General features: G+C 55.9%; 47 protein-coding genes and 1 other RNA gene (1 of these 48 running past the window's edge). 27 read left to right on the top strand and 21 right to left on the bottom strand.

Translation table 11 applies throughout. The features are described from left to right. The 3 genes from B7L09_RS13365 to B7L09_RS13355 form a co-directional block, all read right to left on the bottom strand. Positions 1 to 1,672: the 5' portion of a PD-(D/E)XK nuclease family protein gene (locus B7L09_RS13365; RefSeq protein ID WP_010463624.1), read on the bottom strand. The gene continues 944 nt to the left of window position 1, outside the view; only the first 1,672 of its 2,616 coding nucleotides appear in the window; its start codon is at positions 1,670 to 1,672; its stop codon lies beyond the left edge, outside the window. 108 nt (positions 1,673 to 1,780) lie between these two features. After that, entirely contained in the window at positions 1,781 to 2,872 is a 1,092-nt protein-coding gene (locus B7L09_RS13360) for a helix-turn-helix transcriptional regulator (protein WP_010463622.1), read from the bottom strand. A gap of 30 nt (positions 2,873 to 2,902) precedes the next feature. Further along, positions 2,903 to 3,553: a HEPN domain-containing protein gene (locus tag B7L09_RS13355; protein WP_010463621.1), complete on the bottom strand. Its 651-nt coding sequence runs from the start codon at positions 3,551 to 3,553 to the stop codon at positions 2,903 to 2,905. A 311-nt stretch (positions 3,554 to 3,864) separates the two neighbouring features. Here B7L09_RS13355 and B7L09_RS13350 point away from each other — a divergent pair, with 311 nt between their 5' ends. The 6 genes from B7L09_RS13350 (at position 3,865) to B7L09_RS13330 (ending at position 10,532) form a co-directional block, all read left to right on the top strand. Further along, on the top strand, positions 3,865 to 5,142 hold the full coding sequence (locus B7L09_RS13350; protein ID WP_010463617.1) for a DUF445 domain-containing protein: 1,278 nt from the start codon (positions 3,865 to 3,867) through the stop codon (positions 5,140 to 5,142). 243 nt (positions 5,143 to 5,385) lie between these two features. After that, a complete protein-coding gene (locus tag B7L09_RS32385; RefSeq protein WP_255141968.1) occupies positions 5,386 to 5,514 on the top strand; it encodes a hypothetical protein in 129 nt (42 codons plus the stop codon). Between the two features lie 205 nt (positions 5,515 to 5,719). Beyond that, positions 5,720 to 6,586 (top strand): GTPase, encoded by an 867-nt coding sequence (locus B7L09_RS13345; protein ID WP_010463616.1) that lies wholly within the window; start codon positions 5,720 to 5,722, stop codon positions 6,584 to 6,586. A 12-nt stretch (positions 6,587 to 6,598) separates the two neighbouring features. After that, positions 6,599 to 7,051, top strand: a complete 453-nt coding sequence (locus B7L09_RS13340; protein WP_010463614.1) for a hypothetical protein — start codon at positions 6,599 to 6,601, stop codon at positions 7,049 to 7,051. A gap of 6 nt (positions 7,052 to 7,057) precedes the next feature. Then, entirely contained in the window at positions 7,058 to 8,917 is a 1,860-nt protein-coding gene (locus tag B7L09_RS13335; RefSeq protein ID WP_010463612.1) for a P-loop NTPase family protein, read from the top strand. 91 nt (positions 8,918 to 9,008) lie between these two features. Continuing rightward, positions 9,009 to 10,532: a GTPase gene (locus B7L09_RS13330; protein WP_176457700.1), complete on the top strand. Its 1,524-nt coding sequence runs from the start codon at positions 9,009 to 9,011 to the stop codon at positions 10,530 to 10,532. A gap of 155 nt (positions 10,533 to 10,687) precedes the next feature. Here B7L09_RS13330 and B7L09_RS13325 read toward each other — a convergent pair whose 3' ends face one another. Beyond that, on the bottom strand, positions 10,688 to 11,560 hold the full coding sequence (locus B7L09_RS13325) for a BrxR family helix-turn-helix transcriptional regulator (RefSeq protein ID WP_010463608.1): 873 nt from the start codon (positions 11,558 to 11,560) through the stop codon (positions 10,688 to 10,690). A 119-nt stretch (positions 11,561 to 11,679) separates the two neighbouring features. Between B7L09_RS13325 and B7L09_RS13320 the strand changes: the two genes are divergently transcribed. The 13 genes from B7L09_RS13320 (at position 11,680) to brxL (ending at position 30,115) form a co-directional block, all read left to right on the top strand. After that, positions 11,680 to 11,934 carry a hypothetical protein gene (locus tag B7L09_RS13320; RefSeq protein ID WP_010463606.1) on the top strand — a complete coding sequence of 85 codons (255 nt, stop codon included), beginning with the start codon at positions 11,680 to 11,682 and terminating at the stop codon, positions 11,932 to 11,934. Positions 11,935 to 11,945: 11 nt separating this feature from the next. After that, a complete protein-coding gene (locus B7L09_RS13315) occupies positions 11,946 to 12,998 on the top strand; it encodes an ADP-ribosylglycohydrolase family protein (protein ID WP_010463604.1) in 1,053 nt (350 codons plus the stop codon). A gap of 207 nt (positions 12,999 to 13,205) precedes the next feature. Beyond that, positions 13,206 to 13,409: a helix-turn-helix domain-containing protein gene (locus B7L09_RS13310; protein ID WP_010463602.1), complete on the top strand. Its 204-nt coding sequence runs from the start codon at positions 13,206 to 13,208 to the stop codon at positions 13,407 to 13,409. Further along, positions 13,402 to 14,013, top strand: coding sequence for a DUF1819 family protein (locus tag B7L09_RS13305; protein ID WP_010463600.1), 612 nt, complete (start codon positions 13,402 to 13,404; stop codon positions 14,011 to 14,013). The genes B7L09_RS13310 and B7L09_RS13305 overlap by 8 nt, the downstream gene beginning before the upstream one ends. Beyond that, positions 14,010 to 14,666, top strand: coding sequence for a DUF1788 domain-containing protein (locus B7L09_RS13300; RefSeq protein WP_010463597.1), 657 nt, complete (start codon positions 14,010 to 14,012; stop codon positions 14,664 to 14,666). The genes B7L09_RS13305 and B7L09_RS13300 overlap by 4 nt, the downstream gene beginning before the upstream one ends. A gap of 11 nt (positions 14,667 to 14,677) precedes the next feature. Continuing rightward, positions 14,678 to 18,235 (top strand): BREX system P-loop protein BrxC, encoded by a 3,558-nt coding sequence (gene brxC, locus B7L09_RS13295; protein ID WP_010463595.1) that lies wholly within the window; start codon positions 14,678 to 14,680, stop codon positions 18,233 to 18,235. 71 nt (positions 18,236 to 18,306) lie between these two features. Beyond that, complete coding sequence (gene pglX, locus B7L09_RS13290; protein WP_010463593.1) at positions 18,307 to 20,103, top strand: BREX-1 system adenine-specific DNA-methyltransferase PglX; 1,797 nt, start codon at positions 18,307 to 18,309, stop codon at positions 20,101 to 20,103. Continuing rightward, on the top strand, positions 20,100 to 21,164 hold the full coding sequence (locus B7L09_RS13285) for an AAA family ATPase (RefSeq protein WP_010463591.1): 1,065 nt from the start codon (positions 20,100 to 20,102) through the stop codon (positions 21,162 to 21,164). Before pglX (B7L09_RS13290) ends, B7L09_RS13285 begins: the two co-directional genes overlap by 4 nt. Continuing rightward, positions 21,161 to 21,700 (top strand): hypothetical protein, encoded by a 540-nt coding sequence (locus B7L09_RS13280; RefSeq protein ID WP_010463589.1) that lies wholly within the window; start codon positions 21,161 to 21,163, stop codon positions 21,698 to 21,700. The genes B7L09_RS13285 and B7L09_RS13280 overlap by 4 nt, the downstream gene beginning before the upstream one ends. A gap of 177 nt (positions 21,701 to 21,877) precedes the next feature. Next, a complete protein-coding gene (pglX, locus tag B7L09_RS31440) occupies positions 21,878 to 23,620 on the top strand; it encodes a BREX-1 system adenine-specific DNA-methyltransferase PglX (RefSeq protein ID WP_081853967.1) in 1,743 nt (580 codons plus the stop codon). 1 nt (position 23,621) lies between these two features. After that, positions 23,622 to 25,496: a DUF262 domain-containing protein gene (locus B7L09_RS13270; protein WP_010463582.1), complete on the top strand. Its 1,875-nt coding sequence runs from the start codon at positions 23,622 to 23,624 to the stop codon at positions 25,494 to 25,496. Next, on the top strand, positions 25,493 to 28,000 hold the full coding sequence (gene pglZ / locus B7L09_RS13265) for a BREX-1 system phosphatase PglZ type A (RefSeq protein WP_010463579.1): 2,508 nt from the start codon (positions 25,493 to 25,495) through the stop codon (positions 27,998 to 28,000). Before B7L09_RS13270 ends, pglZ begins: the two co-directional genes overlap by 4 nt. 12 nt (positions 28,001 to 28,012) lie before the next feature. Beyond that, positions 28,013 to 30,115 carry a BREX system Lon protease-like protein BrxL gene (gene brxL, locus B7L09_RS13260; RefSeq protein ID WP_010463578.1) on the top strand — a complete coding sequence of 701 codons (2,103 nt, stop codon included), beginning with the start codon at positions 28,013 to 28,015 and terminating at the stop codon, positions 30,113 to 30,115. 233 nt (positions 30,116 to 30,348) lie between these two features. Here the strand turns inward: brxL and radC are convergent, their stop codons facing one another. From radC to B7L09_RS13235, 5 genes are all read right to left on the bottom strand, one after another. Beyond that, a complete protein-coding gene (radC, locus tag B7L09_RS13255; protein WP_010463576.1) occupies positions 30,349 to 30,846 on the bottom strand; it encodes a RadC family protein in 498 nt (165 codons plus the stop codon). Between the two features lie 53 nt (positions 30,847 to 30,899). Further along, the gene (locus B7L09_RS13250; RefSeq protein ID WP_010463574.1) at positions 30,900 to 31,820 is read right to left on the bottom strand and encodes a recombination directionality factor; all 921 of its coding nucleotides are present in this window, start codon (positions 31,818 to 31,820) and stop codon (positions 30,900 to 30,902) included. A gap of 106 nt (positions 31,821 to 31,926) precedes the next feature. After that, the gene (locus B7L09_RS13245; protein ID WP_094469205.1) at positions 31,927 to 32,931 is read right to left on the bottom strand and encodes a YqaJ viral recombinase family nuclease; all 1,005 of its coding nucleotides are present in this window, start codon (positions 32,929 to 32,931) and stop codon (positions 31,927 to 31,929) included. 81 nt (positions 32,932 to 33,012) lie between these two features. Continuing rightward, complete coding sequence (locus B7L09_RS13240; protein WP_094469204.1) at positions 33,013 to 33,981, bottom strand: DUF932 domain-containing protein; 969 nt, start codon at positions 33,979 to 33,981, stop codon at positions 33,013 to 33,015. A 55-nt stretch (positions 33,982 to 34,036) separates the two neighbouring features. Then, positions 34,037 to 34,366 (bottom strand): hypothetical protein, encoded by a 330-nt coding sequence (locus tag B7L09_RS13235; RefSeq protein WP_094469203.1) that lies wholly within the window; start codon positions 34,364 to 34,366, stop codon positions 34,037 to 34,039. A 206-nt stretch (positions 34,367 to 34,572) separates the two neighbouring features. On the opposite strand from B7L09_RS13235, the gene B7L09_RS13230 reads away from it, so the two are divergent. Together B7L09_RS13230 and B7L09_RS13225 are read left to right on the top strand one after the other, a co-directional pair. After that, positions 34,573 to 36,720, top strand: a complete 2,148-nt coding sequence (locus B7L09_RS13230) for an McrB family protein (RefSeq protein WP_238547529.1) — start codon at positions 34,573 to 34,575, stop codon at positions 36,718 to 36,720. After that, the gene (locus B7L09_RS13225) at positions 36,720 to 39,251 is read left to right on the top strand and encodes a nuclease domain-containing protein (RefSeq protein ID WP_010463563.1); all 2,532 of its coding nucleotides are present in this window, start codon (positions 36,720 to 36,722) and stop codon (positions 39,249 to 39,251) included. The genes B7L09_RS13230 and B7L09_RS13225 overlap by 1 nt, the downstream gene beginning before the upstream one ends. A gap of 204 nt (positions 39,252 to 39,455) precedes the next feature. On the opposite strand, the gene B7L09_RS13220 is transcribed toward B7L09_RS13225, so the two are convergent. The 9 genes from B7L09_RS13220 to B7L09_RS13180 form a co-directional block, all read right to left on the bottom strand. Next, the gene (locus tag B7L09_RS13220; protein WP_094469202.1) at positions 39,456 to 40,712 is read right to left on the bottom strand and encodes an integrase domain-containing protein; all 1,257 of its coding nucleotides are present in this window, start codon (positions 40,710 to 40,712) and stop codon (positions 39,456 to 39,458) included. Between the two features lie 185 nt (positions 40,713 to 40,897). Further along, positions 40,898 to 41,294: a transfer-messenger RNA gene (gene ssrA, locus B7L09_RS13215) on the bottom strand. Positions 41,295 to 41,408: 114 nt separating this feature from the next. Continuing rightward, entirely contained in the window at positions 41,409 to 41,660 is a 252-nt protein-coding gene (locus B7L09_RS13210) for a PA2433 domain-containing protein (protein WP_094469201.1), read from the bottom strand. Between the two features lie 365 nt (positions 41,661 to 42,025). Then, the gene (locus tag B7L09_RS13205) at positions 42,026 to 42,301 is read right to left on the bottom strand and encodes a PA2433 domain-containing protein (protein WP_010463558.1); all 276 of its coding nucleotides are present in this window, start codon (positions 42,299 to 42,301) and stop codon (positions 42,026 to 42,028) included. Between the two features lie 197 nt (positions 42,302 to 42,498). Then, positions 42,499 to 45,318, bottom strand: coding sequence for an FAD-binding and (Fe-S)-binding domain-containing protein (locus B7L09_RS13200; protein ID WP_094469200.1), 2,820 nt, complete (start codon positions 45,316 to 45,318; stop codon positions 42,499 to 42,501). Next, positions 45,315 to 45,986: a LutC/YkgG family protein gene (locus tag B7L09_RS13195; RefSeq protein ID WP_094469199.1), complete on the bottom strand. Its 672-nt coding sequence runs from the start codon at positions 45,984 to 45,986 to the stop codon at positions 45,315 to 45,317. Before B7L09_RS13195 ends, B7L09_RS13200 begins: the two co-directional genes overlap by 4 nt. Then, positions 45,986 to 47,440, bottom strand: coding sequence for a LutB/LldF family L-lactate oxidation iron-sulfur protein (locus B7L09_RS13190; protein WP_094469198.1), 1,455 nt, complete (start codon positions 47,438 to 47,440; stop codon positions 45,986 to 45,988). Before B7L09_RS13190 ends, B7L09_RS13195 begins: the two co-directional genes overlap by 1 nt. After that, positions 47,437 to 48,261 (bottom strand): (Fe-S)-binding protein, encoded by an 825-nt coding sequence (locus B7L09_RS13185; protein WP_094469197.1) that lies wholly within the window; start codon positions 48,259 to 48,261, stop codon positions 47,437 to 47,439. The genes B7L09_RS13190 and B7L09_RS13185 overlap by 4 nt, the downstream gene beginning before the upstream one ends. Positions 48,262 to 48,412: 151 nt before the next feature. Then, complete coding sequence (locus tag B7L09_RS13180) at positions 48,413 to 50,107, bottom strand: lactate permease LctP family transporter (protein ID WP_094469196.1); 1,695 nt, start codon at positions 50,105 to 50,107, stop codon at positions 48,413 to 48,415. 262 nt (positions 50,108 to 50,369) lie between these two features. On the opposite strand from B7L09_RS13180, the gene B7L09_RS13175 reads away from it, so the two are divergent. After that, positions 50,370 to 51,137 (top strand): GntR family transcriptional regulator, encoded by a 768-nt coding sequence (locus B7L09_RS13175; RefSeq protein ID WP_094469195.1) that lies wholly within the window; start codon positions 50,370 to 50,372, stop codon positions 51,135 to 51,137. 48 nt (positions 51,138 to 51,185) lie between these two features. Here B7L09_RS13175 and smpB read toward each other — a convergent pair whose 3' ends face one another. After that, complete coding sequence (smpB, locus tag B7L09_RS13170; protein WP_094469194.1) at positions 51,186 to 51,668, bottom strand: SsrA-binding protein SmpB; 483 nt, start codon at positions 51,666 to 51,668, stop codon at positions 51,186 to 51,188. A gap of 118 nt (positions 51,669 to 51,786) precedes the next feature. Between smpB and B7L09_RS13165 the strand changes: the two genes are divergently transcribed. Genes B7L09_RS13165 through B7L09_RS13155 form a run of 3 tightly spaced genes read left to right on the top strand, consistent with a single transcriptional unit; the run spans position 51,787 to position 53,939 of the window. After that, the gene (locus B7L09_RS13165; RefSeq protein ID WP_094469193.1) at positions 51,787 to 53,190 is read left to right on the top strand and encodes a sodium-dependent transporter; all 1,404 of its coding nucleotides are present in this window, start codon (positions 51,787 to 51,789) and stop codon (positions 53,188 to 53,190) included. 7 nt (positions 53,191 to 53,197) lie between these two features. Further along, positions 53,198 to 53,632, top strand: coding sequence for a type II toxin-antitoxin system RatA family toxin (locus tag B7L09_RS13160; protein WP_094469192.1), 435 nt, complete (start codon positions 53,198 to 53,200; stop codon positions 53,630 to 53,632). Then, the gene (locus tag B7L09_RS13155) at positions 53,625 to 53,939 is read left to right on the top strand and encodes an RnfH family protein (protein ID WP_094469191.1); all 315 of its coding nucleotides are present in this window, start codon (positions 53,625 to 53,627) and stop codon (positions 53,937 to 53,939) included. Before B7L09_RS13160 ends, B7L09_RS13155 begins: the two co-directional genes overlap by 8 nt. A gap of 61 nt (positions 53,940 to 54,000) precedes the next feature. Here the strand turns inward: B7L09_RS13155 and B7L09_RS13150 are convergent, their stop codons facing one another. Then, the gene (locus B7L09_RS13150; protein ID WP_094469190.1) at positions 54,001 to 54,528 is read right to left on the bottom strand and encodes an outer membrane protein assembly factor BamE; all 528 of its coding nucleotides are present in this window, start codon (positions 54,526 to 54,528) and stop codon (positions 54,001 to 54,003) included. A gap of 98 nt (positions 54,529 to 54,626) precedes the next feature. Here B7L09_RS13150 and fur point away from each other — a divergent pair, with 98 nt between their 5' ends. Beyond that, positions 54,627 to 55,031 (top strand): ferric iron uptake transcriptional regulator, encoded by a 405-nt coding sequence (gene fur / locus B7L09_RS13145; RefSeq protein ID WP_094469189.1) that lies wholly within the window; start codon positions 54,627 to 54,629, stop codon positions 55,029 to 55,031. A gap of 75 nt (positions 55,032 to 55,106) precedes the next feature. Here fur and recN read toward each other — a convergent pair whose 3' ends face one another. Next, positions 55,107 to 56,780 carry a DNA repair protein RecN gene (gene recN, locus B7L09_RS13140; protein ID WP_094469188.1) on the bottom strand — a complete coding sequence of 558 codons (1,674 nt, stop codon included), beginning with the start codon at positions 56,778 to 56,780 and terminating at the stop codon, positions 55,107 to 55,109. A gap of 239 nt (positions 56,781 to 57,019) precedes the next feature. Here recN and grpE point away from each other — a divergent pair, with 239 nt between their 5' ends. Continuing rightward, positions 57,020 to 57,589 carry a nucleotide exchange factor GrpE gene (gene grpE / locus B7L09_RS13135; protein ID WP_094469187.1) on the top strand — a complete coding sequence of 190 codons (570 nt, stop codon included), beginning with the start codon at positions 57,020 to 57,022 and terminating at the stop codon, positions 57,587 to 57,589. Positions 57,590 to 57,671: the final 82 nt, after the last annotated feature.

The following is a 57,671-nucleotide window of genomic DNA, read 5'->3' as shown; positions in this document are numbered from 1 at the left end:
AAAGCGGGCCGGGGGTATGCAGAAGCTCCTCAAGAATATGCACCTTCGGTTGCTGCGAAACGGCTTCGATCATTTGCCAGAGCGGGTGGCTTTCCTCCTGTGGTGGCGCTAGTACCAGTATCAGCCGGCAGTTGGCTGCCAGGATTGGTCGCAGCCAGTCACAGGCTGCTTGAGTCAGCAGTGTGGCTCCGTCCGGTAGCGCCACCCCGGCATCGGCCAATTGCATGCACTCGGCCTTGGACCACGGCGACAGGGGCGGTAACACTGGCATGCTCAGGTGCCACCAGATCACCGTGTCGGCTTCCTCAATGGCCGCGCCTGGACGCGAGACGCTCAAGTGGGCGCCGACTTGTGCGGCCAGCAATGGATTATCCACGCCGCTGGCGGTGGCTTGTTCGATCACCTGCTGCAACTGCCGCGGTTTTAACCGCTCCACACCTTGATGATGCAAGGTCTTGAGGGAGTCTTGTGCTGCTTCACACTGGGCATAACCGGCCTGAGCCGCGAGCCTATGCGCGGGCTCCTGGTGCCCCAGGCGTGCTTTAAAAAAGTTCAGCAACCGTTCGACACGTACCAGCACCTCACTGGGCGGCACACCATCGTCAGCGGTAAAGGTGGTCATATTGAGCCACTCGTCAATCGAGGCAAGTACGTTGGGCGCCTCTGCAGCGTAATGCGCTGCGATATCTGCCAGTGCGTCTTCCCACTTGCTCCCGACGAGGCCGGGTGCGCTTGCTATTTTGGTTGCCAAATGCCGACGCGCAAACAGACGAATCGGGCATATCGAGTGGGTCAGAAACTGCAGGAGTGCCGGGTAGTCGGTAGGTGCCCAAAGCAGCTCCATGGCCAATGGTAATACCTGCAGCGCAGGGCGCAGATTGCTGCTGCCATTGAGGCCATGGCGAGCTTGGCTGGCACCGATCAGATGACCATCAAGACAACCACCTTCGCCACCCGTCACCAGCAAGGTGGGGGTGTCCTGGCCCAGTGAGCGGCTCAGCCAGCTGGCGGCCAATGCTCGAGTTTGCGCTTGAACAACTTGCACTGTGCCGTCTTCTTGCCATTGAATGGGCGTGACATCTACACCGGCAATGCTCTGGCGCAGTTGCATTTGCAACTGCCCTAGAAAACCTTGCGCCGTACCCTCCGGTATCTCCAGGCGCTCGTTAGGCAGGAGATTCAGCACCATTTGCCAGGCCCGTGGATAAAGCTCGAAAGCGTCAGCCAACAGCACGGTCTTGATCGGGGGGCGACGAGAGCCCAGCGCCTTGGCAACATTTTGCAAGCGCTGTCCCATGGAAGGGGCGACCTGCACGCGAGCTTGAGTCTCGATCTCGGCAAAGTCTTTCAGACGTTGGCTGACGTCGGCACCGACACGCCCATCCCAACCGTGCAAATACAAATCATCCCGCCAGGCCAGCAATGCAGCAGCCACCCCCAATTCATCGGCGGAAAAACTGGCATGATAGAAGCGCAGTGGGTTATTGCAGTGCGCCAGGCAATCGCGGTACGTGGCTGTACGTTGTGCCGCACAAGGCTGACGTGCCACTAGGCCCAGTTGAGTCTCCAGAATATCCAGCAGTCCCTGTGGCCCGACGGTCAACGCCCCTAATCGATTACTGGCTCGGGTTGCCCGCTGACCATCGAGTTGCATGCCGAACGTGATAAGCATTTCTGACACGTTGACGCTCCTTGTGAACGCTGGTGGTTCAACGCACCTTGATTGGCACGTTGTTGCAATAAGGAAAAATAGACTGCTGATCAGCGACGTGGCGCTACCCTACGAACCGGGTGCTACGGTTTGTGTCGCGCCTGCCAGGTTTTGTAGCGAAACCACGGTACCTATTGCATCCGCCACTGAATCCAGTGGCCGGTAGGCTGCCGCCGCACGATGCAGTGTTTTGCCAATCTGAGCCCGCAGCTCGGGCGGCTGCTCCACCACCATTGAGTCGCCCAGGGACAAAATCCACCAGTGCAACTGCCAGGTGTTGCTCAGTGTCGAGCGTACTCGAAAGCCATCCTCCAACGGCTCCAGCGTCATATCCGCACTCAATGGTGTCTCACGAATCAGCCGCGTCTGACGCTCACTAACCCAAGCTTGAAACTGAATCTTTTCGGGGGTGCCGAACTGCAAGGCGTCACTGGCCAGGTACGCACACAAGTCAAATGCCTGTAATCCCTCTACGGGTTTATCGAGCTGATCGACATTGCGAAAACGATGCACCGCAAACTGGCGCACATCGGTATACGGATGTGCTGTGGCGATCAAATAGGTCACCAACCCACGCTGCACCATGGCTAATGGATTGAGTGTCAGTTCACTGAGTTTGTCGGTGTGTGCCGAGTAATACTGACATTGCACTTGACGCTCATTAATCAGCGCCCTCTGCAATGTTTCCAGCAATAGTGGGTCGATATCCGGCGCCTGCAGGTTTAGGTCCGGTCGCACACTGGCGACCTTCTCCAGCCAACGGGCAGCCGGGTTATCGTCCTCCAATCCCTTGAGCTTCTGCCGCGCATGCACGAAGCGCGGCTCCAGCACACTGAGCATGCTAGAAGGCAACAACGGGCGGATCGCGTCTGCAACCAGTGTCAGGCTCAAGGCTTCGGTCAGCGTTATGCCTTGCAATTCCACATTTACGCCAGGAGTCCAGTACCAGGCTTGTGGCGTGATGTTTTCGCTGCACTGCAACGGGAAAACCAGCGACAGATCAATCAAGTCACGTTCAACGGTGCGCCGGCTAATCTTGAAGCCGGAAGACTCCAGTCGTGCCAGCAACTCGGTGACTGTAATACCTGATTCACGTTTGGGTAGGTGTTTGAGCAGTTCCCACTGGCGGCTGACAGTGGAGTGCGATTTGGCTGACGGCACGCGATTTTCCTTGTGCAGGCGAGAGGCGAGTTATGACTTGATCACCGGATAACAGGCATCGCCCCAAAGTGTTTTCGGGTTGTCGAGCATAAGCAGAATCACCAGGGGCACGAGCTTTGCCAGCAGGTTGGAGCAATCACGCAATTGTGTGCGATTGACGCTGCCGTCCCAGGTGGCTCCGCCATGAATCATTTGGTTGCGAAGGGTATAGATGCGGTTAAACATCACTCCTAGCACCTTTGCTGTATCGCGGCCGACCAGTGCTGCATGTGCGCTACGTTTGCCGTTGCGCAAGCGCTCCTCCCACATGGCTTCAGTGATCTTGCCGTTCTGGAAGTCCCAGAAGCTTTGAAAAACGTAAGGGTTGTCTAGCAGTGCACGTATGCTCCCGGAGAACTCTGACCAAACCATTTTTTCGATTAGATGCTCGGTGTCCAGCGTACAAAGTTTTTGCAGGAAAGCCTTGAATGCCTCCTGTTCGGACAATCGATGCTGCTCATCAATATCGGTGGCATAGGCAGCGTTGAAAGCGATCCAGAGGAAGATGAAGCGCCCGTCAACGTCCTCTGCCTGTTCCGCACGATTGAGCCAGCTCAGGGCTCGGTGAACCCGTAGCGCAAGGTTGGGGTGGTGCGCGTCGCGTTCGTTACGGTGGCGTGTCTTGAGTGACTGGTAATCCATTCCAGGTGCTTCCTTTGGCTGAGGGGATCCGCGGGACCTTGAGGATCATGGTTTTATCGGCGGATGAGGGGCGGGATTGAGCATTAAATGAGCCCCTGCGACACATTATGACGCGATATGGCGTTAAGCTATCACGTAATAAAGTTCTGTATCTATTCACTGATACGTTATAGGGCATGTGTTTTGGATAACGCATTGTGTGTCCATCCAGCGCAGGCTCATATCTAGGCCCCAGACAAAAAATTGAGGCCAATGGTCGCGGAAGCGGGTGACGAAGACCTCCATTGCTTACTTACATTTAAGGTTTTTTGATGTTGAAACTCGATTCGCCGTTGGCGCGGATGAAGGCAATAGCGTCTGGGTTGTTCTTGTTGGCGGCAGCGCTCTATGTCGCAGCCTTGATGTTGATCCACTCCCATCCCGTGTTGGGGGGGTATATGAAAGCCTTCTCCGAGGCTGCGATGGTTGGCGCTATCTCCGACTGGTTTGCCGTTACTGCCCTGTTCCGACGCCCCTTGGGATTGCCTATTCCTCACACGGCCATCATCCCGCGCAACAAGGCGCGTATTGGTGCCAACCTGGGGGACTTTATTTGTACTCACTTTCTTTCACGTGAGCAGGTACTTCAGAAGGTCAGCGAATTTGATACTGCCAGGCGGTTGGCGCAATGGCTGTCGAAGGAAGACAACGCCGCAGTCTTGTCGGGTTTAGCCGTCAAGCTGGCTGGGCATGGTATTGGCGCCCTGCGTGACGAGCGTGTGCGCCAGTTTGTACGCAGCACTGCTCTGGCGCGCCTGGAAGAGGTTGATTTGGCAAAAATGAGTGGTCAGTTGCTGGAGGTGCTCACCGATGATGGGAGGGCACAGGAGGTACTCGACGCCGTATTAAATCAAGTCGATATTTCACTGCAAGGCGAAGCGACAAAAAAACGCATCGCCGACGTTCTGGCCACGGAGTTCGAGTTCTTGCGGTTCAACGTTTTCGGCAAGGAACTGCCTCTGCACAACGTTGCCGGCAACTGGTCATCGGCAAAGTTGGTCGAGCGAATCTCTGACGTGATCAGCGAGGTCAACCACGACACTGAACACCCGTTGCGCAAACATTTCGACCAGCAGTTGGGAGCCTTGGTGCATAAGCTCAAGGAGGAGCCAGCTTTTCGTTTGCGTGCGGCACAACTGCGCGCTCAACTCGTTCAGCACCCGGCACTGCACAGCTACCTGACTGACATGGTCGACGATGTAGTGAACTGGTTCGAGGAAGACATTACTCGAAGCGATTCCACAACGCGCCAGCGCTTGGAGGAGGGTACTCGCAAGCTTGGTGAAGCATTGAGCGAAGACGCTTTGATGCAGGGCTGGATAAACGACCAGATTCTGGCAATGGCGGGCCCATTGGTTGAGCGCTATCGCTCAGAGATCGGCCGCTACATCGCTGAACGCATCGAAGCCTGGAACGAGAAGGAACTGGTGGAGCAACTGGAGTCACACGTGGGCAAAGACCTTCAGTTTATTCGTATCAACGGAACATTGGTGGGAGGGCTGGTGGGGGTGATCATTCATCTTGGGACTGAGTTTGCATTACAGATGTGAGAAGCACTTTGAATCGTGGTCCTCAGGAGAGTGTAAATCCCCAGTGAGCTTGCCGCTTAAAGATTTCCAGGCGAAGGCCGACAAAACAAAAGGCTGAGGCGACCAACGACTGAACCTTCAATGGAGTTATCAGCCTGTCCGTCACAGCGGGTTCGGCGATTTAAAATGGATTTTCTCGGGGCGACGCAATTTGTCGCGAGGCATGGTCATGCTCAAACCAGCCAATAAACAGGAGTATGGATCATGCTGAAAAACTTTCTCGCCGCAGTTGGCCTCGTCGTTATCGCCAAGAAAGGGTACGAGGTGTATCGGTCTTACAAGTCAATGGAGGCGGAAAACGAGTTTTTGCGAAAGGGGCAGGGGCCGGTTTAGTGTCCATCCCATCGCCTTATTACTGCTTGTAGATCTGCGTTTGATTGACAGGTTACCAAGGCATGGCAAAGTGATATCGCTTGAAGGATGATCCGGGTTGCAGGTGTTCAGGCGCTAGGGTGCGCGCTGAACGTTATGACTTGGGGGCAACTTGTGTTTGATCCCGGATGCGCCAGCGCTTCCGACACTGCAATAAGGACATTTCATGCCAGCTGAAAATTGGCTGATTCAGCTCAATCGCGAGTCAGCTGAATTCGCGCGTTTGTATCAGGAGCGTCAAGAGGGAAAGACCGTCGACCGGACTTTGCGTATAGCGGTCTGTGGTCTGATGAACGCTGGCAAGAGCGCACTGCTCAATGCATTGACCGGCCATCTTGAAAACGAATTCTTCGAAACCAAAGCAGTGCGCTCGACTAAGACGGTGCAAACCTTAACCCATGGAGGGATTACTTACGTAGACACTCCGGGTATTGACGCCAATAACGAGGATGACCAGCACGCCTGGCGTGGCTTGGCGACTGCCGACATTATCCTGTTCGCCCACAACCTGGGCACGGGCACTCTGGAAACCGTAGAAATCAACTTCCTTAAGGAGTTGAAACATCGGCGTCCTGATATCGAAGACAGCTTACTGGTGGTTCTGACCCATGCCGAAAGTGCGTCGCAGCAAAGGCAGGATCGCCTCGACGCAATCAGCGCCATCCTCGCGGCGTTGTTCAAGGCACCTCGTACGCTGATCCCGACGTCGTTCACTACCTACCGCAAAGGCGTCTTGGAGCAAAAGTCCGCCCTCATCGAGCATAGCGGCATCAACGTGCTGCACCACCATTTGAAGACACTTGTCGAGCACGCCGAAAGCGAGTTGCATGCCGTGCGCCGTGCGCGAGATAAGCAGCGTCTGAGTAAGTTGGAGGCCATTGTCGATAAGGCCATCGCCAAACGGGAACGCGCACTGGCTGCCGTCGAAGCCAAACAATCACAGGCGTTTCTGGTGCTTAGCCAGAGTGTGAACCAGTTGGTCAGCACGACCCGAGAACGCATCCGCCGCTGCGAAACCCTTGAATCCGATTGAGAGGACATTGCTATGTGGTGGTTATTGGTACCCGTAATCGGCGCTTTGGTTGCTGCCGTCGCCAGCTCCGACGATGAAGAAAAAGAAGCGGCCGAACGCAGGGTACGCATTCAGGCCCGTGAGGCCGAGTCAAAGGCCATTGCTCGTCGCAAACAGGCAAACCTCGAGAAGCGTAAGGCTCAACTGGTTGCCGACGTTGATGGCCAACTGAAAGATTTATTTGCGACGCACCCTGCTGTGCTCGATCGAACTTACCAGGGCGCGCTGCACGTCAGCTTTGACAGCCTTCGTGTCTTTGCAATCAAAAAGGTGCCGAGCAAACCAAAAGCTATGTTGAAGCACCTGGATACGATTGCCCCCGGTGCAGCCTTCAGCCCGATCTGGGTCAAGCAAGCTGTCCAGGCGCACGCGCTTCAGAAAGAAATCACGGGCCTTCAGCGCCTGAAAGAAGAATTGCTGGGATAAGTCACGATGACAGACCGCCACGCCAACAGAAATGATTTGTTAAATGTCTTCGCCGGGATTGCCGGTGAGTTCGATCAGGTCAAACGCCAGATCGATCGCCGGGAAAATGTCCTCAAGGCTCAGCTGAAGAAGCTTGACGACGCGCGCAAGACTTCGCCTTGGCGTGAAAGCCCGCTTGAGCAGCGTCACCCGTTGCAGGATATGGCTGAGCGCTGTCAGCAGGGGCTCGACAGTCAGCTTGATGCCTGGATCAGGAATGTCGAAAACTATGAGCGCAATACTTCGTTTCGCAAGGACTTCGATGACTCGCTACTGATCTTTGTCTACGGCAAGGTCAAAGCTGGAAAATCCTCCCTGGGGAATTATCTCGCCTACGGGAACTCTGCTCCGGACGCGGCCTTGATCGACAGCGCTTCCCCTCGCCCCGAGTTTTTCTGGCGCGAAAGTACCGGGACTGCAGAAACCATGTCCGCAGAGTTGATGAGCAAGCAGCGATGCTTTGGCGTCGACGTGGTGGAAGCGACCAGCTCTATCCAGGGTTTCAGGTTGCCGGGCATGACCTGGGTCGATTCCCCGGGGGTTCACTCGGTCAACAGCGTCAACGGCCGGTTGGCCGACGACTATGTCGCGTGTGCCGACCTGATCGTATTCCTGAGCAACTCCAGCAGTCCTGGCCGGCACTCCGATATGAATGAGGTCGTCGGGCTGCTCCAGAAAAAGAAAAACCTCATGGTGCTTATCACTGGCAGCGATGTGATTGAGGAGGATGTTGATGACTTGGGTAACTTGGTTAACCAACGGGTAATGAAGGCGCGATCCGATCGTGATGACCAGATTGGTTACGTCGGGTCGGAGCTGGCCAAGATTGACCCATCAGCACAATCGCTCCTGAATCAAATCAATATTCACTCGATTTCGGTGCGTTATGCCGAGGAAGGTGGCCCCCAGGAGCAGGCGCAACGCTGGCAGGACAGTGGGCTGGCCGACTTCGCCGCAGATATTGGCAACATAGCCCGTTCCAGTGGGCTCGCCCTCAAGCGCCAGACACCCTTGAAGAATCTGCAGGCGTTCTGCATCAAGCTGGCCGAATCGACGGATCAGCTGGAAAAAGAGCTGGTTGATATCAGAACAGGGCTGAGCGCCGCGCGTAAGGACCTGAAGCTGAGCGTCGATCATATTCTGAGCCAGCTCAGAAAAGAATTACCGGGTCAGATCGAAAAGTATGCCGATCAATATGCGATGAACGACCAGGCTTTTTCTGAAGCCTGCCGTAAATTGCTCGATCATGCTTTCCAGCATTACGCCAGCGAACTGTGTGATTCGATTGGCCAAAAATTCGAAAACATTGAAATTCACGACCAGGCGGTTGGACCTGTCGCCCGAGAGGCCCCTCAGTTTTCAGAGCGCGTTGAAAAGATCAAATTCGACTCCCGCCGCAATGAGTCATTCGGCAGGGCCGGCGGGGCAGGATTCGGTGCCTGGGGGGGCGCTGAAGGTGGGGCAGCTCTAGGCACTTTGATTATGCCAGGTGTGGGGACGGTCATCGGTGGCCTGATCGGTGGCGCACTTGGAGCCTGGGCGGGAAACAAGGCTGGGGGCGCAGCGGGCGAATACTTCAATACCACTGAAGAAATCGAAGTGGCTGTGGGCGACAACCGCGACGAAGTTTCACTGGGGACCCGCGAACAGTTGCTTGAGCTTGCCGAGAACCGGCTGAATGTCCTGTATGAGCAACTGGACCAATTGTGCTTTATCGACATTGCCGACTGGTTGAAAAACTTCCACAGCGCATTAAAAGAGATGCGCCAGCACACGCTTACTCAAATTCAGGAAATCGAAAAGGAGCTGTCCCATGGCATTGCCTGACTTCGCACGGGTTATCCACACCTATGAACGGGTCAGCACCCCGCTGGGCCGTTGGCTGTCCGAACAACAACGTAATGAGCTGGGAGCCCGGTTGCAGACCAAGGCTGAGCAGTTACACCCTCGAATCATGGTCTACGGCAACTACAACGCTGGCAAAAGTACCCTGCTCAATGCCTTGATGGGGCGGGCAGATGCCAAGATGGCGGATCGACCGGAAACGGCCGCGGTAACTGAGTACCGCTGGGGCAATTACACGCTGCTCGACACACCTGGCATCGACGCACCGATTGAGCATGAAGAGGTGGCTGAGAACCAACTGCACAATAGCGAAGTTGTGTTGTTCGTGGTCGCTGCAGGCGGTGCCACCGACGAAGCGAAAACCTGGGAGCGGTTGGTCGATATCGTCGCCTCAGAGCGCCGGGTAATGCTCATCGTCAACAACAAGGCAGGCATTACGGTCGGCGATCGCGATTATGTCGGCATCACCGATCGCCTGCGCATTCATCTGCAACGTGCGGCGAGTGAGCGCGGTATTGAAAACATTCTGGACAAGGTCCCGGTGCAATGGGTCAATGCCAGAAGCGCCCTCAAAGGACGACTCGAGGACAAGGCGCCGCTGATAGGCGCCAGTGGCATTCTTGACTTGGAGGAGGCGCTGGGCGACTTCCTGGAGCAAAGCGACACCGGGACAATCTTCGCGGCTTGTCGCAAAGACCTGGTGGTTGCGATCGAACAAGCCAATTTGCGGTTGGTGCAGGCCGGCAATGACCGTCAGGCTGAAGCGCTGACGAAAGCCAAACTGCAGATTGAAAACGAGCGCAGCCGTCTGACTGCATGCCTGAACGATCACCTGGATCGCGATTGTCGTAGCGCAAAGCAGGCAATTGTCAGTCTGATTACTTCAGTAGCAGAAGGACAAGTCAGGGGGGACACCAACCAGGCGATGGAAGAGGGGGCGGCAGACGTTGTCCAGTCTCTGGGCGACAAACTGATGCGCACGCTGGAGTACGAGCTGCCCAAGACTCAGCAGAGCCTGGGTGAAATCGGTGAGAAATTGGCCGAGTCCACTCTCCGACACGCTGACGCCATGCTGAATGCGGATCTGGATGCGCCGCAGGATGCTGGTGAAAGCATCCTGTCGCCAGCCATCAAGGATGCCCTGAAGAAAGTCCCCATGGGTAATGTCAAGGACATGACTGAACAGGGAGTGAAAGCGGCACTGGAGCTAGGAAAAGAGTTTCTGCCCAAACTGTTCAAAGGTATTGGCCCCAAGACCATGGGACGCTGGGCCAGTACAGCGGGTCGCTGGGCGGGGCCTTTGGTACAGGTCGGCGTGGCGTTGTACGACATCTACCAGGCTATTCGTACAGAGAATGCGGAGAAGGCAGCGCAAGCTCGTCGTACCAAAGCCATCGACGACTCTGCCAGTTCGTTTGTCCACGATTTGCGTCAGGCCTACCAGTTCCAAATAACTCTGGTGGTTGAGCAGGTGTTCAAACCTATGGATGAGTGGATCGACGCGCAAAGCCAGGCTCTGGTGCAACAAGACAAGGCCGCAGAGAACGATAGAATTCTGTTCGAACAGGCACTGATTGAACTGCGCCCGCAAGACTGATCTGGTCATTAACGCATCTCATCTCAACATTCGCTCCGGACATAGGACGGGGCGAATGCTTCCAGAGAGCCCAGAGTCATGCCTATTATTCTTCCATCTCGGAGGTTCAATTAATTCGTGATGCAGTGCGTCACGAATTAAAATGCCGGGTTGAGTCACTCATAAAGCCAAGGCTTCAACTCATCCAGATTCCTCACCACGATCTGCTGCGCCGCCGCTTTGGGGTCGAGCTTTTTCGGATCGATTTGAAAACGCTGCAACACATACTTGACCAAGGCGCGGCGTGTCGGAATGACCAGCACACCATCCTCCATGCCGAAATCGGCTTCGATGATTGCCTTCTGTTCTGGCTTGAGCCTTGAGTCGGGTTCGATGATCACGGCTACCTTGGTGTTCCAGTCTTCATCCTCGTCGATGAGGTTCTCGGTCTTGCGTTCGAACTCCGGTTGGCCGCGCAGACGACTCAGCACAAAATCCCGGTATTCACGATTCTTCTCGCAATACGCCCGCACATGCCAACGCATACCGGTGTAAATCAGTGTGTGTGGTGCAATCAAGCGAGTTTCTGGAGCCGGGTTAGCGAGTGAAACGTATGCGACTTCAATAACCTCGCTGTCGCGGCATGCCTTAAGCAATGGACGCAATACTTCAGGTCGAATCGTCCGGTCCGGCACCTCTAGCACCATGGTGTGGGCATACGCCAAGGCCAACCCTTCCACATGCGGCGCACGGGAATGGGTCTGGTTCAGCAGGTGCAGATAAGCGCTGGCGCTGTCGTCGATGAACAGTGGCTTGAACTGTTTGCTGGGGACGTAGCCCTTTAGCTGCTTGTCATATGTAAGGTTTTTAGGCGCATGTTCGGTGATGTAAGTGTTTATGTCCTTGGACGCCTGCTGACGACTGATCCCGAAGCTCTGGATCAGGTGCACCGTGGTCAGCCGGCCTTCCCACCAGGCGACGGTCTCGATCAAGCGATAACGAAGTGCCAGATCCCAACGAACCTGCTTGATGTCTTGTTTGCGTTTCATGACCGCTCCATGTGCGTGAATACTTTACCTGTATAAGTCTACATTCTAGACCTGTCGTTAAACACTACATATCTTGTATCTGTCTTCGAGATTTATCGAACTCACGGAAGGAAGTGGACATGAGTATGTCGGAAGCGGTTTCGACAGGTGCTTTGCTGATGATGGGGGCAATCCTGCTGGTGCTTCTGCTGCAGTACCTGAGGTTGCGTGAACTCTGGAAAATGGCTCTTGGCTATCAAAAGAGCGCGCGTTGGGCACGGATCTGGGAAATGGAGAACCGGGAACTGCGCTCGGCGCTGCGCGCTGAGAAAGCGCACATCGAGCAGTTGCAAAGAAAGCTCGTGATTTTGCAAGAATTGATACCAGCTGTGTGAAGGAGAAGGATATGAACAGACTTGAAAGGATCAAAGGCTGCCTTCTGGGTGGTGCGGTCGGGGACGCGTTGGGCGCCGCGGTAGAGTTCCTCGATTGGCCCGCAATCGAAGCTAAATTCGGTCCACAGGGAATCGTTGATTTTTCTCCAGCTTTCGGTATCACCGGTGCCATCACCGACGACACGCAGATGATGCTCTTCACGGCCGAAGGCTTGCTGCGGGCTTATGTGTGCGGCAGTTCGCGAGGGAGTTGCCACGTTCCCAGCATTATCCATCATGCGTTGCTGCGCTGGTTGATGACCCAGGATTACCCTACTGCGATTCCGATCAGCACGGACGGGTGGCTGATCGAGCAGCCAGAACTTTGGTCTCGGCGTGCCCCTGGCACTACCTGCCTCAATGCACTCAAAGTCAGTCCACGTCTAGGCGCTGTCGCCGAAAACAACAGTAAAGGCTGTGGCGCCGTGATGCGCGTAGCGCCCTGTGCATTCTTTGCCAACGCCTTCGACTACGCTGCCCAGTCCGGGCGCCTGACTCACGGGCACCCCAGCGGTTATCTTGCGGCAGGGCTATTCGCTGACATCCTGCAGCGGATGGTTGACCGGCAAGACAGCCTCGAACACGCAATCACCGAAAGCCTGGCTAAATACGGGCAAGAGCCCGGTATGGAAGAAGTCCGCAACCTTATCGAACGTGTACTGTTCTTCTACTATGAAGGCTACCAGCCCACCCCGCAACGCATCGACGAGCTCGGTGGCGGTTGGGTCGCTGAAGAGTCGCTGGCGATTGGTCTTTGGTGCGCCCTGATGGCGAGCTCGTTTGAGGAGGGCGTGATCACGGCAGTGAATCACGGTGGCGATAGCGACAGCACCGGGCTGATAGCCGGGCACCTGTTGGGTGCTCAGTATGGCGCAGCGGCGATTCCAGTTCGATGGTTTGGACAGTTGGAATTGCGTGAGGTGATCGAGCAAATGGCCGAGGATATCGAACGCGTTCCGCGTGATTACTGTGGGTATGGCGGAGAGTTCGATCAGATGATCGAGCAGATGTATCCCGGCGGGTGAGGGAACTGATGGCGACGCATTTTCATTTCGCCACTGAGCTATTCGCTGCGTAGGCTTACCAAAGCAAACTCGCTAGGCTGCCCTTTGAAGCCATTTTGAAGTGGCACAGGCATTTGTCAGGCATTAATCCTGAGAAGCAGCTTTAACCTTATTAAAACCGACAAAAACGGCTAATATCAGCACGTTTTTTTATCGGCAGATTTAGCTATGACTGATCGTTGGCACAGTGTTGATGAAATTGCCGAACACCTCGGCGTCAGCAAGGACACCGTTTATGCATGGATTGCCAAACGCAGCATGCCAGCCCACAAGGTCGGTCGGTTGTGGAAGTTCCAGAAGGTTGAGGTGGATACCTGGGTCAAAGCTGGCGGAGCCAGTGACGAATCGCAGCAGGCGCGAAGTGATGGCTGAGCATTATCGTCTTTCTTTCACCACGGGTGGCCTGTTTTTGCGGGAAGCACCGCTGGTTGTGGAGCGCTATCTAACGCTGCGTGATTGGAAGCAAACTCGGGAGCAGGTGCGGGGTGAGAATCTGTTGCAAGTTCGTACAGCAGCAGCTGCGACACGTATCAGTAAGGAGTTGATCGCGCGTCTGGAGCTTTTGGATCCAGAGGAGCTGGAGTTTTTGGTGGATGGCAGCCTGCGTGAGCAAGGCTACCTTCTGTGGGCTGCAACTTGCCGGCGCTATGCCTTCATCCACGACTTCGCTCGCGAAGTTCTGCGCGAGCATTACCTGCTTATGCGCCGCCAACTCACGACAAGCGATTACGATGCCTTCTGCAATGCCAAAGCTTTGTGGCATGCCGAGCTGGATGAATTGGCTGCGTCCACGCAAAGCAAATTGCGGCAAAACCTGTTCCGCATGTTGCGGGATGCCGACTTGATCAGCGCACAGCACCAGATTCAGCCTGTGTTGATAACTCCAGCGCTGGCCCATTTACTGGCTCGCCACGATAACGAGCAATTGCTGATTTTCCCGGCAACTGACCATGAACTTAAAAGGTGGCTGCAATGAGCCAGAAAATCAGTCAGCAGCCGCTGGCAGTCCGCTTTGAACACCTATTGAACGTCATGAGTGGTCAACGCTTTCTGGAAATGAAAGGGCTGAATAATGATCTGCCGTTCTACATCTGCGAATTCAAGGCGGCTGAAGCCTTTGAGATACAACGCATGCAGCGGCAACTGGTCAACACGCTGGCCGGCCTGCGTGTCGATTGTTTGCAGGGACGTGGTGTAAAGGTACTGGAAGTCAGCCTGTACGACCTGACCATCGACTTGCTAAAGGCTCGTGAGGGCAGTGACGAAGGTGTCAGCTTGTGGGAGCAGATCCGGGCGGTTGAGCCCGATGTGGAAAAAGAAGGTCTGCTGGAGCTTTTGCAGGGTGTATTGGATATCAAGGAACACCTGGTCCCGGCTATTGGCGAACGTATTGCACAGACGGATTACGACGTGCTTTTCCTCTCCGGCATAGGTGAAGTGTTCCCCTATATTCGCTCGCACAACGTACTCAACAATCTGCAAAGCACGGCCAAGGACAAACCCACGGTGATGTTCTTCCCCGGTGAGTATCGGCATTCGCTGGAGCAGGGCGCTTCTCTGGAGTTGTTTGGCTTGCTGCACGATGACAAGTACTACCGCGCATTCAATATTTTCGAGTCTCAGGTGTAAGGAAGCAGTCAATGAAACTCAACGGAATTTTCAAGAGCCCAGTCAGTCGTCCGATTGAGGGCGTCATTAAGGCCGACGACGAAGCTAGCTTGTTCAACGAGCTCAGTGAATACGTCCTGACTGACGAAGTCGCCAAGCGTCTGGAGCACTTCCTCGATGCCTATACCGACTACCACCATGCCAATGGCGTCTGGGTCTCCGGCTTCTTCGGCTCGGGTAAGTCGCACCTGCTGAAAATGCTCGCCCTGCTGCTGGAAAATCGCCAGGTCGACGGCAGTACTGCACTGGACATCTTCCTACCCAAGATCAAGGACGACGATGAGCTGTTGCGCGCTCAGCTGAAAAAAGCTGTCGTTATCCCCTCGAAAAGCATCCTGTTCAACATCGACCAGAAGGCCGACATCATCAGCAAGACCCAGGTCGACGCCTTGCTCTCGGTATTCGTCAAAGTCTTCAACGAGATGTGTGGTTATTACGGAAAGCAGGGTTACATTGCCCAGTTTGAGCGCGACCTGGACAGTCGCGAACTGTTCCAACCGTTCAAGGAAGCCTACCAGAGCATAGCCAATAAACCCTGGGAGCGTGGTCGCGAACAGGCGCTGCTGGAGACAGGTAACATCGCCAAGGCCTACGCCCAAATCACCGACGAAGACCTGGCGCTGGCCAAGGGCATCCTCGATAAATACCGCACTCAACACAGCGTTTCCATTGAAGACTTCGGCAATCAGGTAAAGGAATGGCTGGACAAACAGCCGTCCAACTTCCGCCTGAATTTCTTTGTCGATGAGGTCGGCCAGTACATTGCCGACAACACCAAGCTAATGACCAACCTGCAGACCGTGGCCGAAAGCCTGGCCACCAAGTGCCAGGGTAGGGCTTGGATTATCGTCACCGCACAGGAGGATATGGACTCGGTGATGGGGGACATGAGCAAGCAGCAAAGCAACGACTTTTCTCGGGTCCAAGCGCGTTTTGCCAACCGTCTCAAGCTCACTAGTGCCGACGTAGCCGAGGTGATCCAGAAGCGTTTGTTGACCAAGAATGATATCGGCGCCGCGCTGTTGAAAATTGTCTACGACCAGCAGCTCAACAACTTCAAAACCCTATTCGACTTTGCCGACGGTGGCCAGCACTACCAAAACTTCCGCGATCTGGAGCACTTCACTTACTGCTACCCCTTCGTGCCGTACCAGTTCCCACTGTTCCAGTCGGCCATTCGTGGCATATCCATGCATAACGGGTTTGAGGGCAAGGCCAACTCTGTTGGCGAACGCTCCATGCTCGGCGTGTTCCGAGAAGTGGCTATGGCTATCGACAACGAGCCAGTGGGCCAGCTGGCCACCTTTGATCGAATGTTCGAAGGCATTCGCGGCGCGCTGAAAAGCGCTATTCAAAGCGCTATCAACAATGCCGAGCGGCACCTTGGCGACCCATACGCGGTGCGCGTGCTCAAAGCATTGTTCTTGGTCAAGTACGTCAAAGAGTTCAAGGCCACTCTACGCAATCTCAATGTGCTGATGCTGGAGCGTTTTGGCGAAGACATTCCAGCCCAACGCAAGAAGCTGGAAGCGGCACTCAACTTGCTGGAGCAGCAAACCTACATCCAACGCAATGGCGAGTTCTACGAGTACCTGACCGACGAAGAGAAGGACATCGAAGAAGAGATCAAAAACACGGAGATCGAAACTGCCGATGTCATCAAGGAGCTGGAAACCCTGCTGTTTGATGGCGTGATCAAACAGCGCAAAGTCCGCTATGAAAACGCCCAGGACTATGCCTATACGCGCAAAATGGACGACCGTTCGCTCAGTCGCGAGTTTGAGTTGGCCATCCACATTGTCACTCCGCTTAGTGACAACTTCGATAACCTCACCGTGCAGCGCATGCAGAGCATGGGACGTGATGAGCTGCGTGTGGTGCTGCCGGCTGATGCCCGGTTCATGCAGGATCTCACCCTGCACAAACGCACTGAGAAATACATACGACAGAACAGCAGCACTCAACAGGAAGCGGTTAAACGCATCATCGACGCCAAGGGCTTCCAGAACACCGAACGTCTAGCCGAATTACAGGATCGAGCCAAGGAGTTGCTTGGCAAAGCGCACTTGATCATTAACGCCGCGGATGTGGAGGCCACCAGCAGCGACGGTCAGACCCGTATTCTGAAAGGCTTCTACCAGTTGATCGAAACTACTTATCCGAACCTGCGCATGCTGCGCGATGTGCCGTTCAACGAGAACGACATTGGCAAATACCTTCGCCAGGCGCAGGACGGTCTACTCGGCAACGACGCTACTAGCCTGACCGAGCCCGAGCAGGAGCTACTAGCCTATATCCAGAACAATGCTCGAAGCGGTGTGCGCACTACGGTCAAAACCCTATTGGAGCGATTCGAGCGCAAGAACTACGGCTGGTATTATGCCGCCATTCTTTGCAACCTTGCGCTGCTCTGTGCGCGTGGCAAGGTGGAGGTGCGGCAAGACAGCAATCCGCTGGAAGGCGACAACCTGGAGCGCAGCTTGCGCAACACCAACGCTCACACCACCTTAGTGTTGGAGCCGCAAATCGAGTTCAGCGCCTCTCAGGTCCGCCATCTCAAAGAGTTCTTTGCCGACTTTTTTGACCGTCCCGCCAGCTGTAACGAAGCCCGCGCTCTGGCGCGTGAAACCATCGACGCCATCAAAGAACTGGAGATTGAATTAGCAGACCTGCATGGGCAAAAAGCCTTATATGGTTTCCTCAATGTGCTGGATGGCGTGATGGCTACCCTCAAGGAGATTGCCGGCAAAAACGCCAGTTGGTTCCTTACCGACTTGTCTCGCGCCTCCGATGCCATGCTCGACACCAAAGAGCAGATCATTGAGCCGCTACGTCGCTTCATGGGTAGTCCGCAAAAAGCTATTTACGATCAGGCTCGCCAACTGGTGCAGGAGCAGGAAGACAATTTCGCCTATGTCGTGACGGGAGAGGTTGAAGTCATCAAGGCATTACTCACCGAGAATAAACCCTGGCAAGGCAACCGCCTGCAGCAGGCTAAACCGCAACTGGAGTCCTTGCAGCAAGCCATTGCTAACCAGCTAACCGGCGAAAAGGCTGCCGCAGTCGGCCGGCTTGCCGAGTTGGAGTTGCGTTTGCAGGGGAGCAACGAGTACGGCAGTCTTAAGCCGGAGCAGCAGGCTCAGCTCGCTGTGCCGTTTGTTGAAGCTCGGCAGTCAATGCAAGGGCAGAAGCGTATCGCCATGATCCGTGATCAGTTGCGTGCCTTCGAGGACAATCAATACGCACAGTTGCTGCTCAAATTGGAGCGACTGGCTCGTCCGCAACCGGTACCAGATCCAATTCCACCCTTTTCTCCGCCGCCAGCGGGAAATCAGGACAACGATTATCCGCCGCAACCAAGCGCAGAACCACCCCAAGAGGCCGAACCGCGCTTGGTGCCCGCACGTTCTATCAAGGTGGGTTACAGCAAGCCTTGGCTGGCCAGTGAGTCTGAGCTCGATGATTACCTACGGCAGCAGCGCGAAGCCTGGCTGAAGGAAATCCAAGCAGGCAACCGCGTACAGATTTGAAACGGACAAGTGCTCCGATCATTTCCGTGAGACCACACAAATGATCAGGCAGGCCCATAAAGAGAAGAATGATGGAAACCACCAAACTCAAGAAGTTCGCCCAGCACGCCCGTCGTCTATTGCTGGAGCAAGTCGGCGCCAAGCTCATCCTGGTGCTTGATGCCAGCAGCGCCGCTCGCCGCGAGAATCCGCAGGCCGTGGCCCAGTTGGAAAAGCAAATTGCTACATCCAGCCGCGAGCAACTCATCGACAAGGTGGCCTACACATGGTTCAACCGCTTCTGTGCTTTGCGTTTTATGGACGTGAATGCCTACACGCGCATCCGTGTAGTATCGCCCGCTGACGAAGGCCAGTTCCAGCCGGAAATACTGGCTGAAGCCAAGGCTGGCCATATCGATGAAGATCGCGTGCCCGAAAAAATCAGCCGGCAGATCCAAGCCCTGCTCAGTGGCACCGCTCCTAGCCACGACCCGCAGCAGGAAGCCTACCGCCTGCTGGTGGTGGCAGAGTGCAACAGCTTCCACAGCGCTATGCCTTACCTTTTCGAGCGTATCGCAGATTACACCGAGCTCCTGATGCCTGATGACCTGCTCTCGGGCAATTCTATTCTAGCCTACACCCGTGAAGCCATGACGCCCGACGCTTGCACGGATGTTGAGGTGATTGGTTGGCTATACCAGTTTTACATCTCCGAGAAAAAGGACTCTGTCTTTGAAGGGTTGAAAAAGAACCAGAAGATCATCCCTGAGAATATCCCCGCCGCCACCCAGCTATTCACCCCGCACTGGATTGTGCGCTACCTAGTGGAAAACTCTCTGGGCCGCCTGTGGATTCTCAACCATCCCGGCTCACCTCTGGCCGGGCAGATGGAGTACTACATCAAGCCAGCGGCTGAAGAAATCGACTTCCTCAGGATTACTCGCCCGGAAGACATCAAGGTCTGCGACCCGGCCTGTGGTTCCGGCCACATGCTCACCTACGCTTTTGATTTGCTGTACGCCATCTACGAAGAGATGGGTACTGATCCGAACGAAATCCCCGAGAAAATCCTCACCCACAACCTCTACGGCATCGAACTGGACGAGCGAGCAGGCGAGCTGGCCGCTTTTGCCCTGACCATGAAAGCCCGCGCTAAACAGCGCCGCTTTTTCAACAAGGCCATCAAGCCAAACATCCGCGTCCTGGAAAAGGTGACGTTCAGCCACGATGAGCTGGATGAATACATCACGGCTGTGGGTCGCGATCTGTTTACCCTCGATCTGCGCGAAACTCTCAAGCAATTTGAAGAAGCCGACAACTTTGGTTCGCTGATTCGCCCCAAACTCACCAGCGTGCAGAACGTGTTGCCGGTGCTGGAAGCGAAAGACATGGCTGGTAACTTGTTCCTGGCCGGAACCCACGTCAAAGTGTTGAAGGTGCTGTTGCAGGCAGATTATTTGAGCCAAAAATACCAAGTGGTTGTAGCCAATCCTCCCTATATGGGAAGCAAGGGCATGAATGCGCGGTTGGGTGCATGGGCAAAGGAAAGCTACCCCAGCAGCAAATCCGATCTGTTTGCCATGTTTATCGAGCGCAATCTTGATCTAGCTGTGCCTACAGGTGCGGTGGCCATGATCACCATGCAAAGCTGGATGTTCCTGTCCTCATTCGAGTCGCTGCGAGTGCGCATTCTGGGGAAGAACACCATTCTCTCCATGGCCCATCTGGGAGCGCGGGCGTTTGACAGCATCGGTGGTGAGATAGTCTCCACCACGGCCTTTGTGCTGGAGAACCAGCATAAGCCGAAATATAAGGGATCGTATCTGCGGCTGGTCGATGGCAGCTCCGAAGCGGAGAAGTCCGCTATGCTCAAGGAGGCGATTCAATGATCACCCAACTCGCGCTTAAAAACTTTACCGCCTTCAGTGACCTTGCCATTGATTTTTCGCCCAAGATCAACGTGATCATCGGTGAAAACGGTACTGGAAAAACCCAGTTGCTCAAAGCTTCCTACGCCATGTGTTCCGGCGCATCGCTACACAAAGCCAAACCTGACGCCAGCGACGAAGAGCTGGCTGCCATGCTCACAACCAAACTGCTTCGGCTGTTCATGCCTCTAGACGAGAAACTGGGCAAGATGCACCACCAGGGTGCTACCGAACAGGCCTGCCTGAGCGCGCAGTTCGCCCAAGAGCAGCGGCTAGCTGCAACCTTCTTCAACAACTCCCGCTCACTTGCCATTCAGGAGCGCACCAACTACCAGCACTCTCAGGTAGAAGCGGTTTTTATGCCGACGAAGGAAGTTCTCTCCTTCATGAAGGGTTTCAATAGCCTGTATGAAAAGTACGGCCTCTCCTTCGATCAGAGCTATCAGGATATTTGTCTGCTGCTGGATCTTCCTGAAGTACGGCCTGAAACCCTGCACGAAAAATCCAAATGGGCGATGGCTGAAATCGAGGCAATTTGTGGTGGCCGCTTTGTTTTCTACGGCGGAGGCAAAGTTACCTTCAAAACCGACAACGCAGAATACTCAGCTAACGCTATGGCTGAAGGCTTTCGCAAGGCGGGCATGCTCTCCCGCCTGTTAGAAACTGGTGCTATCCAACCCGGTGTCAGCGGTCCGCTTTTTTGGGATGAACCTGAGACGAATCTCAATCCTAAGCTGATGAAGCTTCTCGTGAAGATCCTTCTGGAGCTGTCCCGCAACGGCCAGCAGGTGATTTTGGCCACCCACGATTATGTGTTGCTCAAGTGGTTTGATCTACTGATGGACAAAGGCAAGGGTGACCATGTGCGGTTTCACAGCCTATATCGCGATCCAGTTACGACCGATATCAAGATTGCCTCGACAGAGCACTTTCTGGACATATCACCCAATCCAATCGATGAGGCGTTTGGTTTTCTCATCAATCAGGAGATCGAAAACGATATGGGCGGTCTTGGAAAATGAAGGTTATTCAGGCTGATGGATTTGAATTTCGATTCTCTGATGCAATTGATGCGTTCGTTTTTGATGAAAAAGACAATACTAAACCGACCTTTCATGGTGCACCTATGAAAGGGGTTGATATCGTGGCGGAGTTCGAGTCGGCATACGTTTACATTGAGATGAAAGATTATGATGATCCATCAGCTTACGACGTTATCCATGCCGCATCGGATGATGAGAAGCATAGCAGGCAGGACAGTTTCAGGTGGTTGAAAAATTACCTGAAGTATAAATTTAGGGACTCATACCTTTATCGGCATGCAGAGCAGAAGGTCGACAAGCCCATTCACTATGTGTGTCTAATTACTTTTGATAATGCCCTGAATAGCAGAATGCAAAAATCTCTGAAACAAGAGCTTCCGGTAGGTAGGGCTCCACGTCGATGGATTCAGACTCTTGCCACGAGCTGCCAAGTTGTCAATCTGGAAAAATGGAATGAGAACTTTCCGAAGTGGCCGGCAACTCGATTGCTTGTACCACCGCAGGAGGTTGTTTGAGATGGTGAGAATGTTAAGCGGGAGTATTAATGAATATCTCATCATCGGCGAAATTGACATGCAGGCACTGCGTCAGTTCCAGTCCTGCCACCGCTCGCCGGTCAGCCCATTAAAGCCCTTGCCGGATGGCTTTGAGTCCTCCCATGCAAGAAGAGCCTTGCCCAAAGGGGAAGAGTAATGAATCAGGAAAAAAATATGGAGAAGTACCTCTTTCGGGCCTCGGCGGCGGATTTCAAGAAAATCCCGGGGAGTCCGATTGCATATTGGGCTCCAAAGTCAGTTATAGATGCGTTTGAAAATGGGACATCTTTAGGCGATCTGGTTCACGCGCGAATTGCCTTGGCAACGGGTGATAATGGTGCATTCGTTCGTGGTTGGTGGGAGGTTTCGTTAAGCGAAATTGGATTCGGAATGACCACCAATGAAGAGTCCGTTGAGTCTGGAAGAAAGTGGTTTCCCTGCAATAAAGGTGGGGATTTTCGAAAGTGGTACGGAAATAATGAGAATTTAGTTAACTGGTTTAAAGATGGTGAGGCCGTAAAATCCCTTGTTGATATGGAGACCGGCAGGGTTAGGTCGCACAACTATAACGGGGATTTTGGATTTCAAGAATCTGTGACCTGGAGTGCTCTTAGCTCTGGGAAGCTTGGCGTTAGGTTTAGCGGGCCTGGCTTTATGTTTGTAACGCCAGGATCCAGTGCTTTTAAAAAAGCAGCAGAAGCTAACTTGTTCGTAATTCAAGCCCTTCTCTCATCAAATCTTGCAGATTACTTCCTTCGGCTTATTAGTGCGACGATGAATATTGAGGTTGGGAATGTTCTCAGGATTCCATTTATTCCTGTCTCTCCTGACGTTGTCAAGGTTACGCAGAGTGCAATCTCGTTGAGTCAATATGACTGGGACGCCTCTGAAGTTTCTTGGGATTTCACCTCTCTGCCGTTAATGCAATCCGAGTTTCGTCAGCCCAGCCTGCAATCCACCTATTTGCAGCTCCGCGCGTATTGGAGCGACATGACGCTGGAAATGCAGCGCCTCGAAGAAGAAAACAACCGCATCTTCATCAATGCTTACGGCCTGCAAGACGAACTGAAACCCGAGGTGCCGCTCAAGGAAATTACCCTCACCTGCAACCCGCACTACCGCTATGGCGGTGACAAGACCGAGGCCGAGTTGGAGACGCAGTTGCAGAGTGACACCATGACTGAGTTCCTCAGCTACGCCGTAGCCTGCATGTTTGGCCGCTATAGCCTGGACAAGCCTGGGCTTGTTCTGGCCAACCAAGGCGACACTCTGGCTGAGTATCTGCACCAGATCCCTGAACCTCGTTTTATGCCGGACGAAGACAACGTGATCCCGCTGCTAGATGGCGAGTGGTTTGCTGACGACGTGACTGAGCGCTTCCGCACCTTTTTGCGCGTTACCTTTGGCGAGATCCACTACGAGGCCAATCTGGCTTTTATTGAACAGTCGCTGGGCAAGGACGTGCGCAAGTACTTCCTCAAGGATTTTTACGCCGACCATGTGAAGCGCTACAAAAAGAGGCCCATCTACTGGCTGTTCTCCAGCCCCAAGGGCACTTTCAGTGCGCTGATCTACCTGCACCGCTACCGTCCGGATACGGTGAGCGTGGTGCTGCGATACTTGCGCGACTTCCGTAAGAAGCTAGCTGCACGGCTGGATTACCTCCAGCAAGTCGGCATCAGCACCTCCGCCAGCCAAGGCGAAAAGACCCGTGCCCTCAAGGAAATCGAAACGCTCAAAAAGCAACTGCTGGAGCTGGACGACTACGAGCGTGACACCCTCTATCCGTTGGCTACTGAGCAGGTGGCGCTGGATCTCGATGATGGCGTTAAGGTGAACTACCTCAAGCTAGGCTCGGCGCTCAAGAAGATCATCGGACTGGATGCCAAGGAAGACTGAGATGTCAGGAAGCTTCGAGAAGGCGATCACGATTCGCCAGGCGATACGCAACATCGATGACCGGACGTTTCTGCTCCCGGCGATCCAGCGCAATTTTGTCTGGTCGCCCCAGCAGATCTGCGTGTTATTTGATTCCCTGATGCGCGAGTATCCGATCAATACATTCATGATGTGGGATGTGACGAGCCCGGAGATCAAGAACAAATACCGCTTCTACAGCTTCCTAACCGACTACTGTCAGCGATTCAAGGAGTCCAATGACTACGTTCCGACTCAGGGCGACTTCAAAGACTTCAAGGCAGTCATCGATGGACAGCAGCGGCTGACTTCCATCTACATCGGTTTGAAGGGCACTTATGCCTACAAGCAGCCCCGTGTCTGGTGGCCCAATGCGCGTAACGACCAAGTGCTGCCGCCACGTCGACTCTATCTGGATCTTGCCAAGGGGCTGGACGGAGAGGACAACGACTCGATGGCCCACTACAATTTCCGATTTCTGACCGAAAAACAGGTGGCGGCGTTTAGTGATGACCCTTCCTCGCGCTGGTTTGAAGTGGGTAAGGTATTGAGCCTGCCTGACGTGCGCTCTGTAGATGAGATTCCGTTCGAGGTGGTCTTGCCCTACCTTGAGAAGCATGGACTGGCCTCCAACAGCTTTGCGCGTAAGGCGTTGACCCGCCTGTACTACCTCGTCAGGCATGAAGAGGTGATCCACTTCTACAACGAGGAAAGTCAGGATATCGATCACGTACTGGATGTATTCATCCGCACCAACAGTGGCGGTACGCCGCTGGCGTTTTCGGACTTGTTGATGTCGATCGCCATCGCTAACTGGGATGGGGATGCTCGTAAAGATATAGACGAACTGGTGACCGAGGTACGGCAAAGCTCGGAGATGCAGTTCTCGATTGGCCGTGACTGGGTGCTTAAGACCTGTCTGATGCTGACGGGGGCTGATGTGCGGTTCCGGGTCAAGAACTTCGACTCCGATCAGGTGAGCATCATCCAGCAGCAGTGGTCGGAGATCAGGGCTTGTGTGGTCGCAACCTTCAAGCTGCTGCGCAAATTCGGCTTAAACGACCAGTCGCTGAGAGCCAAGAACGCGGTCATCCCGCTGGCGTTCTATATGTACAAGCAGTCCTTCCGTGACAAGCCGCTGTATCACACCATCAACAACATCAACTACCTACGCGAAGAGCGCTTGGCGCTGTCCCGCTGGTTACATATGGTGCTTTTGCGAGGGATATTTGGTGGGCAGGCTGATGGTGTTCTGACCAAGATGCAGCGGTTGTTGGCTAGGCATTTGGACAAGGGGCTGTTCCCCTTGGATGAAATCATTGAGGCCTTCACCGCAACCAACAAGGATCTTCGGTTTGATGAGGCCTATCTGAGGGGGCTCCTTGATATCCAGTATGAGGATTCAAGGTGCCGTTCGGTCCTAAGCCTGCTATTCCCCGAGATCAATGAGAACCTGCAACTGGACATCGATCATCTGCATCCGAGCAGCGCCTTTGCAAAGGCTGCTCTCGCCAAAAAGGATTTCCTTCAAAAAGATCCCGGGTTGATGGCGTTCTATCAGAGCTCCATTAACTGGAACTCGATTGCCAACCTGCACCTGCTGAATGCTTCGCAGAACCGCTCGAAGAAGGATCTGTCACTGGCCGACTGGATGACAGAGAAGGACACCGGATTCAAGCCGGTCGACCTGCTACTGAGTGACGACGACAGTCTGCATTTTGCTCACTTCCAGACGTTCTGTGAAAAACGTCGGGAAGCGTTGATGCAACGGCTGCGCCGCAATGTCGTGGTTAGCGGAACGCTTTCGATGATCGAGGAAGTGCTGGAAGAAGATGAAGAGATCGAGGCCGTGGCATGAGTAACCCCAAAATCAGCCAGGCCCTGAGCAACCTGTTCGACAAGCAGCGCATAGTGTTCTGGTATGACACGCGCCTGGAGTTTCGCGCTGATTTCGAGACGCTGGAGTTGCCGGATGTTGAGAAAATCGAGCTGGCTAACAATGAGTTTGGCGTGAAATACCGCCTCCTGCGTGAGCAACCGGAACAGAAGTTTCTGCTCTACCGTGAAGGTGCTGAGCCTCCGCATTTGCACAATTGGCTGTTGGATGTGCAGCTCGCCAGTGGCAATTGCTTCCGTACCGATCAGGTTGCCTTGTGGCTGGCTGAGCTGGAGTTGGGACCGGATTGCTATCCGTTGTTGGAAGCGCATGTGGCGTTTTTCGAATCAGCCAAGCGCCGCGAGGCACTCGGTAAGTTACTAGAACCGGGTGATTCGCAGAGCCTGCTGCAACGCAAAATGCTTGCTGTATGCGCCGGCAACGAGCCGCGCCTGGATGTGATTCTGGAAAACCTGCTGGGTGATCTGGCCGCTAGCAAAGATGTGCGGATCAAGTTAATCGAAAGCAGCTGCTTGAATGTCTATCTGTGGGAGCAGGTGAAGCGCGCCTATGGCTATAGCTCCGAGCAACCAGGGTTGCACGATTTCGTTATCGAGCTGTTTAAGGCTTGTTTCATGCTTGGGATCGACCCGGCGTATAAGGCGCGACTGTCCGCTGAGGCGCTGGTGTTCCTCAAACGCTGGAAGGACAGTCGTTCACATGAGCAGAGTTTCGAGGCACTGTCTGAGCAGTGCGCGGCGGTGCTGCAGATCGACGACAAGCTGCAAACCCTGGACTGGCGTAGCCTGCTGGAGCTGGATTATTTCGAGCTGATCGACCGCAAGATCCTCAGTGAGCTGGTACGTGCCGTGGTGGCCCGTACAGTGACCGCTCAGGAGGTGGAGCAGTGGGTACGCCAGCGCCGTCAGAGCCACTGGTTTGAGCGCTTCAAGGATGTGTATCTGGCGCTGGAGCATGCGGCGCAGTTCATTCAGGTACTGGACATCACGCAGCTGCAAATGGAGTCGCTGACTGATGGCGTGCAAAAGTACGCCAGCCAGTGGTTCAGGCTGGATCAGCGTTACCGCAAATTCGTCTATCACCTGCGCGAATCCGGCCAGGCTTCGTTGTTGGGTGAGTTGGCTATGCAGGTTGAGAATCTGTACGGCAACAACTACCTGAGCCGTCTTAACGACCGCTGGCAGCAGCATGTGGATGCAGCTCAGCAGTGGGAGGCAGCGCCCGTAGTATTGCAGCGCAATTTCTTCAGCCGCTACGTGCAGCCTTTTGTGGAGCGAAAAACCAAGGTGTGCGTGCTGATTTCCGATGCGTTCCGCTATGAGGTAGGCGAGGAACTGCAAAGTCTGATTCGTCAGGAGGATCGCTTCGAGGCCGAGCTGGAGCCGATGCTGTCGATGCTGCCGAGTTATACCCAGCTGGGCATGGCGGCGCTGCTACCCAACAACAACCTGCAACTGGCCGACAACGACAGTGGCGATGCCATAGTCGATGGTCAGAGCGCTCAAGGCTCGGTCAACCGGGGCAAGATTCTGGCGACCAGGGTGCCAGCATCCCAGGTGGTACGAGCCAAGGATCTCCTGGCGATGAACCAGGCCGACTCTCGTGCCTTGCTGCGCGACAATGAGGTGGTTTACGTTTATCACAACCTGATCGACAAGACCGGTGACACCCGTGATACCGAAGAGCGAGTGTTTTCGGCGGCCGAGGAAACGCTCAGTGAGCTGATCCGTCTGGTGAAGAAGCTGACCAACGCGAATGCCAGTAATCTGCTGATCACTGCCGATCATGGCTTCATCTATCAGAATCATCCGCTGCAGGAGAGCGATTTCCTCAGCGGTGAGCCGGAGGGCGATGAGGTCCTATACCGCGACCGGCGTTTTGTACTGGGTCGTAGCTTGCGCGAAGGCGCCAGCTTTAAAACTTTCAACCCGGTGCAGCTAGGCCTGACGGGAACGCTTATGGTGCAGATTCCCAAATCGATCAACCGTCTGCGGCTGAAAGGCTCTGGCAGCCGCTTTGTGCATGGCGGCGCCACCCTGCAAGAGGTTGTGATCCCGGTCATCCGCATTAACAAGAAGCGCCAGAGCGATGTGGGTCGGGTGGAGGTGGAGTTCATCGGTGGCGGTGGCAAGACCATCACCACCGGGCAGTTGGCCGTGGTGCTCTATCAAACCGAGGCAGTGACCGAGAAACTGCAGTCGCGCCGGTTGCGTGCAGGTTTGTTCACGCTGGACGGTGAGCTAGTATCCGATCAGCATGAGCTGTTGTTCGACTTCAGTTCTCCTAATCCGCGTGAACGGGAGCTGCCGGTGCGCTTCATTCTCAGCCGCAAGGCCGATGAGGCGAATAATCAGCAGGTGGAACTGCTCCTTGAAGAGACCGTGGACGGCACTTCACACTTCACACGGTACAAAGCCGCGCGTTACGCCATTCGCCGCTCGTTCAGCAGCGAATTTGATTTTTAAGCAGGAGCTCCAATGAGTCAGCTCGACGACAAAATCAACCAGCACTTTGCCGGACTAGTGGTGCGCAAAGACCTGGTCAAAGCGGTGAAGGGCAACGCCATTGTGCCGTCGTATGTGCTGGAGTACTTGCTGGGCCAGTACTGCGCGACCAATGACGAAGCGACTATCCAGACCGGGATCGAGACCGTCAAGGAGATCCTGCGTAAGCACTATGTCCACCGCAACGAAGCAGGGTTGGTGCGCTCGACCATCAAGGAGAAGGGGCGGCACAAGGTTATTGACCGTATTAGCGTCTCATTAAACGACAAGGATGACGTGTACGAGGCTGAGTTCGCCAACCTGGGCATCAAGAAGGTGCTGATCGACTCCAACACCGTCAAGGCCCACCAGAAGCTGCTGGTAGGTGGTGTTTGGTGCATTGCAGATGTAGAGTATGAATACACCGAGGACAAGTCTTCCTCACCTTGGATTCTGGCCTCGCTAAAGCCAATTCAGATTTCCCGCTTTGATTTCGACGGCTATCTGGAGGCACGTAAGCAGTTCACCACTGATGAGTGGATTGACCTGCTGATCCAGAGCGTAGGGTTCAATCCGCAGATGTTTGGCAAGCGCAATAAGCTTGCTCAGCTTATCCGCCTTATTCCGTTCTGCGAGCGCAACTACAACTTGATAGAACTGGGGCCGAAGGGCACTGGCAAGTCACACGTTTATTCCGAGTTTTCACCCCACGGCATTCTTATCTCCGGTGGCGAAGTTACAGTTCCCAAGCTGTTCGTCCATAACGGCACAGGTAAGCTCGGTCTGGTGGGTTACTGGGATGTAGTGGCTTTCGATGAGTTCGCCGGTAAGCAAAAGCGAGTGGATAAGGCGCTGGTGGACATCATGAAGAACTACATGGCCAACAAGTCGTTCTCGCGGGGTGTGGAAACCCTCGGAGCTGAGGCCAGCATGGTGTTTGTGGGTAATACCGATCACACCGTGCCCTACATGCTTAAGCACACGGACCTGTTCGACCCGCTGCCGGAAAAGTTCCACGATTCAGCCTTTCTCGACCGCATTCACAGCTACATCCCCGGTTGGGAAGTGGATGTCATCCGTGGCGAGATGTTCTCCAGTGGTTACGGCTTCGTGGTGGACTACCTGGCCGAGATCCTGCGCTCGCTTCGCAGTCATGACTACTCAGATCGCTATAAGGGACAGTTCACGCTATCCGACGATATTTCGACGCGCGACCGCGATGGCATCAACAAAACCTTTTCTGGTTTGATGAAGATCCTGTACCCGCATGGCGAGGCGACAGACGCCGAAGTGGAAGACGTATTGCGCACTGCAATTGAAGGGCGCAAGCGGGTGAAGGATCAGTTGCTACGCATTGACGCGACCTATCCGGCAGTTCGTTTTGCCTACAAGGGGGGGGATGCTCAGGAGCGGTTGGTGCGCACTCTGGAAGAGGATGAGTACCCTAATCAATACCATCGAAGGGGAGCAACTGAAGTTTCTACTGCAGACTTACCCCAAGTCGGTACTGACCCTTTGGCGCTTATCGAGGCAGCGCCAGCCATGCAAGGGCCAGCTTCACGCCCAAGCAATCCTGCGCCGATGGAACCAGTGGTGAAGGAGCAGCATTTGGTCTTCCACGAAAATCAGCGAGGACTGAGTTTTGACAAGTTGTTCAGTCCCTATCTGGTAGGTGCCAAGCGCATCATCATCACAGACCCCTATCTTCGTATGTTCCACCAGTTGCGCAACTTGATGGAGCTGATGGAGACCATTAGCAAGCTGCAAGGCCCGGAAGATGAGGTGGTGGTTCATGTGGTGACCGTTGAGGATGATTCCAATGGTGATCGTCAGACCGAAAGCCTGCAGAAGATCGCTGATGCTTGTACGGGTGTTGGCATCCAGTTCAGTTGGGCCTACGACACTAGCGGCACCAAGCATGATCGAGACATCACAACCGACACGGGTTGGAAGATAGTGCTTGGTCGTGGTTTGGATGTTTTTCAGCGCTTTGAGCTGAATGATGCCTTCAGCTTTGCGAATCGGCTCCAGCAGCATCGGCAGTGCAAAGAATTCAGTGTGACCTTTGTGCGAATTGGCCCGGCAGCTTGTTCGTAGGTTTACGACGATTAGGCAGAGGCAGAGGCACTCTGATTTGTGTTCGCAGCACGACTAAAAAAAGTAAGGCCGACTGCGGATGCCCTTAGGCGTGGGGAAGTCATAGTTTCGGCTGCAGCAGGAGCTGACTACAACCGCTGGATCACGACAAAAAATAAGTGAGGGGAGTACCCTGCCGATGACCGCCCTAGCATCAGCCAAGGGCAGTCTATCGGGCGGTGTGAGCCTAGGCGTTATAGGTAACCTCGTTCAGCCAACGATACGCAGCCTTCGTGGCCTACAACGATATGATCCAGCGTCTGGGTGCCAATCATGTTGAGTGCGTTCTTGAGGGTGGTGGTCAGCGTGCGATCGGCCTGGCTGGGTTCGGGATCTCCAGAAGGATGGTTATGCACCAGTATCACGGCTGCTGCGTTGTGCTCTAGAGCGATCTTGACCACTTCCCTTGGGTAAACGCTGGCCCCGTCCAGCGTGCCGCGAAACAGCTCCTGAAATCCGATAATCCGGTGCTTGGTGTCGAGCAGCAGAAGAGCAAAGACTTCGTGCTCATGGTACTGCAGCAGTGTTTGCAGGTGGCTGAAGACCTGCTTCGGCTCAGTCAATGCCCGGCCTTTAGACAGACGACTCATTGCCAGTTGTTGAGCCATACGCAGGATGTCAGCTTCGGTGACCGGGGCTTCCATAAGATAGGTACCGGTATCTTCACCGGCTCTGAGCTTGTGATATTTCATGTGGGTCTTCCTGTACGAATGCGTGAGAAAACGGAGGGATCTGAGAAACCCTGTTACTGGACGTTGGGCTTGCCGTTGTGCCGCGTGGCTTGCGACTCCAACTTTTGACCGAGTGAGGGTTTGGCAGGCGCTGTCGGTTGGGCTTTTGGCTCTACATCGCTGGGCTGATCTTCAATGGCGGGGAAGAACTCTTCGACGATGGCGCCGGTGTCCTCCTCGCTGTCTTCAAATGCCCCATTGTTAAAGCCTTGCCGGGCCGCGTGATCCAAGGCGCTCTGGTCAAAGCCCGCGGCTTGCCGGGTTTCCTCCAATTGCTTGGCTGCCAGTAAGGCGTCTTCTAGGGTCAGTCCATTGCGTACCGTAATGTCCACGTAGAAGATCGGCGTGCCATGGCTTTGCCGGGTGGATTTACCGCGTAAACGAAACTCCAGCGGCAGACAGGCGAGGCGATCACCGGAGATGGCTTGCAGGTAATGCAGACGCGCTGCCAGAGTGCGGATGCTGTTGTAGCCTGTGGTGCGAAAGACAAAACTGCCCAGCGGATCGTCATCGCCAATCACCACGTTGAGCCGGCCGTAAGGCTTGCAGGCTCCGCCTTGCGCCAGTGAGCATCCATCCGGAGAAGGGCAGGGCAATGCCTGAATGCCGTCCTCGGTCAAACGCTTGCAGGTCAGGCCGTTGCCGACGCATAAAGGTCGGCCAGTGGTACGGTCGAACAGGCTGTAGTCAGCCCGAAAGTTCAGGTCAGGCTCGTTGAACAGCAGCCGGATTGGAATGCTGCGCAGTTTGCCGTCCTGGCCATTACGCAGCTCCTCATTGAGGGGGTGCAGCAGCCAGCCGTCACGGCTCTGTACTTGGGAGGTAAGGGTGAATTGATCGTCCTTTTCCGGTAGACGCTTTCCGTTCTTTTCGACGAGCTTGCCAATGGATATTCGGCCCAAAATCGGCGGAGTGATGGCTAAACCTTTGAGCATGGGAGTTCTCCTGTATCTGAAATAAAAACGCCACCGAGATCGCGTAAACGGCCAGGGTGGCGTTGGAGAGAAAGGGCATGGGAATAAGGGAAGCGCGAACGAGCGTTCAGGCCAGTAGAAAACGCCGACAGCCGGTTTTTGTGGTCGAGTAGCGCACTTGTAGGTAGGGCTTTTCTTTCAGCAGGCGGGGGATATCCAGTGCCACGCTGTCTTTGGCTTTCCTCCACGTGATGCTGCCGGTTGCGAAGGTAGCTTGACTGGCATCACCCATGGCCTGTTGCAACGTTTGCTTGAGCTGAGCTTCCTGCGTCTCCTGCTGAGCAATCGAGTCGCGCACCTTTTGCAAGTCGGCAAAGGTGGTGCTGAGGCGGACGTCCTGGCTGAAGTCCAGGGTGTGTCCGACGTCCTGCGGGTACAGGCAGCGTAGTGCCTGATCGGCGGATGCCGAACCGTCAGCCGGTGGCGGGGTGTCGCCGACGACGTAATCCCAAAACAACCGCTCCAGCTCGATCAGTTGGGCAATCATCGAATCGTCCCGTTTAATCCGATGGATTTCCAGGTGTTGCCCGCCCAGCAGTACCGCCACATCTGCTGCCTGCTTGCCGGTGACGGCGAGCTGGTGCATGACCTGTAGCTGCACATATTCCGGCACGCCCTCCTTCCAGAGGCGGGCGCCGTTGATGCCGGCGGTTTTGCATTCGAGGATCTGCACCTCAGGCGCACCGATGATTTCGCGGTCGATGTTGGCCAGCATCCAGCTCAGTGTCGGGTCTGGGTGTTGCAACACGGCATTGATTCGCCGTACCCGATGACCGCTGCGTTGGGTGTAATGCGTTGCCACAATCGGCTCCAGAATGTTGCCCCAGTAGGCTGGGCTTTCATCGTCATGCGGGTCGATCTTACGCAGGGTTTCATCACGCCCGGTTTTCTCCATCCACAATTCCAATTGGGATTTATACGGATTCAGGCCAACGGCAGCGGCGGCATCCGAGCTGCCAATGCCTCCTTTGCGCACCGCCAACCAATCGGCGCGAGGCAGTTGTTTGGTGCCCACCAGGCGCAAGGCCGGACGGGGTTTGGTCTTAGTAATGGGGAGTGGTTGAGTGCCCATGATGTTTTCCTGTGCGGCATAAAAAACGCCCGGCCAGCAGAAGCTGACCAGGCGTTTTAATAGTTGAGTAAGTGAGAAGGGCTAGGCCGCAAGTTGCAGAGCCGCCGCCAATGCCCGTTGCTTGATCTGCGCACCTTGGCCGAACCAAGCCGAATCCATGCGGTACTCGTTACTGCGTGCTCGACGTTCGTGATCGACATACTCAGTGACCGCGTTGAGCAGGCCCCAGGCGGTGCTTTGTGCGGACGCCAACGTCGAGCCTCGGCCTTGGCCTTCATACAGCGCTTGGACCTTGCGCAGCGCCCGCTCATTGGGAAGCACAGCCGGTAGCTGATTGTTCGGGCTGGTCTCACACAGCACGTTCATGAAGTAACCCAGCGCTTCATGCCATTGCACTTTGCGCTCGGACAGCGCCCGCATTCGGTACATAAAGGCATCCCACTGGGAGACTGCGATACCGAGTTGCTTCTTGACCACCTGTGGATCGAAACGTGTGCTGTGCGGCACCTTAATTGCGCGGGTCGTGCCGTCCAAGGCAATCGCCAGCGTGTTGTTGCACACCACACGCACAGTGGTTGGCGTGGCGGTGGTCGCCAGCGTGCCGTCGCAGGACGTGGCCAGCAGCAAGTAGCCGTTGACCTCGTCGTTACCCTTCAGCGCCGCCGATTGCCCGGTGCGCGCCAGCGCCCAGAACTTGCGTCCGCCTTTCAGCACTCCGGCAGTTTCCAGCTCATAGCCGGACACTTCCGTGAGGTCGCGATAGAACTCCAAGACCTCACGTGGCTGCACCACTTGGTAACGTTGTGACACGACCGACAACGCGGCCTTGGTGTCGGAGCGATACAGCACTTTTTGTTCTGGGAAGGAATGAATCGTCCCGAGCGCGCCAACTGTGCCCGCTTTGAAGTGAACCGGACTTTCCTGGATCTGCCAGTTCATACCGGCTTCACGCTGCCAGACTTCTAGCGTTTGTTTTTCGGTGAGGCGGCTGCCCAGGCCATGCCAAGGGGTAGCGCCAACGTAAGCCATTTGTTCGATGAGATGAGCCACGAGAAAGATCCTTATCAATAGATGAAGAAACAGCGAAGCCGTCAGCGAGAACGGATTAATGGTTGACGCTGAAGCTGTAACCGCAGTCCAGACACTGGTAGTTGTTCAGCACCTTGTCGTCCACGTGCTGACCGAGCGTGGCCCCGGCAATGCCACCGGCCACCCCGCCGAACAAACTGCCGATAATCGCTCCGGCGATGCTGCCGATAGCGGTGCCCATCGGTCCACCGATCACGCCCAGCGCCGCACCGGTCTGCGCTCCCGAAAGAGTCCCCGCGACGCCACTGGCCGCACCGCCTACGGCCCCAATCAACCCACCCGTTTGCTTACCAAAATTTTTCGTGACGACTCGTCCAGAGTTGCAACTTGGGCAAGGGGTATACATAGGAAAATCCTCAAGTGATGAGCTTGCCGAGCGAAAAGCAGGCATGCCAAAGCCCCTACCGCAGTTGATTCCGGTAGGGCATTCACAGAGGTGATATAGGTTTGAAAGAAGCTGAAAGTTAAAGAATAGGCAGGCAGCTGTGATGAATAGGAGTCAAGCGGTAAATCGGAGCCTTCCAGAGATTTATTTGGGTCTTAGGTGAACATGTGACAACCGATTCAATGCAACAGGATGGTGTCAGCGCTGCGAGCGGGGAAGGTTATGCCGAGGAGTTACCATCGCTCGGGTGGTCGGAGGAGGACCTACGGTACTATCTTGCTCAAGTATGGGGCCAGCGTGATCCCTTACACTTAAGAGTCATTGGCCGGTTACAGCTGGCCGAAGGGAAAACCTTCGGGTTTCTCGTAGATCTGCATCATGCCGAAACAGGCATCAGGCTGCCCCCACCACTAAAAAACGCCAGCGTGCGCCAATCAGTATTTGTGCCGCCCTCCGAACTCAGCAGAATCCAGAAACTTGGGCGAATTGAGAGCTTCGCGTCCGCGGAGTTGGATCTGTCACCCTTGGATGAACGAAAAAAACGCGGCGACCCGTTTGGCTGCATGGTTCATCCTGAAACGCTAGAACCACTAAGCCACATCCCTGAAAGTTGGTGGAGTATCAAAAACATCCAATCAGAAGCGATGCCGCTAGTAGTGACAAAGGTGCGTGAGGCTATAGAGGACCGGGTGCAACGTGAGACTTCTGAAGCTGGAGATAAATTGCTCGCTGCACAATTAGCTCTCGAAGTCGCTGCTCAGAATAAGAAATTGCTCGACGATGAGTATGGGCGAATCGGGCTGGAAGTCGATCAGCGAATGGATCGTATCGCGGCTCTCGACACAGAGTTCGTGCAGAGGAAAAATACATTGGAAACTAGGTTTCGAGAGCTGGAAGCTTTTCTCCAGGATAGGAGTGAGCGCATGGTCGCGCTCAATCTCATCGACAGGGCTGATCTGGAGAAAGTTTTTCCCCTTATAGGGGCGCCTGATACCCGAGAAGGGCATCGCTTTCGAGAGGCGCTTGCCGGAAACCTCCAACGACTGGCTTCGTACATCCAGGCGTTTCTTTGGCGTAAGGGTATCCTCTACACCCGCGCGCAATTGCTCGACTTCATCACCCTGTTACGCACCAACGACTTGATCGTGCTCGCCGGGGATTCGGGATCCGGCAAGACCAACTTGGTGAAGTCTGTCGCCTCCGCTGTTGGGGGGCGCTGCACAATTGTGCCGGTAAAACCCAACTGGACCGGCTCGGACGACCTGCTGGGTTACTACAACCCAATTGAGCGGCGCTACCACCCGACGCAATTTCTGCTGGCACTGCTTGATGCCGCGCGCGAGCCAGAAATTCCGCACTTCATCTGTCTCGACGAAATGAACCTCGCCCGCGTGGAGTACTACTTTGCCGACTTCCTGAGTTTGCTTGAAACTCGAGGCGAGGCTCCCTGGATCCACCTGTACTCATCGGCGGAGGAGCGTCAGGCCGTAATCGATAACAAAATTTTCTTAGCGCTTGAGGAAGAGGCCAGGAAGCGTGCAGGCCTGCCGGGCGACGCCTCGTTCAGCGATATTCTAATGAATGATCAGGCCAACCTCGAGCTTCGCAGGCTAGCGGGCTTCCAAGACGCTGACACTTTACTCAATCACCACTCGAAGATCAGGCGTTCGCTCTCGGGACTGATCGACGTTCCCGCCGGATTCCGGTTTCCACCTAACGTCTGGATCATCGGGGCGATCAACGTGGACGAGACCACGCACTATCTCTCACCAAAAATTCTTGACCGTGCGCACGTCATGCGGTTCCGCAATCCCGTGTTAATGGACTGGGATGAGGTTGAGGGCGAGCTGGAGAAATTCGACCTAGACTTGGATCTACCGATGAACATTCTGGCCGCTGATATCGGTTTCCGCGCCGAGTATCCGACCTTCGATCAGACCGACCCGAAGGTTAAGCTGTTGGTAGGTCTGGCGCGGGACTATCTCGATCCGCTGGGCATTGAGTTCGGCCTGCGGGCAATCCGGCAATCGCTCAACTACATCCGTAGGGGGGAGGAAGCCGAGATTGGAGATTTAGCTGCTTTGAATAACGTCGCGGTACACAAGATTCTTCCCAAAATCATCCTCGATTTAGAGAAGGTTTCGAACAATGGGCAGAAGCGACGGGATGTGCTGATCGGCCTCAGGGATTCACTGGCACAAGCCTTAATTGGTCTTGACCTGAGCCAGGTGACCGAGTCTGCTGTTGAGTCTTTGGATGAGTTGATCGCTCGCGCAGAAGGCAATAACGGCATCGCCAACTTCTGGACTCGGTAATGCCTCCGGAAATCGAAGCCCGCTATCTGACGATTGACTGGCAGTCGGAAGGCGTCGCCCGGGCAATAGAGGTTGCGCCGGTTTCGCTGGAGATAGAGTCTCGCACTGATGGTGAGTTTGTTGTTGAGAGCGTGATCTTCAACGATTTTCAACCGTGGCTCGGTATTCGCGTCGGGCCCGGGTTTGAAGAAGTGATGCCTGTTTTCGTGACGGCGCTGGGGCAGGAAACTCCTATGTTGCAGGTTGCAGATCCACGGGGCGGTGGATTCTGGTGGTTGCGAAATGATGGTTGGGATCATGCCGGCAAGCGTCATCTGAGCGAGCTTCAACGGAGTGCAGGCGTCTACAACATCCGGATAGGCGACTTAACGCTGCGGGTTGAAAATCGTCTTTCGACCTTCGGTCGCGCCGACATCCAGGCGTATATAGATGACTTTCGGGGCGATCTTCTCTGGATGATCATGAACGATTCCGCCGGAGCCACAGCAACGGGCAAAGGTGCCGGAGCTGGGACCGAGTTCGCTGATGCGCTAAAAGAGTTACATACTGCGTCGCACAGGGTGCTGGCATCTCCAGCTGTCAACATCCGGGAGGGACAGGCGCAGCAGCCTCTTGCGAAGTTGCGTCCAAACACGGTGACCTTTCGCGAGTATGCGCGTAATCCAACAGCCCGCCAGCTCACGGGTCGGGTCTTCAATGAGTCGGCGGACACCGCCGAGAACCGCTATCTACGACATGTATTGGCGGTTTCCCTCAAAGTGGCTGATGCCTATGTTTCGGCAGCCTCGCTGCAGTCTAGCTTTCTTGACAGGCTAGCTTCACAGGAGAGTGAGCGCGCCCGTCGCGATCGTGAAATGGAGATGCGTCCTGTTGAGCCCGAGGTGTTCGATCAGCAGACGGAAGAGATCAAGCGCAAGCTGGATGCGCTTGCGGACTTCAAGAGCCGGTCGGGACATGAGGCGGATCTAGTTGGTCGATTTCCGATTCATTTGGGCAAAAGGTATTTTGATCACTTTGCTTTTTATTACACGCCACAGGATGCCATGGCGAGCAATGTAGCCAGCCCTGTCGACTACAGAGTGGTTGTGCTGCCTAAGGATTTGTTCGAGCTAATTCTCGGAGCACATCACTTCTGCAAAAACTTTACGCTCACAGGGAGCGTGGACTCCCGCGTGAGGGATACGTCCAAAGGGCAACAATTTCGCGAGATCACCTTCACCTCGGTGCAAGAGGTTTTGCCGCAAACGGACGTGCTTGAGAAAAGGGCTGGAAAGAGACGAGGCTTGGAAAAAAACAACTGGCTTGTTCGTCTTTCTCGTAATGAGCTGCGTGAGCTTAATCGCGAGGTGGGTATAGGCGAGCGACGCGCGGAAAAATCTCTGGAAAAGAAGAGAGTTATTTCTTTGTCAGTTGAGGAAATAGGGCGGTGGGCGCGAAAGTTGACGGAAACTGACGCAGGCTTTGACTGCCTGGGAATTTCACGCAGTTCGAATTTCCCGTTGGGAATGCGGTTCGTCTCCAACCCGGATTATGCTGCCTGTGTGTCGGCATTTAATAAGGTTCGCGAACTCTTCAATCGCGGCGGCCTAGATCTGTCGAAACTGGAAGAGATCAGCAGCATAGGGATCCTTCATACCAGTGACATCTATGAAAAATGGTGCCTGCTTAAGATCTTCATGCTGCTGATGCATGACTTCCGGTTCGAGCCCGAACGTGGCTGGGAAGAGAAGCTGGTTGCGACCTCGCTCGAGCGCGCAAGCAACGTCAGGTTCGAGTTTTCGCGCGACGACCTGGAAATGAAAGTCACCCTCAACTGTCAGGCAGAAATGTCCACGGGGCGACGACCTGATTTTATTCTAGAGGTTATCTATACGGGCAAGGAACAATCTAGGCGTTTCGATCGCGAAAGTGGGCGGCGCGGCGGCATAGTGATGGACGCCAAGTTCAGGAGCAACTGGAAGGAAGATGGGCTGAACCGTATGCTTGACGAGCTGGTCCTGGCGAAAGGCTATGACAAGGCGGTGGAAAGCGGAAGGGTTTTCATCCTGCAGCCCTGCGAGTTTACCGCACGTCCCGCGGCGTCACCCCTCGAATGGGGGGCGCATTGTGATTACGGCAGGACGCAATCCCATCGTCAGGGCTGGATACAGACGGGAGTGTCGTCTTCCGGGGCGCGCTCGACCCAGCACCTCAAACGCCTGCTGGCGATGGTATTCCAGAGTTCATTTCCTGAGCCGCAGGAAGAACACGATGATTATGGCAACAAAACATGGACATCCCGCAGCTTCTGTCTTGGGTGCGGCGAACGCCATGTAGCGATCGAGGCAAAGAGTACTCAAAGCGGGGCGACGAGATGGCTTCTTGACTGCAAACGCTGCGGGGTGTGGAGTGTCAGAACCCATTGCTACGACTGCGCGGCTCCGCTGTTCAAGAACGGCACGATTTGGACGTACCACAACACTGTCGCCGATCAGGTGACCAATGTGATCTGTCCTAGCTGTGGCTCTTATTTTGATAGGGAGTTCAGTTAGTCATCAACCTCAAGAAGCGGCCGCCAATTGCGCATGGATCGTGTCCAGCTTCTCACGTTCGGCACTCCATCACCTGCTGGGGGGCGGATGGGCTTAGTTCGGATGTTGGGGAGGCATATGTGATCATGGCCGCTCTTGGCCGAATCTTCATTTGATCATGGCCAGCGCCATTACGCCGACCACAGGCCGCTCCTGAGTTGGTCATTAGCCCGTCGATACTAATTTCAGCCCCCTTGTTCCTTGAACGGCTGAGACCGACAAACTACCGGTAGCCGCATGCTGAATGTGTTCGCTCCACCAGCTCATCATTGGGCGTCTTCTCTCAATGTAATCCGCTCGGTTGTAGGCGCTGCGTACCTCGTCTTTGTCCACGTGCGCAAGTGCGACCTCGATCAGCTCCGGGTCCCATCCCTGTTCGTTTAGGATGGTACTGGCCATGGAGCGCATGCCGTGGCTCACCAATCGACCTTCAAAGCCCATGCGTTTCAGTGCCATGTTTGCTGTCTGGCTGTTGCAGTGGGTCCGTGGGTCCCTGTCGGCTGGGAACACGTACTCTCTGTGGCCGCTGTAGGGTTTGATCATCTCTAGCAGAGCAAGCGCGGGTTCGGTCAGGGGTATGACGTGAGCGCGGCGCTTCTTCATACGCTCCGCTGGAATCGTCCAAGTTTTCTTGTCGAGATCGATGTCTGCCCAAGAAGTCGTAGCGGCTTCGGCAGGTCGGGTCATGGTGTGAAGTTGCCATTCGATCAGGCAGCGAGTTGTTCTTTTTATGCTCGCATTGGCAATGGCGACCATCAGTTCCGGCAGCTCTTCAGGACGAAGGGCGGCCATGTTCTGTTTTTTCGGCTTTTTGAAAACCGCTCGGATGCCACTGAGCGGATTGGCAAAGATCATTCCAGAGTTCACGCCGTAGGTCATGATCTCGTTGAGCCGTTGGGTCAGTCGTTTCACTGTTTCCAGGCTGCCTTTGGTTTCTAAAGGGCGCAGAAGCTCGATAACTCTCGGGGCATTGACCTGCGAGATGGGTGTTGTGCCAAGCGATGGATAGACATGCAGCGTGAGTGAGCGCCAGATGTCCTCGGCATAAGCCGGGGTGACCGAATCTTTTTTCAGTTCGAACCACGCTGCCGAGATATTTTCGAAAGTGTGTTCCGTGGCTGCTTTTTTCGCGTGCCGCTCGGCGTCGCGTTTCTCTTTAGGGTCCAGCCCCTGGGCGACGAGCTCTCTCGCTTCCACGGTTCTCTTGCGTGCTTGAGCCAGACTTACCTCAGGAAAGGTGCCCAATCCCATATTGATGCGGTTTTTAGTAATCGGCTGCCTGTAGTTGAAGTTCCAGAGCGTAGAGCCATTGACCCTCACGCGCAGCTGTAAGCCGTCTCCATCGCTAAGGACGTAGTCTTTGTCTTTCGGCTTTACCGCTTTGAGCTGGCGGTCAGAGAGGCGGGTGGCTTGGGCGCACATGAGGTATTCCATGACATCAATTGGTATTCCAAAAATTACCACTGAAGGGCTTGGAATACCATCTGGAATACCCAGTGTCGTGGCTTGTGTCGGACGTCCATGGACGCTAATAGACCCTAAAGCCTTGATTTCACTGGGTTTCAGGCACAAAAAAAGACGTCCGTGGACGTCTTTAGATGATGAAGTGGTGGAGCCGGGGGGATTTGAACCCCCGTCCGCCAGTACTCCGCTGTCGGTACTACATGCGTAGCCGTTTCTATTAAGTTAACCCTCAGCGACCCGAAGGGCAGGGTGCTTTGGGCGAGTTGTGTAAGTTTTAGCCGCTTCGTCCACAACGTACTGCACGGCGATTCTGTTCTATATGACAATCACTTTGGGTTTACAGACATCCCCTGGTGATTGCTGGACCCGAAGGTACCAGAAGCTCAGGGCTAAGGCTGCTTACGCAGCGAGAGCGAATTCCTGGCCGTAGTTTTCGTCATTGGCAACTATAAGAAGTTGCAACAGTGGATTTACGAGTTCTGTTACCAACTCGGCATGCACCTAAAGTTTCGCGACCGGCGTCGAATCCTAAACGGCCCCGTGCTTGTAACTCGTTGTTTCATNGTGAGCAACAAGCCTGCGCAGTGTACGCCAAACGCGTGAGAAGGCCAACCCGAAGGTTGGCCGCGAGTGATTATGGGTTGGGTTCGTTGCTCAGTTTGTCAGCGCCAATGCCTGGATGGCCTCGGTGGCGCATTTTTTGTCGTCCCCGGCGGCTTTTGAAGTTTTGGCGCTGGCCAGCAGCCTTTTGATCTCCGGTGCGTTGGTGGAGGTCGCTGGTAGCGTATTCACTTTGGCTTCGAGCTCCTGCAGTTTGCTCGTACAAAGGTCGTTGTCCGCAGCAAATACGGGAGAGGCCAGCATTGCAGCAGAAATGAACAGACCAGCGAGTGCGGTACGTTTCATGGATATCTCCTAGAACTGATGGTCTCGGTGCTGCCATATAAGCGGGCGGCTCCGCCGAGGTCGCAACATAAGCCACGATTGATGGGGCCTACTTAAAAGACTGCGGCAATGCTCAAGAATTCGGTTGTTGCATAAAAGGCTATGAAAAAATATTTGATAGGTGTAATGGCAATAAAGAGGGTTGCCAAACCCCAGATACAACAAAACCCGCAATTGGCGGGTTTTGATTTGCTTCATATTGAGTGCCGAAATCCTGAACGGCCCCGAGCCTGTTGCTCTGTGATTCAAAGTGAACAACACGCCCGCGCCGTGTGCGCCACCGCGGTGGATAAGGCCAACCCGAAGGTTGGCCTGGTCACACGGGATTACTTGTTGGTTGGGTTTCGCGTTTGAATTTTCTCAAGCAAACCGCTAGTGATTCCAACGCACCCCTTGTCGTCCCCTGCGGCTTGGGCTGCTTTTGCTTTGTCCAAACCGGCTTGTATGTTGTCCTTGGCGTTTTCTGATGTGGCGGGATCAGAGTCCAGTACCTGCTGAATTTGGCTTATGTTTTGTTTGCAAAGGTCTTTATCTGCCGCAAACACCGGCGAGGCCAACAGTGCGGTGGTGATGAACAATCCAGCAATTGCAGAGTGCTTCATGGGTATCTCCTTGCGCATGAGGGCTCGGTGCTGCCGGTGAAGTAGGCTGCTGGCCGAGGTGGTTATAAGCCCGTTCACAGGGCCTAGCTAAATGACTATAGCCGCATGCTGGAGTTCGGTTTTTTTTTGAAGGCGTGTCGAGAAGATTGGCGCAACAGCAGTGCATTAATGAGNGACTGTGGCAGCGCGTCAGGGTTCTATTTTTGTTGCGTAACCCTTGCCTGCGTTACCCGGTCCACCAAATAGACTAGTCCGTGATAATCGATTCCGCCGTATTGCGTCAGTCCGATCTCACAAGTGCGACTGGTGGAAATCCCCTCGCTGCACTGCTGCACCGCGTCCTTGAGCGTGCGCAGCGAATGAGCATTCAACTCCGGCGTGGTGAAACCCTTGTCCCCTGCAAAACCACAGCAATGAATGCCCTCGGGAATGACCACGTTTTTGCTGCATCTGCGCGCCAGATCGATCAACGCCTGGCTCTCGCCAAGGTGCTGGGTGCTGCAAGTGACGTGCACCGCGATCGGCGCTTCCTGCGGTGTGAAATCCAGGCGATCCATCAAATGCGTACGGATGAATCGCACCGGGTCGTACAGGTCCAGTCGGACTTCGCCCAGATCCTGAACCAGGCTCAGGGTGCAGGGGCTGGTGTCGCAATAGATCGGGTCGAGCCCGCCGCGACTGGCGTGCAGCAGCGCGCCGATCAGTTCCTGGCGTTTGTGTTCAGCCTGTTCGGCGTAACCTTTTGACGCAAACGGCTGACCGCAGCAGAGGCTGTCCTGGTTGTCGGGGAAGACCACTTGGTAACCGGCTTTTTCCAGTAGGCCCCGGGTTTTGTCGTACAGCGACATCTGCTCTTTATCACCCGCTGCCGGGCCCATGGCGCGTGAGACACAGGCCGCCAGGTAGACCACGCGCGGGCGCGGGTCTGTCACGGCCGGACTGAAGCGAATGGCTTTTTCCGGATGCGGCATGGCGTTGCTCCACTGCGGGACCTGACCTTTGGACAGCTTGGTCAACGTCGCCGACAACTTGGCCAGACGCGGTGCGCCCAGCAGCATCCGCGCACCGTTGGCCACGTGCAGGGTGAAGCGCGCGCCTTGCAGCGCGGTGGCGAAATTTCCTTCAAGCCAGTTGGCGGTTTTCGTATGCGTCGCTTTGCGGCTGCGAAGCTTTTTCACCAGCTCACCGGTGTTGATGCCTACAGGGCAACGTTGGGCGCATAACCCGGTGGCGGCGCAGGTGTCGATGCCTTGATAGTGATAGGCCGCTTCCAGTTCGGTGGTATCGACGCCCGCACGTTTCTTCGCCTGAATGTCGCGCCAGATCACAATGCGCTGGCGTGGGCTCAACGTCAGACCTTTCGATGGGCAGACCGGCTCGCAGAAACCACACTCGATGCACTTATCCACAAGCTCGTCGGCAGCGGGCAATGGTTTGAGGTGCTTGAGGTGGATTTGCGGGTCTTCGCTGAGCACCACGTCGGGGTTGAGAATGCCGTTAGGGTCGAGCAGGCGTTTGAGCTGCCACATCAGCTGATAGGCATCACTGCCCCATTCCAGCTCAACGAACGGTGCCATGTTGCGGCCGGTGCCGTGTTCGGCTTTCAGCGAGCCGCCAAATTCCACCGCCACCAGTTGCGCGACATCGTCCATGAACGCTTGATAGCGTGCGACTTCTTCGCTGCTGTTGAAACCTTGGGTGAATACAAAGTGCAGATTGCCTTCTAGGGCATGTCCGAAAAGGATGGCTTCGTCGTAGTGATGTTTGTCGAACAGCGCGATCAAGCGGTTTACACCGGTGGCCAGTTGCTCGACCGGGAAGGTCACGTCTTCGATGATGACCGTGGTGCCGGTTTTACGCACCGCGCCAACGGCCGGGAAGGTGTCTTTGCGGATAGCCCACAGGCGGGCGTTTTCTACGGGGTCTTCGGTGAAGTCGACTTGTTTTTCCACAGGGAATGCAGCCAGGGACGCCATGATCAGCCCCAGTTGCTCATGCAGCAACGCCGGCGACGCGGCGCGGGATTCAATCAGCAGTGCGCAGGCATTTTCCGATAGCTGCTGTACGAAAGCGGGCATGCCCGGTTTGTCCTGTACCGAACGCAGGCTGCGACGGTCCAACAGTTCGACTGCCGATACTGGTTGGCTTTTCAGCACGGTGACGGCGTTGCAGCAGGTTTCCACGTCCGGGAACACGATCAGCGCCGAGGCNTTATTCGGGTGATCAATGACGGTGTCGTAAGTCACTGCGCTGATAAAGCCGAGGGTGCCTTCGGAACCCACCAGCAGATGGCTGAGGATATCCAGTGGCTCGTCGAAATCCACCAGAGCATTGAGTGACAGGCCTGTGGTGTTTTTCAGACGGTATTTGTGGCGGATTTTCGCAGCCAGTTCGGCATTGGCGCGGGTCTCGCGGCCCAATGTTGCCAGACGTTCAAGCAGCGCGGCGTGGCTCTGGCGAAACGCCGCAACGCTCGCCGCATCTTCGGTATCGAGACGGCTGCCGTCGGCCAGCACCAGACGAATACCTGCCAGGGTGTGATAGGTGTTTTGCGCGGTGCCGCAGCACATGCCGCTGGCGTTGTTGGCGACAATGCCGCCAATTTTGCAGGCATTGATCGATGCCGGGTCCGGCCCGATCTTGCGCCCGAACGGTGCCAGCCAGGCATTGGCTTGCGCGCCGATCACGCCGGGTTGCAGGCGGATCTGCGTGCCTTGCCCGCGNATCTCGCGACCGTTCCAGTTATCCCCAAGCACGATCAGCACCGAATCGCTGATGGCCTGGCCGGACAGGCTGGTGCCGGCCGCGCGGAAGGTCACCGGGACCTGATCACGTTGCGCCAGTTTGAGCAGCGCGACGACTTCGTCTTCGGACTCGACCCGAATCACCAGCTGTGGGATCAGTCGGTAAAAACTGGCGTCGGTGCCGAAGGCGAGGGTGGAAAGTGGATCGTCGAAGCGCCGCTCTTGGGGGATCAGTTGCTGCGCATCTCGCAGGAAAGCCGCCGGTAGAGTCATTGGTCCTCCAGAATCAAAACCACCAGGTCTTTCGGACCGTGCGCGCCGTAGGCCAGGACTTGCTCGATATCAGCGGTTTTCGACGGGCCGGACACCAGCAGGGCGTTGGTCGGCATGCCTTGCGCCCAGTTGAATTCCTGCTGGACCTGATAGAAGTTGTCGCGGATTTCACTGGCCTTTAGCAGGGCAAAATGCACCGGCGGCACCAGGCTCATCAGGCGCGGTTCTTCCGGTGTCGGCCAGAGAATCAGGCTACCGGTGGCGGCGATTGCGCCGAGGGTGGTGGTCAGGCTGGCAGGGGTGTCGTTGAACAACTCGGCTTTCCACTCTTCCACCGGGCGGTCGTAGGACTTGAGAGTCGGCAGACCTGGATTGTTCGCCCAGTGTTGAGTGACGCGTTGCCCATGAGGCGTAGTCGGCGCGATCAACAAGCTCGGCAACTGACGGTCTCGCAGCAACTGTGCGAGCAGCGCCGGCCAACCTTTGCCGGACGTCAGGTGGATTTCGGTGTGCACCGCTTCCATCAGTTTGCGCAGTTGCGGGATACGTTGTTCGGCGGTGTAGGTGTAAGGCGCAGTCACCAGGTCGACGTCGAACGTGTCAGGCACCGGCGTTGTGCCTGTCAGACTTTTCCGCAGCTTGGCGAGGATGTTTTGCTTGGCGCTCATCAACGATCTCCCTGTTTGGCCAGATGCTCGCGGGCCATGTCATGCAGTGAGCGGGCGGCGGGTTTTGGTGCGCTGTGGTTTTGCGTCCACGGGCCAACATTGTTCGGTGCCAGGGCACGCAGTCGTGTGGCGAAAAAGCCGAACAGACGATACAGCGTTGGCGAACTGTTGAGTCTGGCCCAAGCGTTCCAGATAAAACGTTCCTTGCGCGAATATTTGCTGCCCTGGCCACGCATCACTTGATGCGGACTGTCCGGGGCTTTGACGTTTTCTTCCCGCAGGCGACGCAGCAGCGCCGGGATCGGAATTTTTACCGGGCAGACCTCCCCGCAAGCACCACACAACGACGACGCGCTCGGGTGGTCCGGGACGTTCGCCAGACCGACCATGTGCGGGGTGATGATTTTTCCGATAGGCCCGGGGTAAACCTCCCCATAGGCGTGGCCGCCGATTCGGGTGTAGACCGGGCAATGATTCATACAGGCGCCGCAGCGAATGCAGTTCAGGGTCTGGCGCAATTCGCTGTCGGCGAAGGCCTGGCTGCGACCGTTGTCGAGCAAGACCAGGTGCACTTCCTGCGGACCGTCGAGTTCATGTTCCTTGCGCGGGCCGGAGATCATGTTGACGTAAGTGGTGATCGGCTGGCCGAGAGCCGAGCGCGTCAGCAGCGACAACAGCGGCACCACGTCGCGCAGGTTTTCCACGACTTTTTCGATGCCGGTGACGGCGATGTGCACGGGCGGCACCGTGGTGGTCATGCGGCCGTTGCCTTCGTTCTCCACCAGCAGCAAGGTGCCGGTTTCGGCCACGGCGAAGTTGACGCCGGAGACGCCGATGTCCGCTTCGAAGAATTTCTGTCGCAAGACTTTGCGACCGATCTGAATGAGTTGGTCAACGTCCTTGGTGTACTCCACGCCAAGTTTGTCGTGGAACAAGGACGCGACCTGACCGGCGTTCTTGTGGATCGCCGGCATAATAATGTGTGAAGGCTTCTCGTGGTCGAGCTGGACGATGTACTCGCCCATGTCCGATTCCAGGCATTCAATGCCCCGATCAGCGAGGAAGTGATTCATCTCCATCTCTTCGCTGACCATCGATTTGCCCTTGATCACTTGCCGCCCCTCGTGAGCGCGGATGATCGAGAGGACGATGCCATTGGCTTCGTCCACCGTTTCCGCCCAGTGCACTGTCACACCGTTGCGGGTCAGGTTCTGTTCAAGCTGCTCGAGCAGGTCGGGCAACTTGGATAACGCACGGGCGCGGACAGCATTGCCCAGCGCTCGCAAATGTTCTCTTTCATGGGCATCGCTGAAAGACGCTGCCCGTTTTGTCATCAGAGAATCCATCGCAGTGCGAAAGTTGTTTCGCAGCTGCTTGTCACCCAATGCTTTGTGAGCCCGGGTGCGAAAATCTTCTTCCACGGCAACCGTAGGAATAATCGCGGAAGCGTTCATAGAACACCTCCGGTTCGCTGCCAAAGGAAACTGGCCAGGTGTTGGCCGCGCAACGCTTCCTTCTGTTTCTCCAGCGAGCCGTTGATGTTCATCAGGCAACCGCAATCGGCACTGAGGACCTTGTGTGCGCCGGATTCCTTCAACGACCTTGTCTTGTCAGCCACCATCGCGCCGGAAATATCTGGCATACGGACGCTGAAAGTCCCACCGAAGCCACAGCATTCACTTTCGTGGCTGTGATCGACGCGTTCCACGTTGCCCAACTGCGCCAACAACTCGCGGCCATGCAAGTGGGTGTTCATCTCACGGCGTGCCGAACACGAGGTGTGCAACGCCACTTTTACCGGCTCACCGCTGTCCTTGAGCTGCACCTTGCAGACGAACAACAGGAACTCGGCCAGTTCGTAAGTCCGGGCCGCCAGCGCCTGAACCTGTTTCAACGTCTGCGGCTCGTCCTTGAACAAGTCGGCGTAGTGTTCGCGCAACATCCCGGCACAGGATCCCGACGGCACCACCACCGGGTAATCCCCGGCGAACAGCGCCAGTTGCGAGCGCGCCACGGTCCTTGCCTGCTCGGTGTAACCCGAGGTGTAGGCCGGTTGTCCGCAGCAGCTCTGCCCTTGCGGGTACTCGACACGAATGCCTTCACGTTCTAGCAAGTGAATCGCGTCCATCCCGGCTTCGGGGTAGAACAAGTCCACCACGCAGGTCCCGAACAGGTAGACCCGAGACGGTTTCTCGCTGGGGTATTGTCGAGGTTCGGGCAGTGGCGGGGCGACGCGGGTCGCGTTCGGCACGGCGTTGTAAAAAAGCTCGCTCATCAGGCGTGTCTCCGGGTGGGCCCGGTTATCCGTCCGCTGAGGCTGCTGAATATAGAGAGGGAAGCTTTCAGCAGCCTTACAGACCGGGTTGTGAATAGCTGACGCCGGAATCGTGGTCCGGCGTCGGTTTTTTCGATGTGGCTTGTAGTCCCTAGTGCACCAACATGCCAGTGAGCCAGTAGGCCTGGACGTAGGTGATCAGGCCGACGATGGTGGCGAAGAACAGGCTGTGCTTGAGGGTGAAGCGGAACAGATCGGATTCTTTGCCTACCAGACCGGTGGCGGCGCACGCCACGGCGATTGATTGCGGCGAGATCATNTTGCCGGTCACGCCGCCGCTGGTGTTTGCCGCCACCAACAGCACATCGCTCACACCGATCTGGTGCGCGGTGGTCGCTTGCAGCGAACTGAACAGCGCGTTGGACGACGTATCGGAACCGGTCAGGAACACGCCCAGCCAGCCGAGGAACGGCGAGAAGAACGGGAACGCCGCGCCAGTGCCTGCCAATACCAGTGCCATGGTCGAAGACATGCCCGAGTAGTTGGTGACGAAGGCGAACGCCAACACCATGCCGATCGACAGAATCGGCCAGCGCAGTTCGTAGAAGGTCTCTCTCAAAGTGGTAAGACCAGTTTTGAAGTTGATCTTCAGCACCAGCATCGAGATCAGCGCGGAGAAGAAAATCGCGGTGCCCGTTGCAGANATCGGGTCCAGTTTGAACACCGCTGGAATGGCGGTCGGCGCAGTCACGATCGGCGCGACCTTGATCACCATCTGATCCAGGTGCGGGATGGCGAAGTTGAACACCCAGCTGTACATCGAACCGCCGGCGGCGAACATGGCCTTGAACGGTTTCAGGGTCCAGATGGTGACCAGCACGGTGAGGATCAGGAACGGCGACCAGGCTTTGACGATTTCGAACAGGCTGTAAGGCGACGCGACGCTGGTGCGCGGCTGACCGAAACCGCCGGCGCTGGCGGTCACCACGGACGCCGAGACGGCACCGGCGATGTGTTGGCCGGCGGCGCGTTTTGGCTGCCAGACTTTCAGGAACAGGGTCAGGGCTACCAGGCTGACGAGGGCCGAGGTGATGTCCGGCAGTTCCGGGCCGATGAAGTTGGACGTGAAATATTGGGTGACGGCAAAGCTCAAGCCTGCCACCAGCGCCGCCGGCCAGGTTTCGCGAACGCCGCGCAGGCCGTCCATCATGAACACCAGCCAGAACGGTACAAACAGCGACAGCAACGGCAGTTGGCGGCCGGCCATGGCGCCGATTTTGAAGGAATCAATGCCGGTTACTTGGCCGGCGACGATGATCGGAATGCCCAGCGCGCCAAAGGCTACAGGCGCGGTGTTGGCGATCAGGCACAAGCCGGCGGCATACAGCGGGTTGAAACCCAGGCCNACAAGCAGCGCGGCGGTAATCGCTACCGGCGCACCGAAACCGGCCGCACCTTCGAGGAACGCGCCGAAGCAGAAACCGATCAACAGCACCTGAAGGCGCTGATCGTCGGTGATCGACAACACCGAGCTGCGAATCACTTCGAACTGACCACTCTTGACCGTCAGTTTGTAGAGGAACACGGCCGCGACAATGATCCAGGCAATCGGCCACAGACCGTAGGCAAAGCCATAGCCTGCGGCGGCGAAGGCCATATCGACCGGCATCTGGAAGGCAAAGATTGCAACGGCGATGGACAACGCCAGGGTGATGCTGCCGGCCACATGGCCTTTGAGGCGGAACACCGCCAACGCCAGGAAGAAAAACACGATGGGGATAACGGCCGCGAGCGCGGAGACGCCAAGGCTGCCGAGCGGGGTATAGAGCTGTTGCCAGGTTTGCATGTGGGGTGGCCCCTAATTGTTGTTGGTCAGGCACTGNTCAGCGTTCTTGGATAATTGGTAATACCAATTTACAATCGCTGTTGGCTAGGGTAAAAGCCTTGTATGCGGTGTGTCAATTTGTCGCCCTAAAACTTTTGTCGAATAAGCGCCAAAACGTGGGCGTGATCCGCTTTAACAAATGCCGTCTGGTAGGTGCTGGCACAGCGCCGATAGGCCAGAATAGAGGGCCCGGCGAGCCGTCGGGACCGTGGAGAATTGAGTTATGGGGTTTGATCAGGTGCGTCAGCGCCGTTTGTCTGACGATATTGTCGAGCAGCTCGAGGGCATGATCCTTGAGGGCACGCTGAAGTCGGGCGAGCGCTTGCCGGCCGAGCGCGCTTTGGCTGAGCAGTTTGGCGTGTCGCGCCCTTCGTTGCGTGAGGCGATTCAGAAGCTGGCGGCCAAGGGGCTGTTGGTCAGCCGCCAGGGGGGCGGCAATTATGTGGTGGAGTCGCTGGGTTCGACCTTCAGCGATCCGCTGTTGCATCTGCTGGAAAGCAACCCGGAAGCCCAGCGCGATCTGCTGGAGTTTCGCCATACGCTGGAGGCGTCCTGCGCGTATTACGCGGCACTGCGCGCCACGGATGTCGATCGCGAGCGACTGACGGCGGCTTTCAATCAGTTGCAGGACTGCTACACGCGTCACGATGAGGTGAGTCGGGCGGAAGAGGGCGCGGCGGATGCGAANTTTCACTTGGCCATCGCTGAGGCCAGTCATAACGCGGTGTTGCTGCACACCATTCGCGGACTGTTTGATCTGCTCAAGCGCAACGTGGTGACCAACATTGGCGGCATGTACAAGCAGCGCACGGAAACCCGCGACATGCTGATCACGCAGCACCGGGAGTTGTACCTGGCGATTATCGAAGGGCGGGCGGAACAGGCNCGGGAAGTCTCAACACGTCACCTGTTGTATGTGCAGGAAGTGNTGGAAGAAGTGCGTCAGGAAGTTCAGCGCATGGCCCGGGCGGAGCGGCGCAAGGGGATGTAGTTAGCGAGATTTGTAGTGAGTGTNTGGCGGTCTTGGGCGAAAAGAGAGTTAGTCTTCCTTGCCCTTGTTACGCACCGCACGCTGCAATTCGCGACCGGCATCGCGTTCGCGTTCGGTATCACGCTTGTCGTATTCCTTTTTGCCCTTGCCGAGCGCGATCTCGCACTTGACCAGGTGCTTGCTCCAGTACCAGGACAGGCAGATGCAGGCATAGCCTTTCTGCTGTACGGCGGAGGCCAGCTTTTCCAGCTCGCGGCGGTTGAGCAGCAATTTGCGGGTGCGGGTCGGATCGGCGATGACGTGGGTGCTGGCGGTCATCAGTGGCGTAATGTGGCTGCCGAGCAGCCAGGCTTCGCCATCCTTGAGCAGCACGTAACTGTCAACCAGTTGCAGCTTGCTCGCGCGCAGACTCTTTACTTCCCAGCCGGCCAGGACCAGACCAGCCTCGAACCGATGTTCGATGAAGTAATCGTGTCGCGCCTTTTTATTTTGCGCGATGGTCCCTGTAGGGTGTTTCTTTTGTTTAGCCATAGGGGCGGCATTATAGGGAGTTGCGAGCGTGTCGGCTACGGTCAACCTGCGTGCTTGAGCAGGTTGATTGAATCCCGGACAATGCGGCCTCTTTTTTGAACGCTTGGGCGTGATAACGATGTCGACAGACAAGGTTTCTGTCCACGGCAGTTGGGCTAGCCGCTGGGTCTTCATACTCGCCGCGACCGGTTCGGCCGTGGGCCTGGGTAGTATCTGGAAATTCCCGTACATGGTCGGCGTCTACGGCGGCGGCGCCTTCGTGCTGATGTTCCTGGCCTGTATCGCGCTGATCGGTGTGCCGGTCATGCTGGCCGAAACCCTGATAGGCCGCCGCGCGCGGCAGAGCCCGGCCAACGCCTTGAAGGTGCTGGCGGTGGAGGCAGGACACTCGGGCAAGTGGTCCTGGGGCGCATTCGCCGGGATGATTACGGCGTTGCTGATCCTGTCTTTCTATAGTGTGGTTGGCGGCTGGTCGCTGGATTACATCATCGACATGGGCCGTGGCGACTTTCAGGGAGCAACGCCCGATCAGGTCGGCGCGTACTTTGGCAATGTGATCGCCGATCCATGGCGCCTGACACTTTGGCATACGATTTTCATGCTGCTGTCTGCCGTCGTCATCGCCAAAGGCGTAGTCGCCGGGCTTGAACGCAGCCTGCGGATCATGATGCCGCTGCTCTTTGTGATGATTCTGGTGCTGCTGGGCTACAGCATGACCACCGGGCATTTCATGGAAGGCGTGCATTTCATGTTCGACTTCCACCCGGAAAAAGTACTCGATGGCTTGCTGCCGGCCATGGGGCACGCGTTCTTCTCCCTGAGCGTGGGCGTCGGTTCGATCATGATTTACGGCGCTTACATGCCCAAGCATTCGTCGATCTCCGGCACCGTGGTCGGCGTGGCGCTGCTCGACACCTTCGTTTCGCTGGTGGCTGGTCTGGCATTGTTTCCGATTGTGTTCGCTGCGGGCTTGAACCCGAGCGAAGGCCCGGGCCTGATGTTTGTCAGCCTGCCATTTGCCTTCGGTAACGTAGCGTTCGGCCAGTTGATGGGCGTAGTGTTCTTCGTACTGGTCGCGGTGGCTGCCTGGAGCTCGGCGATTTCCCTGCTCGAGCCGATGGTGGCTTACCTGGTTGAGCGCACCAAAGTCAGCCGCGCTTGGGTGACTTTCTGGTTGGCATTTATCTGCTGGTTCGTGGGCCTGGGCACGGTGTTTTCCTTCAATATCTGGAAGGAAGCCAAATTTTTCGTGAACGAAGGCGGGATGTTCCATCTCTATCAATGGGGTGCCGCAGGCGGCCTGGACTTCTTTGGCGTGATCGATTTCTTCACGTCGCGGATCATGTTGCCACTCGGTGGTTTGTGTTTCGTGGTGTTTGCAGGCTGGGTGATGGGGCGTGAAGCGGTACGCGACGAGTTGTCGATCCGCAGCCCTGCGTTGTTCGCCTTGTCCTTGTTCTTGATGCGCTATGTGGCGCCCATCGGCATTCTCGTAGTGTTTGCCGCACAGCTGTGGAAGTGACGCTGACATGACGACACACATTCAACGTTCGGCCTTACTGCCTTATCCGGCGCAGGCGCTCTATGACCTGGTCAACGACGTTGCGCGTTACCCGGAATTTCTGCCGTGGTGTTCCACCGCCGAAGTGCTGGAAAGCACTCCCGAACACATGCGTGCCAGCGTCGGCGTGGCCAAGGGTGGGTTGAGTCAGCATTTCGTCACCCGAAACACTTTAGTGCCCGGCCATTCAATCGAGATGAACCTCGAGGAAGGACCTTTCACCCAGTTGCACGGCATTTGGGTGTTCAAGCCGTTGGGCGAAAAGGCCTGCAAGATCAGTCTGGACCTGTCCTTCGATTACGCCGGGCCGATTATTCGCGCAACCTTGGGGCCGCTGTTCAATCAGGCCGCAAACACGCTGGTGGACGCGTTTTGCCAGCGCGCCAAACAAATGCATGGTTGATCCGATGGTTGACGTCGAGGTGGCCTACGCCGCCGTTGATCGTCAGGTGCTTCTCCCGGTGTCGGTGCCAGACGGAACGACAGTACGCGGGGCTTTGCTGGCGTCAGGCATTGGCGAGTCCTTTGCGGAGCTGGATCTGGCCAATTGCCCGGTGGGGATCTTCGGTAAAGTGATCACTGATGCGGGCAGTCGACCTGTCCAGGCGGGTGATCGCATCGAGATTTACCGGCCATTGCTGGCGGATCCGAAGGAAGTTCGTCGGCTGCGTGCCGCCAAGGCTGCCGAGGCCAAAGCCCGGAATCAGTGAATCGACCAAACGCCAGACAATAAAAAACCCGGACATGCCGGGTTTTTTATTGCGTCGCAAATTATTGCGGCGAGGTGTCCAGAGGCTGTGGCGTCGGGACCGGAACGGTTTGCACGCCATCCACGTCCTTCTGGATCTGNTCCAGCAACGAACCTGGCTTGACCGGTTTTTCCGGTTTCGGCTTCTCGGCGTTTTCTGCTGGTGCAGTGACTGTTGTGCCACTGTCCTTGCCGAGAATGGCTTCGTCGCGGCTCACGCCTGGCATGAAATCACCAGAGAGGCTGACAAGTTGATCATTTGGGTTGAAGATAACGCTAATGCGTTCCTGTTGGCGTTCACCGCCACCTGGCTGGATGCTGTAGAGATAATCCCAGCGATCGGCATGAAAAGTGTCGGTCAGCAGGGGGTTGCCCATGATAAACCGTACTTGCCGTCGGGTCATTCCCGGACGTAACTGGTCTATCATGTCCTGCGTGACGACATTGCCCTGCTGGATGTCGATTTTGTAAACCCCGGGGAATGAACAACCGGCGAGTGCGAGCAGTCCCACAAGGGTGAAACTGGTTAGCAAGAGCTTGGTGTTTTGCATCGGTGGGCGACTTCCACTATCTTGGCTGGGACAACGTAAACGCCGATCATACCCGTATTAAGAGAAGCTGCGAAGCAGCATCCGCGAGAAAGCTAACCATGGTTGAAAATAGCGAACTACGCAAAGCCGGTCTTAAAGTGACTCTGCCACGAGTCAAGATTCTACAAATGCTCGATTCTGCTGAGCAGCGCCACATGAGTGCCGAAGATGTTTACAAGGCGCTGATGGAGTCTAACGAGGACGTTGGCCTGGCCACGGTTTACCGTGTGCTGACTCAGTTCGAGGCAGCTGGCCTTGTGGTGCGGCACAACTTCGACGGGGGCCATGCGGTCTTCGAGCTGGATGACGGCAAGCATCACGACCATATGGTCAACGTCGAAACCAGCGAAGTGATCGAATTCTTCGACGAAGAAATCGAGCGCCTGCAGAAAGCCATCGTCGATAAGTACGGCTTCGAGATGGTTGATCACAATCTGGTGCTGTACGTGCGCAAGAAAAAGTAAGCATGTCGCGCGAATTTCACATTCGCGAAACGAGCGAAGGCGACCCCTGGGTCGCCTTCGTGCTTTGTGCCGTCCTTAAATCTTTGCGGTAACGACCATTTTTTTCGCGTGAGCCAGGGATTCCTTGGTCAGATCGATGCCGCCCAGCATCCGCGCCACTTCTTCAACGCGCTCATTCTTGCTCAGTTTGGAAACAGCCGTGTGGGTCGCCTCTTCGCCGCGCACCTTGTGCACGAATAGATGTTGATGGCCCTGGGCGGCCACTTGCGGCAAGTGGGTCACCGTCAGCACCTGCCCGCGTTCACCGAGACGACGCAGTAACTGGCCAACGATCTCGGCGGTTGGGCCGCCGATGCCGACGTCGACTTCGTCGAACACCAGCGTCGGTACACGTGAGGTCTGCGCGGTGATCACTTGAATAGCAAGGCTGATCCGTGACAGTTCGCCACCCGAGGCCACTTTGGCCAAGGCTTTCAATGGCTGGCCGGGGTTGGCGCTGACCAGCAGCTCTACCTGCTCCAGTCCATTAGGCAGCAGTTCGTCGCTACTGTTAGGGCGTAATTCGATTGTGAAGCGCCCGCCGGGCATGCCCAGTCGCTGGATTTCCTGTTCCACGGCGCTGGCCAGACTGTTCGAGGCTTGATGGCGCAGGTCGCTCAGCTCCCGAGCCTTCTCCTGGTAATGTCGGGCGAAAGAGGCGAGTTCGTCGCCCAGTCGCTCAATGGATTCGTCGTTGGCGTTGAGGGTTTCGATTTCATCCAGCAGTTTTTGCTGCATCGTCGCCACTTCGGTCGGCTGGATGCGGTGTTTGCGCGCCATGGTGTAGATCGCATCCAGGCGTTCTTCCAGGTACTGAAGGCGCGCCGGGTCGGCNTCGAAGTGGTCGAGAAAGCGGTTGAGCTCTCCCACGGCTTCTTCAACCTGTATCTGTGCGCTGGTCAGCAGGCTGCTGGCTTCACCCAATGCGCCGATCGAGTTATTGACGCTCGATAGGCGGTTGAGGCTGGCGGTCAGCGCGTTCAGNACGTTGCCGGAATCGCTTTCGCTGCATTGCTCCACCACTTGCCGGCAGATACCCAGCAGGGTTTCGGCGTTGGTCAGGTTCTTGTGTTCCTGTTCCAACTGCTCCAGCTCGGTTTCGCCCAGGCCCAGGCTCTCGAGCTCTTCGAGCTGATAGCTGAGCAGCTGGTGACGAGCGCGCTGCTCGTCGCCGGAATTGGAGAGGCGCTCCAGTTCCTGGCGAGTCTGGCGCCAGCGCTGGGCAGCCAGTTGCACCTGGCGGGCGAGGTCAGTGGCGCCAGCGTATTCGTCGAGCAAACGGCGATGGGTGTCGGTTTTCAGCAGGGATTGGTGTTCATGCTGGCTGTGGATATCGATCAGCAATTCGCCGAGGGCTTTCAAGTCGCCAAGGGGGCAAGGCGTACCGTTGATATAGCCGCGAGAGCGTCCTTCGGCGGTGATGACCCGGCGCAGGATGCACGGACCGTCGCTCTCCAGGTCGCGCTCAGCCAGCCAGGCGCTGGCTTCCGGGATGTCGACCAGGTCGAAGGTTGCGAGAATGTCGGCCTTGTCGGCGCCGGGACGGACCACGCCGCTGTCGGCGCGGTCGCCNAGAGTAAGGCCCAAGGCGTCGAGCATGATCGATTTACCGGCGCCGGTTTCGCCTGTGATTACGCTCATCCCGCGATCCAGTTCGAGATCCAGATGTTCAACGATGGCGTAGTTATGTACAGACAGGTGCACGAGCATGACGGCCGCTCCCAGGCGTTAGGTCTGGTTATTTATACAGTGTTTTATTTGCAGCTGACAATGCCCCTGAATAGCTCGATCGACTCGGTCTGACGAAATACCTGGTCGACGCGCAATCACAATGCAGCGTTTTTTGTAGGGTTAATCGCAGCCCACCCCTTGAAGCTGATTTTTGCGGCCCCATATACCGGGACAGAAGCGCGAGTTGAGCTCGCGGACGTTATTGAAAGGAGAAATCTATGGCTGACGAACAGACGCAGGATACGCAAACTCTAGACGCCGATCAGGCTGCCCAGGATTCGGGTGCTGAACTGGCGGCTCGTGTACAAGTGCTCGAAGAGCAATTGGCTGGNGCTCAGGATCAGTCTTTGCGTGTTGCTGCCGATCTGCAGAACGTCCGCCGCCGCGCCGAGCAGGATGTCGAAAAGGCTCACAAATTCGCGTTGGAAAAATTCGCCAATGACCTGCTGCCGATTATCGACAGCCTGGAGCGTGGCCTTGAGTTGTCCAACGCGGCCGACGAAAACATCCGCCCGATGCGCGAAGGGATCGAGCTGACCCTGAAAATGTTCCAGGACACCCTGAAGCGTTATCAGTTGGAGGCCATCGATCCGCAAGGCGGCGAGCCGTTCAATGCAGAGCATCACCAGGCTATGGCCATGCAGGAAAGCCATGACCTTGAGCCGAACAGCGTATTCAAAGTGTTCCAGAAGGGCTATCAGCTCAACGGTCGCNTGCTGCGCCCGGCAATGGTCGTGGTCAGCAAGGCTCCTGCACCTGTTGCACCTTCTATTGATGAGCAGGCTTGAAATCCGCCGCAAGGCCCCCATTTATAAGTCAAGCGTTTAAGTGCTACCGCAGTTAGCCACCACTGCTGCGGCAACCAAATTC

This window comes from Pseudomonas mandelii, from assembly GCF_002251635.1.
GTDB lineage: Bacteria > Pseudomonadota > Gammaproteobacteria > Pseudomonadales > Pseudomonadaceae > Aquipseudomonas > Aquipseudomonas mandelii_B.
The sequence above is the reverse complement of the archived record's forward strand: the minus strand, read 5'-3'. Positions and strand labels throughout refer to the sequence as shown.

Excerpts from the sequence above, each read along its gene's own strand:
- B7L09_RS13355 (WP_010463621.1), bottom strand. The coding sequence starts at position 3,553 with ATGGATTACCAGTCACTCAAGACACGCCACCGTAACGAACGCGACGCG.
- B7L09_RS13350 (WP_010463617.1), top strand. The coding sequence starts at position 3,865 with ATGTTGAAACTCGATTCGCCGTTGGCGCGGATGAAGGCAATAGCGTCT.
- B7L09_RS32385 (WP_255141968.1), top strand. The coding sequence starts at position 5,386 with ATGCTGAAAAACTTTCTCGCCGCAGTTGGCCTCGTCGTTATCGCCAAG.
- B7L09_RS13345 (WP_010463616.1), top strand. The coding sequence starts at position 5,720 with ATGCCAGCTGAAAATTGGCTGATTCAGCTCAATCGCGAGTCAGCTGAA.
- B7L09_RS13340 (WP_010463614.1), top strand. The coding sequence starts at position 6,599 with ATGTGGTGGTTATTGGTACCCGTAATCGGCGCTTTGGTTGCTGCCGTC.
- B7L09_RS13335 (WP_010463612.1), top strand. The coding sequence starts at position 7,058 with ATGACAGACCGCCACGCCAACAGAAATGATTTGTTAAATGTCTTCGCC.
- B7L09_RS13325 (WP_010463608.1), bottom strand. The coding sequence starts at position 11,560 with ATGAAACGCAAACAAGACATCAAGCAGGTTCGTTGGGATCTGGCACTT.
- B7L09_RS13320 (WP_010463606.1), top strand. The coding sequence starts at position 11,680 with ATGAGTATGTCGGAAGCGGTTTCGACAGGTGCTTTGCTGATGATGGGG.
- B7L09_RS13315 (WP_010463604.1), top strand. The coding sequence starts at position 11,946 with ATGAACAGACTTGAAAGGATCAAAGGCTGCCTTCTGGGTGGTGCGGTC.
- B7L09_RS13310 (WP_010463602.1), top strand. The coding sequence starts at position 13,206 with ATGACTGATCGTTGGCACAGTGTTGATGAAATTGCCGAACACCTCGGC.
- B7L09_RS13305 (WP_010463600.1), top strand. The coding sequence starts at position 13,402 with ATGGCTGAGCATTATCGTCTTTCTTTCACCACGGGTGGCCTGTTTTTG.
- B7L09_RS13300 (WP_010463597.1), top strand. The coding sequence starts at position 14,010 with ATGAGCCAGAAAATCAGTCAGCAGCCGCTGGCAGTCCGCTTTGAACAC.
- brxC (WP_010463595.1), top strand. The coding sequence starts at position 14,678 with ATGAAACTCAACGGAATTTTCAAGAGCCCAGTCAGTCGTCCGATTGAG.
- pglX (WP_010463593.1), top strand. The coding sequence starts at position 18,307 with ATGGAAACCACCAAACTCAAGAAGTTCGCCCAGCACGCCCGTCGTCTA.
- B7L09_RS13285 (WP_010463591.1), top strand. The coding sequence starts at position 20,100 with ATGATCACCCAACTCGCGCTTAAAAACTTTACCGCCTTCAGTGACCTT.
- B7L09_RS13280 (WP_010463589.1), top strand. The coding sequence starts at position 21,161 with ATGAAGGTTATTCAGGCTGATGGATTTGAATTTCGATTCTCTGATGCA.
- pglX (WP_081853967.1), top strand. The coding sequence starts at position 21,878 with ATGAATCAGGAAAAAAATATGGAGAAGTACCTCTTTCGGGCCTCGGCG.
- B7L09_RS13270 (WP_010463582.1), top strand. The coding sequence starts at position 23,622 with ATGTCAGGAAGCTTCGAGAAGGCGATCACGATTCGCCAGGCGATACGC.
- pglZ (WP_010463579.1), top strand. The coding sequence starts at position 25,493 with ATGAGTAACCCCAAAATCAGCCAGGCCCTGAGCAACCTGTTCGACAAG.
- brxL (WP_010463578.1), top strand. The coding sequence starts at position 28,013 with ATGAGTCAGCTCGACGACAAAATCAACCAGCACTTTGCCGGACTAGTG.
- radC (WP_010463576.1), bottom strand. The coding sequence starts at position 30,846 with ATGAAATATCACAAGCTCAGAGCCGGTGAAGATACCGGTACCTATCTT.
- B7L09_RS13250 (WP_010463574.1), bottom strand. The coding sequence starts at position 31,820 with ATGCTCAAAGGTTTAGCCATCACTCCGCCGATTTTGGGCCGAATATCC.
- B7L09_RS13245 (WP_094469205.1), bottom strand. The coding sequence starts at position 32,931 with ATGGGCACTCAACCACTCCCCATTACTAAGACCAAACCCCGTCCGGCC.
- B7L09_RS13235 (WP_094469203.1), bottom strand. The coding sequence starts at position 34,366 with ATGTATACCCCTTGCCCAAGTTGCAACTCTGGACGAGTCGTCACGAAA.
- B7L09_RS13225 (WP_010463563.1), top strand. The coding sequence starts at position 36,720 with ATGCCTCCGGAAATCGAAGCCCGCTATCTGACGATTGACTGGCAGTCG.
- B7L09_RS13220 (WP_094469202.1), bottom strand. The coding sequence starts at position 40,712 with ATGTGCGCCCAAGCCACCCGCCTCTCTGACCGCCAGCTCAAAGCGGTA.
- B7L09_RS13210 (WP_094469201.1), bottom strand. The coding sequence starts at position 41,660 with ATGAAACGTACCGCACTCGCTGGTCTGTTCATTTCTGCTGCAATGCTG.
- B7L09_RS13205 (WP_010463558.1), bottom strand. The coding sequence starts at position 42,301 with ATGAAGCACTCTGCAATTGCTGGATTGTTCATCACCACCGCACTGTTG.
- B7L09_RS13195 (WP_094469199.1), bottom strand. The coding sequence starts at position 45,986 with ATGAGCGCCAAGCAAAACATCCTCGCCAAGCTGCGGAAAAGTCTGACA.
- B7L09_RS13190 (WP_094469198.1), bottom strand. The coding sequence starts at position 47,440 with ATGAACGCTTCCGCGATTATTCCTACGGTTGCCGTGGAAGAAGATTTT.
- B7L09_RS13185 (WP_094469197.1), bottom strand. The coding sequence starts at position 48,261 with ATGAGCGAGCTTTTTTACAACGCCGTGCCGAACGCGACCCGCGTCGCC.
- smpB (WP_094469194.1), bottom strand. The coding sequence starts at position 51,668 with ATGGCTAAACAAAAGAAACACCCTACAGGGACCATCGCGCAAAATAAA.
- B7L09_RS13165 (WP_094469193.1), top strand. The coding sequence starts at position 51,787 with ATGTCGACAGACAAGGTTTCTGTCCACGGCAGTTGGGCTAGCCGCTGG.
- B7L09_RS13160 (WP_094469192.1), top strand. The coding sequence starts at position 53,198 with ATGACGACACACATTCAACGTTCGGCCTTACTGCCTTATCCGGCGCAG.
- B7L09_RS13155 (WP_094469191.1), top strand. The coding sequence starts at position 53,625 with ATGGTTGATCCGATGGTTGACGTCGAGGTGGCCTACGCCGCCGTTGAT.
- fur (WP_094469189.1), top strand. The coding sequence starts at position 54,627 with ATGGTTGAAAATAGCGAACTACGCAAAGCCGGTCTTAAAGTGACTCTG.